This is a genomic window from Halobacillus locisalis, from assembly GCF_013694105.1.
Taxonomy (GTDB): Bacteria; Bacillota; Bacilli; order Bacillales; family Halobacillaceae; genus Halobacillus; species Halobacillus locisalis.
The window spans coordinates 1-57671 of record NZ_JACEFG010000003.1 but is presented as its reverse complement, the minus strand read 5'-3'; the positions used below and the strand labels follow the sequence as shown (position 1 = coordinate 57671).

Annotated in this window: 51 protein-coding genes, 3 tRNA genes and 1 rRNA gene (1 of these 55 running past the window's edge); 12 read left to right on the top strand and 43 right to left on the bottom strand. The window is 44.1% G+C overall.

Translation table 11 applies throughout. The features are described 5' to 3' along the window. Positions 1-767 carry the 3' portion of an ABC transporter substrate-binding protein gene (locus H0266_RS13265; RefSeq protein WP_181472920.1) on the top strand. Its footprint begins 202 nt before the window's first position, so 767 of the gene's 969 nt are visible here — the last part of the coding sequence; its start codon lies beyond the left edge, outside the window; the stop codon is at positions 765-767. 19 nt (positions 768-786) lie between these two features. On the opposite strand, the gene H0266_RS13260 is transcribed toward H0266_RS13265, so the two are convergent. Then, the gene (locus H0266_RS13260; RefSeq protein ID WP_181472919.1) at positions 787-1557 is read right to left on the bottom strand and encodes a (2Fe-2S)-binding protein; all 771 of its coding nucleotides are present in this window, start codon (positions 1555-1557) and stop codon (positions 787-789) included. A gap of 200 nt (positions 1558-1757) precedes the next feature. Between H0266_RS13260 and H0266_RS13255 the strand changes: the two genes are divergently transcribed. The 3 genes from H0266_RS13255 to H0266_RS13245 are packed head-to-tail and all read left to right on the top strand — an operon-like array spanning position 1758 to position 4589. Continuing rightward, positions 1758-2741, top strand: a complete 984-nt coding sequence (locus H0266_RS13255; RefSeq protein WP_246364100.1) for a FecCD family ABC transporter permease — start codon at positions 1758-1760, stop codon at positions 2739-2741. After that, entirely contained in the window at positions 2741-3760 is a 1020-nt protein-coding gene (locus H0266_RS13250) for a FecCD family ABC transporter permease (protein WP_181472917.1), read from the top strand. The genes H0266_RS13255 and H0266_RS13250 overlap by 1 nt, the downstream gene beginning before the upstream one ends. A 13-nt stretch (positions 3761-3773) precedes the next feature. After that, positions 3774-4589 carry an ABC transporter ATP-binding protein gene (locus H0266_RS13245; protein WP_181472916.1) on the top strand — a complete coding sequence of 272 codons (816 nt, stop codon included), beginning with the start codon at positions 3774-3776 and terminating at the stop codon, positions 4587-4589. An 80-nt stretch (positions 4590-4669) separates the two neighbouring features. Here H0266_RS13245 and rlmD read toward each other — a convergent pair whose 3' ends face one another. The 4 genes from rlmD to H0266_RS13225 all read right to left on the bottom strand — a co-directional run bounded on the left by rlmD (position 4670) and on the right by H0266_RS13225 (position 11684). Next, a complete protein-coding gene (gene rlmD, locus H0266_RS13240; RefSeq protein ID WP_181472915.1) occupies positions 4670-6076 on the bottom strand; it encodes a 23S rRNA (uracil(1939)-C(5))-methyltransferase RlmD in 1407 nt (468 codons plus the stop codon). Between the two features lie 109 nt (positions 6077-6185). Then, on the bottom strand, positions 6186-7370 hold the full coding sequence (locus H0266_RS13235; protein ID WP_181472914.1) for an MFS transporter: 1185 nt from the start codon (positions 7368-7370) through the stop codon (positions 6186-6188). A 516-nt stretch (positions 7371-7886) separates the two neighbouring features. Next, a complete protein-coding gene (locus tag H0266_RS13230; protein ID WP_181472913.1) occupies positions 7887-11051 on the bottom strand; it encodes a bifunctional cytochrome P450/NADPH--P450 reductase in 3165 nt (1054 codons plus the stop codon). Between the two features lie 66 nt (positions 11052-11117). Beyond that, on the bottom strand, positions 11118-11684 hold the full coding sequence (locus H0266_RS13225) for a TetR/AcrR family transcriptional regulator (protein WP_246363996.1): 567 nt from the start codon (positions 11682-11684) through the stop codon (positions 11118-11120). Positions 11685-12013: 329 nt separating this feature from the next. Here H0266_RS13225 and H0266_RS13220 point away from each other — a divergent pair, with 329 nt between their 5' ends. Then, positions 12014-13102, top strand: a complete 1089-nt coding sequence (locus H0266_RS13220; protein ID WP_181472911.1) for a GGDEF domain-containing protein — start codon at positions 12014-12016, stop codon at positions 13100-13102. Between the two features lie 402 nt (positions 13103-13504). Here H0266_RS13220 and H0266_RS13215 read toward each other — a convergent pair whose 3' ends face one another. From H0266_RS13215 to H0266_RS13110, 22 genes are all read right to left on the bottom strand, one after another. Then, positions 13505-15190, bottom strand: a complete 1686-nt coding sequence (locus tag H0266_RS13215) for an alpha-glucosidase (RefSeq protein WP_181472910.1) — start codon at positions 15188-15190, stop codon at positions 13505-13507. Positions 15191-15196: 6 nt separating this feature from the next. Further along, positions 15197-18511, bottom strand: a complete 3315-nt coding sequence (locus H0266_RS13210; RefSeq protein ID WP_181472909.1) for a glycoside hydrolase family 31 protein — start codon at positions 18509-18511, stop codon at positions 15197-15199. A 63-nt stretch (positions 18512-18574) separates the two neighbouring features. Further along, positions 18575-19840, bottom strand: coding sequence for an ABC transporter substrate-binding protein (locus H0266_RS13205; RefSeq protein ID WP_425484320.1), 1266 nt, complete (start codon positions 19838-19840; stop codon positions 18575-18577). 30 nt (positions 19841-19870) lie between these two features. After that, positions 19871-20692: a carbohydrate ABC transporter permease gene (locus tag H0266_RS13200; RefSeq protein ID WP_425484319.1), complete on the bottom strand. Its 822-nt coding sequence runs from the start codon at positions 20690-20692 to the stop codon at positions 19871-19873. Positions 20693-20713: 21 nt separating this feature from the next. Further along, entirely contained in the window at positions 20714-21589 is an 876-nt protein-coding gene (locus H0266_RS13195) for a carbohydrate ABC transporter permease (RefSeq protein WP_181473581.1), read from the bottom strand. 18 nt (positions 21590-21607) lie between these two features. Next, positions 21608-22825, bottom strand: coding sequence for an ROK family protein (locus tag H0266_RS13190; RefSeq protein WP_181472907.1), 1218 nt, complete (start codon positions 22823-22825; stop codon positions 21608-21610). A gap of 274 nt (positions 22826-23099) precedes the next feature. Further along, positions 23100-23723, bottom strand: a complete 624-nt coding sequence (locus H0266_RS13185) for a TetR/AcrR family transcriptional regulator (protein WP_343063285.1) — start codon at positions 23721-23723, stop codon at positions 23100-23102. Further along, positions 23689-24951 (bottom strand): MFS transporter, encoded by a 1263-nt coding sequence (locus H0266_RS13180; RefSeq protein ID WP_181472905.1) that lies wholly within the window; start codon positions 24949-24951, stop codon positions 23689-23691. Before H0266_RS13180 ends, H0266_RS13185 begins: the two co-directional genes overlap by 35 nt. 166 nt (positions 24952-25117) lie before the next feature. Beyond that, positions 25118-25324 carry a hypothetical protein gene (locus H0266_RS13175; RefSeq protein ID WP_181472904.1) on the bottom strand — a complete coding sequence of 69 codons (207 nt, stop codon included), beginning with the start codon at positions 25322-25324 and terminating at the stop codon, positions 25118-25120. 93 nt (positions 25325-25417) lie between these two features. Then, a complete protein-coding gene (gene metG, locus H0266_RS13170) occupies positions 25418-27055 on the bottom strand; it encodes a methionine--tRNA ligase (protein WP_181472903.1) in 1638 nt (545 codons plus the stop codon). Between the two features lie 335 nt (positions 27056-27390). Then, positions 27391-28740 (bottom strand): S8 family peptidase, encoded by a 1350-nt coding sequence (locus H0266_RS13165; RefSeq protein WP_181472902.1) that lies wholly within the window; start codon positions 28738-28740, stop codon positions 27391-27393. 575 nt (positions 28741-29315) lie between these two features. Beyond that, a complete protein-coding gene (locus H0266_RS13160) occupies positions 29316-30167 on the bottom strand; it encodes a DegV family protein (protein WP_181472901.1) in 852 nt (283 codons plus the stop codon). 92 nt (positions 30168-30259) lie between these two features. Next, a complete protein-coding gene (locus H0266_RS13155; protein ID WP_181472900.1) occupies positions 30260-30970 on the bottom strand; it encodes an HAD family hydrolase in 711 nt (236 codons plus the stop codon). A gap of 130 nt (positions 30971-31100) precedes the next feature. Further along, the gene (locus H0266_RS13150) at positions 31101-32315 is read right to left on the bottom strand and encodes a Bcr/CflA family efflux MFS transporter (protein WP_181473580.1); all 1215 of its coding nucleotides are present in this window, start codon (positions 32313-32315) and stop codon (positions 31101-31103) included. Positions 32316-32612: 297 nt separating this feature from the next. Continuing rightward, a complete protein-coding gene (locus H0266_RS13145; RefSeq protein ID WP_181472899.1) occupies positions 32613-33761 on the bottom strand; it encodes an MFS transporter in 1149 nt (382 codons plus the stop codon). A gap of 396 nt (positions 33762-34157) precedes the next feature. Beyond that, positions 34158-34811 carry a DNA-3-methyladenine glycosylase family protein gene (locus H0266_RS13140; RefSeq protein ID WP_181472898.1) on the bottom strand — a complete coding sequence of 218 codons (654 nt, stop codon included), beginning with the start codon at positions 34809-34811 and terminating at the stop codon, positions 34158-34160. Positions 34812-35006: 195 nt separating this feature from the next. Beyond that, the gene (locus tag H0266_RS13135) at positions 35007-36260 is read right to left on the bottom strand and encodes a glycosyltransferase (protein WP_181472897.1); all 1254 of its coding nucleotides are present in this window, start codon (positions 36258-36260) and stop codon (positions 35007-35009) included. A 70-nt stretch (positions 36261-36330) separates the two neighbouring features. After that, on the bottom strand, positions 36331-36759 hold the full coding sequence (locus tag H0266_RS13130; protein ID WP_181472896.1) for a MarR family winged helix-turn-helix transcriptional regulator: 429 nt from the start codon (positions 36757-36759) through the stop codon (positions 36331-36333). A gap of 551 nt (positions 36760-37310) precedes the next feature. After that, positions 37311-37757, bottom strand: coding sequence for a threonine/serine exporter family protein (locus H0266_RS13125; protein WP_181473579.1), 447 nt, complete (start codon positions 37755-37757; stop codon positions 37311-37313). Positions 37758-37775: 18 nt separating this feature from the next. Next, on the bottom strand, positions 37776-38519 hold the full coding sequence (locus H0266_RS13120; protein ID WP_181472895.1) for a threonine/serine exporter family protein: 744 nt from the start codon (positions 38517-38519) through the stop codon (positions 37776-37778). An 87-nt stretch (positions 38520-38606) separates the two neighbouring features. Continuing rightward, positions 38607-38747: a hypothetical protein gene (locus tag H0266_RS13115; RefSeq protein WP_181472894.1), complete on the bottom strand. Its 141-nt coding sequence runs from the start codon at positions 38745-38747 to the stop codon at positions 38607-38609. Between the two features lie 881 nt (positions 38748-39628). Then, positions 39629-40009 (bottom strand): DCC1-like thiol-disulfide oxidoreductase family protein, encoded by a 381-nt coding sequence (locus tag H0266_RS13110; protein ID WP_181472893.1) that lies wholly within the window; start codon positions 40007-40009, stop codon positions 39629-39631. A gap of 218 nt (positions 40010-40227) precedes the next feature. Here H0266_RS13110 and H0266_RS13105 point away from each other — a divergent pair, with 218 nt between their 5' ends. The 3 genes from H0266_RS13105 to H0266_RS13095 are packed head-to-tail and all read left to right on the top strand — an operon-like array spanning position 40228 to position 42262. Next, positions 40228-40767 (top strand): SdpA family antimicrobial peptide system protein, encoded by a 540-nt coding sequence (locus H0266_RS13105; protein ID WP_181472892.1) that lies wholly within the window; start codon positions 40228-40230, stop codon positions 40765-40767. After that, positions 40764-41687: a sporulation-delaying protein SdpB family protein gene (locus tag H0266_RS13100; protein ID WP_181472891.1), complete on the top strand. Its 924-nt coding sequence runs from the start codon at positions 40764-40766 to the stop codon at positions 41685-41687. The genes H0266_RS13105 and H0266_RS13100 overlap by 4 nt, the downstream gene beginning before the upstream one ends. A 2-nt stretch (positions 41688-41689) precedes the next feature. Then, positions 41690-42262: a sporulation delaying protein family toxin gene (locus H0266_RS13095; RefSeq protein ID WP_181472890.1), complete on the top strand. Its 573-nt coding sequence runs from the start codon at positions 41690-41692 to the stop codon at positions 42260-42262. A gap of 86 nt (positions 42263-42348) precedes the next feature. Here the strand turns inward: H0266_RS13095 and H0266_RS13090 are convergent, their stop codons facing one another. The 4 genes from H0266_RS13090 to groES form a co-directional block, all read right to left on the bottom strand. Next, positions 42349-42978 (bottom strand): SdpI family protein, encoded by a 630-nt coding sequence (locus H0266_RS13090; protein WP_181472889.1) that lies wholly within the window; start codon positions 42976-42978, stop codon positions 42349-42351. A gap of 14 nt (positions 42979-42992) precedes the next feature. Continuing rightward, complete coding sequence (locus H0266_RS13085; RefSeq protein WP_181472888.1) at positions 42993-43250, bottom strand: autorepressor SdpR family transcription factor; 258 nt, start codon at positions 43248-43250, stop codon at positions 42993-42995. Between the two features lie 433 nt (positions 43251-43683). Beyond that, entirely contained in the window at positions 43684-45318 is a 1635-nt protein-coding gene (gene groL, locus H0266_RS13080; protein ID WP_181472887.1) for a chaperonin GroEL, read from the bottom strand. Between the two features lie 56 nt (positions 45319-45374). Continuing rightward, a complete protein-coding gene (groES, locus tag H0266_RS13075) occupies positions 45375-45659 on the bottom strand; it encodes a co-chaperone GroES (protein WP_181472886.1) in 285 nt (94 codons plus the stop codon). A 272-nt stretch (positions 45660-45931) separates the two neighbouring features. On the opposite strand from groES, the gene H0266_RS13070 reads away from it, so the two are divergent. After that, positions 45932-46642: a CPBP family intramembrane glutamic endopeptidase gene (locus H0266_RS13070; protein ID WP_181472885.1), complete on the top strand. Its 711-nt coding sequence runs from the start codon at positions 45932-45934 to the stop codon at positions 46640-46642. 1 nt (position 46643) lies between these two features. Continuing rightward, positions 46644-46847, top strand: coding sequence for a YdiK family protein (locus tag H0266_RS13065; RefSeq protein ID WP_181472884.1), 204 nt, complete (start codon positions 46644-46646; stop codon positions 46845-46847). 26 nt (positions 46848-46873) lie between these two features. On the opposite strand, the gene H0266_RS13060 is transcribed toward H0266_RS13065, so the two are convergent. After that, complete coding sequence (locus tag H0266_RS13060) at positions 46874-48391, bottom strand: MDR family MFS transporter (RefSeq protein ID WP_425484309.1); 1518 nt, start codon at positions 48389-48391, stop codon at positions 46874-46876. Positions 48392-48513: 122 nt separating this feature from the next. On the opposite strand from H0266_RS13060, the gene H0266_RS13055 reads away from it, so the two are divergent. Further along, entirely contained in the window at positions 48514-49332 is an 819-nt protein-coding gene (locus tag H0266_RS13055) for an SDR family oxidoreductase (RefSeq protein ID WP_181472882.1), read from the top strand. 297 nt (positions 49333-49629) lie between these two features. On the opposite strand, the gene H0266_RS13050 is transcribed toward H0266_RS13055, so the two are convergent. Both H0266_RS13050 and moaC read right to left on the bottom strand, forming a co-directional pair. Further along, a complete protein-coding gene (locus tag H0266_RS13050; RefSeq protein WP_181472881.1) occupies positions 49630-50283 on the bottom strand; it encodes a redox-sensing transcriptional repressor Rex in 654 nt (217 codons plus the stop codon). Between the two features lie 15 nt (positions 50284-50298). Next, a complete protein-coding gene (gene moaC, locus H0266_RS13045) occupies positions 50299-50778 on the bottom strand; it encodes a cyclic pyranopterin monophosphate synthase MoaC (protein WP_181472880.1) in 480 nt (159 codons plus the stop codon). Positions 50779-50929: 151 nt separating this feature from the next. Between moaC and H0266_RS13040 the strand changes: the two genes are divergently transcribed. Then, positions 50930-52867 carry an ABC-F family ATP-binding cassette domain-containing protein gene (locus tag H0266_RS13040; RefSeq protein ID WP_181472879.1) on the top strand — a complete coding sequence of 646 codons (1938 nt, stop codon included), beginning with the start codon at positions 50930-50932 and terminating at the stop codon, positions 52865-52867. A 563-nt stretch (positions 52868-53430) separates the two neighbouring features. Here the strand turns inward: H0266_RS13040 and tsaD are convergent. The 9 genes from tsaD to rrf form a co-directional block, all read right to left on the bottom strand. Continuing rightward, positions 53431-54462: a tRNA (adenosine(37)-N6)-threonylcarbamoyltransferase complex transferase subunit TsaD gene (gene tsaD, locus H0266_RS13035; RefSeq protein WP_181472878.1), complete on the bottom strand. Its 1032-nt coding sequence runs from the start codon at positions 54460-54462 to the stop codon at positions 53431-53433. Further along, positions 54459-54902, bottom strand: coding sequence for a ribosomal protein S18-alanine N-acetyltransferase (rimI, locus tag H0266_RS13030; protein ID WP_181472877.1), 444 nt, complete (start codon positions 54900-54902; stop codon positions 54459-54461). The genes tsaD and rimI overlap by 4 nt, the downstream gene beginning before the upstream one ends. Position 54903: 1 nt before the next feature. Next, positions 54904-55590, bottom strand: a complete 687-nt coding sequence (gene tsaB, locus H0266_RS13025) for a tRNA (adenosine(37)-N6)-threonylcarbamoyltransferase complex dimerization subunit type 1 TsaB (protein ID WP_181472876.1) — start codon at positions 55588-55590, stop codon at positions 54904-54906. Further along, positions 55587-56042 carry a tRNA (adenosine(37)-N6)-threonylcarbamoyltransferase complex ATPase subunit type 1 TsaE gene (gene tsaE / locus H0266_RS13020; protein WP_181472875.1) on the bottom strand — a complete coding sequence of 152 codons (456 nt, stop codon included), beginning with the start codon at positions 56040-56042 and terminating at the stop codon, positions 55587-55589. Before tsaE ends, tsaB begins: the two co-directional genes overlap by 4 nt. Next, positions 56043-57026 (bottom strand): thiamine-phosphate kinase, encoded by a 984-nt coding sequence (gene thiL / locus H0266_RS13015; protein ID WP_181472874.1) that lies wholly within the window; start codon positions 57024-57026, stop codon positions 56043-56045. It abuts the gene before it with no gap. Between the two features lie 153 nt (positions 57027-57179). Further along, positions 57180-57256 (bottom strand) — tRNA-Asp (locus H0266_RS13010). Between the two features lie 5 nt (positions 57257-57261). After that, positions 57262-57338 (bottom strand) — tRNA-Met (locus H0266_RS13005). Positions 57339-57430: 92 nt separating this feature from the next. Next, positions 57431-57507: transfer RNA gene (locus H0266_RS13000), tRNA-Met, on the bottom strand. A gap of 39 nt (positions 57508-57546) precedes the next feature. Further along, positions 57547-57660: ribosomal RNA gene (gene rrf / locus H0266_RS12995) — 5S ribosomal RNA — on the bottom strand. Positions 57661-57671 lie beyond the last annotated feature (11 nt).

The following is a 57671-nucleotide window of genomic DNA, read 5'->3' as shown; positions in this document are numbered from 1 at the left end:
ACCACTTATTAACGATAGGTGTTAAACCAGCTGGGGTAACAGCACAGGCACAATATGGCGGCGACTACATTCCCTACTTATCTGATCAGCTTCAAGGAGCTGAAATTGTTGGTTCAGCAGCTGAAGTGAATTTAGAAAAGATACTGGAGATCAACCCTGATCTTATTTTAGTAGATGATTACACAGCTTCTCAGGTTTACGAAGATCTAGAAAAGATAGCACCGACTATCGTCTTAGGTGCCTCTTCTGATGAAGAAAGAAATGACCCAGACTTTTGGCAGCAAGACTTGATGAAAATCGCAAAAATCTTCGATAAAGAAGACCTTGCAAAACAAAAGATTGCCAATCTAGAAGAAAAAGTAGCCAAAGCAAATGAAAAGATCTCGAACATGGATGATAATGAATTAGCCTTCCTTCGAATCCGTGAAAAACTCATTCAAATCTACCCTGAGACCACTCACCCGATGGTATCCATGTTATATCATGATTTAGGTTTCGAACCTGCTGACTTAACAGCCCCTAAAGAACGTGGCGATCTATCCATGGAAGTTATACCAGAACTTGGTGCCGACCATATTTTCTTACAAGTGGACTCTTCTGGTGGCCCTGAGAACTATTCATCTATCCAGGACAGTAACTTATGGAAAGGCCTGGAAGCTGTTGAGAATGAGAACGTTTTGAAGACTGACTTTTGGATCTATAAGGCATGGGGAGCAATTGGCCGTGCACAAATGATTGACGAAGCGATGGAGTATGTAAACGAGTAATGGAAAAAGGCTAAACTTCTTAGTTAGGTTTAGCCTTCTCTTTTTTTGAGTTCTTGAATAAGTGTGGGCACGTTCCGCAGCAATGAGCTAAATCACGGTCATGTAATAAGTAAGAAAGGCAGCAATGCTTTCGGATGTAGAAGGGATCACCGTCCTCTGGATTGTGCAATTGGAACGTGAAGGCTAAAGGATTCTCACCTTTCTTCTCAAACAACTGGTCGGTTGTAAATAAATCCAAATAGTCTTGAATGGTTTGAGGATCTGCAAGCTTTTCTCGCTCCAATAACAAGCTGGGCTGAAACAGATTATGGGCAACTAAAGAGTGGAGATGTTCAGCTTTACAACGGGCAGCAGTTGCCACGGCATTGAAAAAAGGTTCAAAGTGACCTTTCAAAAAGGTCCGAATGTATTCATGCACCTGATCGACGCTTAAATATGAGACATCCATTAAAGCTTTTTCTTCTATAAAATAACGATTAGGCTTTCCCTCTTCAAGCTTGATTCCGATGAAATGAGGTGAAGTGTCAATCATGATTCCTCTTCTAATGAGTAGTGAATAGATCCCCATAGCTAATACGGAGTAACGTTTCCCCAGCAGTGTGCCGACAATAGTTGTATTTTGAGCTCCTCTATGGCCCTTCTGTATATCAATGAATTCCTTAGCTTTCGTTTCGCTTTCAATCACATCAGAGATTCTAAAATCGATTTTGGCATCAAAATCGGACTCAATATGTATGAAAGCTTGCTTAGCTAACAATTCGTAAAGCTGCTTTCGTTCTTCTGTTATCATAAGGAACCTCCAAATTGATCTTTTAAAATGATTTTGATAATCATTATCAATTATAAAGGTCATTCATGAAAAAAACAAATAGCGTTTACATCAATGTTTAGGAAACAAAGGTGGAGAGAAACATGGCAATTCCAAAGGAACGCATATCGAAAGTTCCGAGACGACACTCAAATCGAAAAGAATATAAAAGCCGCCCCTTGATGGCATCCCTCATTCTTATCGTCGGAACAGCGATGATGATCTTAAGTATAGGAGTCTCTGTAACTCTCGGGGCTGCAGATATTAATTTGAAGACCGTTTGGGATGGTATCTTCGATTATAACCCTGACCTTACCTCTCATCAGATCATCCAAGAATTGCGTATGCCCAGGGCATTAATTGCAGCCATCATCGGGGTCTTTCTAGCAGTATCGGGAGCAATTATGCAAGGAATGACACGTAACCCGCTTGCCTCCCCTTCTATTATGGGAGTGACAGATGGGTCAGCTTTGATGATTGCCATCGCTTTCGCGTTCTTCCCTGGCACATCGCACCTCGGACTTATGATCTTTTCTTTTATCGGGGCTGGGATTGGAGCTGGAATTGTGTTCTTGATCGGCTCTTTCTCAAAAGGTGGATTATCCCCCGTTAAACTGGCCCTTGCCGGTACGGCTGTAGGTGCATTAATGAGCGCTTTTTCCTCAGGGATTGCCATTCACTTTGAGGTCGCTCAAGATATGAGCTTCTGGTATGCAGGAGGCGTTGCTGGCACGCAGTGGATTCATGTCCAATTCATCTTACCCGTCTTGTTGATTGGTGGAATCATCGCCTTGATCATCGCACGTTCTGTTACAGTATTAAGCCTTGGAGAACGTGTTGCGAAAGGGCTTGGACAACGAACGACCATGGTGAAAATCCTTGGTACAATTGTCGTTTTACTCATGACAGGTGCAGCCGTATCTGTAGCAGGGAGTGTCGGATTTGTCGGGTTGGTCATCCCCCACATCACCCGCTTCTTAGTTGGACTAGATTACAAATGGATCCTTCCTTGTTCCGCTATATTAGGTGGATTACTACTCGTACTAGCAGACATCGGTGCGCGTATGGTGAACCCACCTTATGAAACACCCATCGGGGCCATCACAGCCATGGTCGGAGTGCCTTTTTTCCTCTACTTAGCACGACGTGAAGGGAGAGGACTTTAATGGATTGGATTCAAAAAAGAAATAGAAAATCTTTATTGACTATAGGATTGTTAGCTTTACTCATCATCATCAGTTTATTAGTTAGTTTGCACACTGGAGTGATTAAGATCGGCCCTCTTGATGTGGTTCGAACTATGCTCGGGGTTGGAACGGATCGTCAGGAACTGGTCTTGTTCGATTTTAGACTACCGAGACTTGTGATTGCTATATTAGTAGGAGCAGGTCTAGCTGTTTCTGGGGCTATTCTACAAGGAGTATCTCAGAACGGTTTAGCAGATCCAGGTATTCTCGGCATAAACGCAGGGGCTGGATTCGCCGTCGTTCTATACATCTATTTTTCACAAGGATTAAACTCGTCATTGGGTACCTTATCGATTTTCATTTTACCTTTCATGGCGATGATCGGCGCAACAACGGCTGCCTTTCTTATTTATGTATTGGCTTGGAAGAAAGGGGTCACGCCTATTCGTCTGATTCTTGTCGGAATCGGTGTAAATGCTGCATTCGGTGCCGTTCTGATCATTTTCCAGTTAAAAATGAACCCACGTGACTTCATGCAAGCAACCATTTGGCTCTCTGGAAGCATATGGGGAACGAATTGGAAGTATGTACTGGCAACGTTACCTTGGATTGTATTGCTGATTCCCTTTGCAATCTATAAAGCCCGGTTCTTGAATATCTTGAATCTGGGGGACCGTATGGCAACTGGGCTTGGAACAAAAGTGGAGTGGGAACGGCGGGTCTTACTCCTCGTTGCGGTCGGTCTGGCCGGAGCAAGCGTTGCGGTTGCAGGGAGTATCGCTTTCTTGGGACTTGTAGCTCCCCACCTGGCCCGTCGTCTGGTCGGCCCGAAGCATGAAATGTTAATTCCAGCCTCCGCTCTTATCGGCTCACTGCTTCTATTAATTGCTGATATGATCGGTCGAAACCTACTAGCTCCCTCCGAGATTCCTGTTGGCATTGTCGTATCAGCCCTTGGAGCACCTTACTTCATCTATCTATTGATGAGAACAAACTAGAGGAGGAATTTGTATGTCATCCATATCAACGAAGGAACTTAAAATTGGCTACGGAGATGTGACGGTAGTAGATGATCTGAATCTCCATTTACCAAAGGGAAAAGTAACGACCATCATTGGACCAAATGGATGCGGAAAATCGACGGTTCTTCAAACCATGTCGCGTCTCATTCAACCTAAAAAAGGCTCTGTGTATTTAGACGGAAAAGCCATTCATAAAGCCTCCACGAAAGAAATTGCAAAGAAAATGGCTGTCCTCCCCCAAACACCAGACGCTCCAACTGGACTCACGGTATATGAGCTCGTATCCTATGGTCGCTTCCCTCACCAGAGAGGGTTCGGCCGTCTGACAGAAGAAGACCGCGATATTGTAGAGTGGGCTCTAGAAGTGACAGCCGTGCAAGAGTTTGCCGACCGATCCATCGATGCGTTATCAGGGGGGCAACGTCAAAAAGTATGGATTGCGATGGCGCTGGCTCAAGAGACAGAATTACTTCTATTGGATGAGCCGACTACTTATTTAGATTTGGCCCACCAACTGGAAGTCCTACAATTATTGGATCGTTTAAACCGAGAGGAAAACCGTACCATCGCCATGGTTCTTCACGACTTGAATCATGCCGCACGTTTTGCAGATTTTATGGTGGCAATCAAAGACGGTCAGGTTGTAAAAGAGGGAGACGTGGAACGTGTCATGACAGAGGATGTGCTGAAAGAGGTGTTTCAAATCGATGCACAATTGGCAAGAGATCCTCGTACTGGTCGACCTGCACTATTAACTTATGACCTTCTCAGCAACTCTCGTGAGAAAACGGAAGTGCTCGTTTAGCAAAATATCAAAATCAGGGAAAGATTCTTCCCCTTGCAAAAAAGCAAGCAGGCCACTAAACTAGTGGCCTGCTTGCTTTTTTATTTCCGTACCAGCTTCACAACCGATTCCACATGATACGTCTGCGGGAACATATCGACCGGCTGAATGCCTTCCACTTTATATCCGTTCTTCGTCAAATACTTCAAGTCCCTCGCCTGTGTTTCCGGATTACATGATACATACACAACCCGCTCAGGCTTCAGCTTCACAACACTGGATAAGAAGGCTTCATCACTTCCGCTCCTTGGGGGATCCATGATGACGACATCCGCTTTTTCCTTGCGCGCGGCCATATCGACCATGAATTCTCCTGCGTCCCCTTGGTAAAAGCGAGCGTTCTTCACACCATTTCGCTTCGAGTTCCGAACCGCATCTTTCACGGCGTCTTTATTGACCTCGACACCGATCACCTTACCGGCTTGTTTGCTCGCCACGAGTCCGATCGTCCCGATGCCGCAATAAGCATCAATGACGGTTTCTTTCCCTGTCAGCTCGGCCATTTCAATCGCTTTTGCATACAGTCTTTCCGTTTGGACCGGATTGATCTGATAGAACGACTTCGCCGAAATCTCGAACTCCAAGCCGCACAGCGTATCGGTGATGGTGCCTTTTCCGAACAGCACGTTCTCCTGATTACCGAGCACGACGCTTGTGTCCCGTTTATTCACGTTCAAGAGCATCGTAGTAATCTCAGGGTGAGCTTTTCTCATTGCTTTAATAAAATTGTTCTTACCCTTGAACTCCGGTGACGCCGCCACAAGGACGACCATGATCTCCCCGCTGACTTTCCCGACCTTGATCAGCACATGACGCAAGAATCCACGTCTCGTGTCCTCATTGTAGGGCTGCATCTTCGATTTTCTCATGTAGTCTTTAATCGAATTCGCAATCTCATCCGCTTTCGGATCATGGATGAGACACTCTTCCATATCGAAAATCTCATGTGTATTCTGTGCATACAACCCGCCAATGACTTGACGCTTCTGATTCAACCCGTACGTCATCACGTTCTTATTCCGGTAATCATACGGATGATCCATCGTGTAAATCGGTTCCGGCTTCCCAAAAGGTTTCATGAGCTTTTCCATGTATTGTTGCTTGAAACGTGCTTGTGCAGGATTGCTCATATGCTGCAGCTGACACCCTCCGCAATCGTAATAATACGGACATGGTGCTTCAACACGGTCTTGAGAGGCATCAATCACACGTTTCAGCTCGGCATTCACGAATTTCCCTTTTTGAGAAACGTGAACTTCTGCTTTTTCACCAGGGAGAAGATAAGGCACTTCAAGCTTCTGCCCTTTCCACTCGGCTATCCCTTTCCCTTCATTGGTGAAGCCCGTACACGTGACTTCGGCGGTGATTGTCTTCCCGCCACTACGATGCTGCTTCTTTCCTTTGGGTGGATGAAGCTTCTTTGCTTTATGGTTGTTTCGTTTACTCATAGGCACTTCCCTGTCTTTTCTGATTTGCCTTCATTATAAACTACCCGAAGCCGGGGGTAAAACGAACGAGTGAAAAGAAGCTCCCCACTAAAGTGAGAAGCTCCCAACATTAAACCTTTTTAAACTGTTGAATCACCAAGTACCCACTTACCATCGTGAAGAAGACCAACAATAACCCGATGAATCCATTCGTAAACCCCGTACGTTCAATCGCAAACCCGAACAACGGAAAACTGATCATGATCACAAAGCTTTCCATTAACCCGATCAACGAAAAGAATGTGGACCTGACATGGCTTTTCAATAAGTTTTGTACAAACGAGCTGAAGATCGGCTCAAACAGACTGAGAAGCTGTGCCAGGAAAAGGAATGATAGCAGGATCGCCCAATCTGTTGCAAAAATGAACAGTAGGAAGAACACAATGAATAGCACTAGACCATAGTACAAAATATTGAAAAACGGAAATCGTTCTTCGACCTTGTACGCAATCTTGGCCATCACGACACCGAGCAGCCCCTCCACTGTAAACACAGCTCCGACCACAACAGAAGAGTATCCTAATTGAATGAAGTATTCCTGGCCATAGAATACGATGATGACCATCACCGCACCAGCCAAAACAAATAGGACGACAGGGGTGTGAATGATGGGATTATTTCTCCACACGCTCACGCCCAACTTGAACTGGTGCACCCACTGATTATACCAGCGGCCCCCGATGTCTTCCGTTTTTTCACGTTCCGGCTCTTTCAAAAAGAATAAGGGCACAAGGGCAAGGACATGTGTGAAGATCGTCGCCCCATACACCCACTCCCAGCTGACCTCTGCCATAAAGCCCCCGAGGAACTTGGCAAGGCTGAGTGATAGCAAGGCAATCGCCGTCATGTTTCCGATCACCTTCGTGTACTCTTTCTCACGTCCCTCATTCTTCAACGTGTCATAAGCAAACGCCTGCTCCGCGCCGGAATGGAACGTCACCATCAACCCCATCGATAAAAAGGCCAGTGTAAACATCGAAAACGAGCCGCTAATCAGCATAAATAAACTATATAGCAGACTGAATACGTTACCGAAAATCAGACTCACTTTTCTTCCATATAAGTCCGCAATCATTCCAGTCGGTACTTCAAACAAGACAATCGCCAAGTGGAGAAACGCCTCGATCAGACCGATTTCACCGAACGTCATCCCTTTGTCGCCTAGATAGATGACCCACAAGGCCCGGTCGAAAAATAACTGGGCAAAGAATAAATAGACATACAACATATAAATATTTCGTTTTGTTTTAAACATATACTTTCGTCCTCTCTTATACATAAAAAAGACACAGGAGTTCATGCCCCTGCGTCTTCTTCGCTATTATCAGGAAATCATGCTTTTAGTTCACATCTATGAAATTTCAGCTAAAAAAGGACAGACTTGTCCCGAGGACGGCTGAAACTCCAAAAATAGACATCATGAACAAGAGATGTTGTGTCTCGATTTTGATGCCTAACGTGAACGATTGCATGATTTTCCCTCCTTCGTGTATAAGATGTCTTTCTATTATAAAATGCTTTGGAAACCTACACAAGGCGGAGATTTCAAGAGAGATACGACTGCTATTTCGGACATCTATTCGAGCGAATCGGACGAGAGATGCGTTATTCCGGACATTCATTCAGGCTATTCGGACATTTCCTTTTTATTCGGACAAGTGTGGTACGTTATCGGACATTTGCTCGGTTTTTTCGGACACCCGCACACTCTCTACAGAGAAAAAACCATGGCTCCTGCCTGATGCAGAATCCATGGTCATTTTCTGATTGTTTAAGCTCCTGCCCAAACATCCTTCGCAAAGCGTCCCGACTGTTCCAACTGGTACAGCCACTCCGCCGCTTCTTCTTTATTCGTCTCATGTCTCTTCTGATAATGCTGAACTAATGTCTCTGTCACTTCCGGCGCCATCTTGCTTCCGTCACCGCAAATGTACAAATGCGCCCCATTCTCAAGTAGATAAAGCAAATGATCGATATTTTCTTCCATCACATGCTGCACGTACGTCTTCGGCTTATCCGGCTGCCTTGAGAAGGCGGTGTGCAAGGTAACGAGCCCCTGTCGATCAGCTTCCTTCAGTTCTTCTTCATATAAAAAGTCCTGTTCGGGATGACGCGATCCGAAATACAAATGCGCTTCACCAAGCGTTTCTCCAGCGTCCTGCTGCACGCGTCTTGACTGGATGAACCCACGGAATGGAGCGATTCCGGTTCCTGGTCCGACCATGATGATCGGTGTCTCTGGCTTTTCCGGAAGCTGAAAGGCTGTTTCCGGCGTGCGGATGAAGCAAGCAATATGATCACTTGGTTCCACGGAAGCCAAATAGTTCGAGCTGACGCCTTTGTATTCTCCATTACCGTTCCACGCTTCGCCACGTACGACGCTTACCGTAATGGTTGTACGCTCTTTGTCGACTGTCGGTGAACTTGAAATCGAATAGTACCTGACGCGAAGAGCGGGAAGCAGTGCAAGAAACTGTTCAAATTCCATCAAGCAAGAAGTGTATTCTTCAAGCAATTCAAGCATGGTCATACGCTTCTCCAGTACCTCTTTTTTGTACACCTCATCTTCAAGCAGCTGCTCAAGCTCTACTTTGTGAGGAGGACAAGGGTTACTTGCCGCAAGTGCTCTGATTTGTGCACGAGTCGCTGGCTCTTGTAGTTCCACATAAGATGAAAACAATTCGCCCAGCTGGACCGGATGATCGGTCGGGAGGTGTTTCGCTTTTCCTGTTCCTTCGCCGAGCATAACGAACCTCTCCTGCTTCAAACCGAAGCGAACCATGACACGTGACACCAATTCCTGACTATTTTTCGGAAGCACTCCTAAGTGGTCGCCTTCGTTAAATGAGACGCCTTCCGGGAGTTTCATTTCAATATGACGCGTACTGCGGTCGCCTGATTTTTGAAGCTCTCTGTTATCAATCACTTCTGCTGTAAACGCTCCGTACATTTGCGCTGTCGGTGTATAGCTTTCCCCGCTCACGAAGTCGACAGCAATCGTACTGGAGGCGGTATCCGTCTCTTCGACATTCAAATCGAAACGGGACGCTAATCCTTCCCATAGAGCGGTCTGCCATTTTTCAAAGTCTCCGTCAAAATCTTCACTGGCATCGCCTTCGCCACGCTCAGCAATCTTCGTCGCCCCTTTAGCTTGAAGCGTTTCATCGATGGTCGTCGGGATGCGTTGATACGTTGTTGCCCAGTTGCGATCGCCACATCCGAACACCGTGTAATTTACGCCTGCAAGCTCCTTATCTTCAACAGTTGAAATCCATTCCATGAATGTAGCCGCATTGTCCGGCGGATGACCATTATAGGAAGCCGAAACGAATACGATTGCTCCCTCTGACGGGAGATCACCTGTGTACTCATCCATCGCGGCTGCTTTCGCGTCAAACCCAAGCGCCGCTCCTTTTTCTGCGAGCTCACGTGCAACGCCCTCCGCTGTGCCCAAGTTAGATCCGTACAACACATGCATCGGCGTGCCGTGAGAAGAAGCTGAGATCGGCGCAACGTCTTCGACTTTTTCGTACGATGACTCCTCAACCGGCTGTTGCATGACTGTCCCCTCTCTCCGTGGGCGGACTTTCATCCTCAGGTCATCCGGCTTGAGCGTTAGCGTTTCTTTCACATCTAGCTGGTAATCCGTGTGGTCGATGAGTTCAAAATGTTGAAGAACCATACCAAGGACGAGCGTTGCCTCATGAAGGGCAAACTGCTGGCCGATACATGCGCGCTGTCCGTTTCCGAACGGTTTATACGCATGGTGCGGAATCTGCGATGGATCCTCGAATCGCTCAGGCTTGAAGGTTTCGACATCTTCTCCCCATACCGATGTGTCCCGGTGAAGCTCTGGAATCAACAGCGTAAATGAATCGCCTTCTTCAACCGGATACTTGTCACCGAGTGTCGTATCTTCTTTGGCATACACTGAAAAAGCCGGAGCCGTCGGCCATAAGCGCAGTGATTCATTCAGAATCATGCGGACATACTTCAACTGCTTCACTTGTTTATAAGAAGGCGCCGTATCGCCAAGGATGGAATCCACTTCTTCGTAGGCTTTCTGCAATTTATCCGGATTTTTCATCAGGTAATACAAGGCAAACGAAAGCAGTCCACTCGTTGTCTCGTGACCGGCAATCAAGAAAGTGATGATCTGGAAGCGAATATTTTCATCATCAAGTGCCTCTCCTGTCTCCGGATCTTTTCCTTTCAACATATGGGCAAGCAAGTCGTCTTCGCCCTGATCGCCAGCTTTCCTGCGTTCTGCAATCAGATTATCGACAAGCGTGAACATGTACTCTATATCCTCGTTGTACTGTCGCTTCGATTTAATCATCAATTTATCTTGAATCCCAAGACGCTGAGTCTGGTTCATTGACTCATCGAGCGCATTGACCATCTTCTCAACAAACGGATGCATATTCTCTTTATAAAAACTATTGAACCTGAAATCGAATCCACATAACCCGATCGTATCAAGCGTCAGGCGCGTCATATCATCAGGGACTTGGACTTCTTCATCTGGGTTCAAGCGCATCCATTTCTGGACGAGCTGTTCGGCAAGGTCGAGCATTTTGTTATGGTAGCCTTTCATCGCCTGCTGACTGAAGCTCGGGAGAAGGATATTATGCGCCTTCTTCCAATTCGGCTCCTCTGTACTACTCGTAAACAGCCCATCACCACCAAACGAACGAACCTTTTGCAGAGCTGGCCCTACTTTCTTATCAAAACGGGTTTCATCACAAATCTCAGCTGCGAATTCTGCGCTTGAGACGAAAGTGCTGACTCTTCCCGGGAATTGAAACTCAAAGATCGGCCCTAAATCTCTCGCCATATCCATAAACGACTGAATCGGTTTATCCTTATTCAGAACTGGCAGGTTCCCAAGCGGTCCATAAACTTTCGGTCTTGGCAGATGATTGGTTTGATTCATAGTTTGTCACCTCATTCAAAGTATGCGGAATGAACGTTCATTCCGTTTATGATTTAAAGAAAGCCATCACGGGTGATGGCGTACAGCATCCCAGCAAGTGTTTTCGACCCCTTGCATCAATGCCTCCGTTCTCTCTAATTCCCCTGCGCGTATCAGTTGATGAAGCTCTAGAAATCCCCCGAAGATAATGGCGATCAAAGCGAGAGTCGGCAAGTCGCGAATCTCGTTTTCAGCTTTCCCTTCATCAAGGAAGTCTCTTAGAATCGTCCAAAGATCCGTAAAGGCTTCTCGGCTGGCGTCGTCCAGGAAATACGCTGCGTTATGCGTTTTGATAAAATACAAAGCGTGCTCTTGTTCATCTGTAAAACGGATCATCCGCTGAAACAAATGATGAAATTGCTCACGAATGGAATGATGTTCGGGAAAATCCTTTTTCAGCAACTCGGTAAACACTTGAACATAGTACTGAAATAATGTATTCACCAAGACTTCTTTATTTTCAAAATAACGATAGATGGTTCCCGCCCCGACGTTTGCATCCTTGGCGATCATCGGGATCGTCGTTGCATCAAATCCCCGCTCCGCAAAAAGCGTGAGCGCACTATCAAGGATATTATCTCGTTTCTCTGTCATAGCTGCCATGGATGATTTACTCTCTCCTTCAGCCCGGAATGATTATTCATTCCAGTGTAAATTTTAATCTATATCACGTTATCCTACAATCATTCCATCGATAATTGAGAATATTTCCTCAGGACACATCTCCTGTATTTCGTCTTGATCTAAACCATATTCTACATGAAATCTTCTGTTATCTCTAGTGACTGCAAAGCTACAAACTTATCGATAGATCGTTATTGTCTGAATGTGTCCTCATGTTTCATTTTATATTGAATAAATGGAAGGAATAGGGTAAGATTCTATCAAACGATATACCTACACCCCCATTAGGAGGGCTAGACATGGGAATTTTAGTTGAATTCTTCGTAAATATTTGTATTGTTATTACACTTTTGTTCGCTTACCTTCAATTAAGGTGGAATAAGCTTGAAGGTACTTACTCTAGAAAAGTTATGACGATCATCGATGGACTTGCCGGTGGAATACTAGGGAATATCCTGATGTATTTTTCTATTCAGGTTACCGATCAAACGATTGTCGACCTGCGGCATATTCCCGTTATCATCCTCTTCTTATTCATCGGGTTCAAACCTGCCATCCTATCAGGGCTTCTGATTATAGCTGGAAGGTTCATTTATGGAATCAACGCTTCCTCTATTGGAGCATTGCTACTGATGATCTGCCTTCTTGTAGGCTTTTACTTCATTCGGAGACAACACCGTAAAGAAGGTCATCTGTTCAAAGAAGCGATGATCATGCTCGTTCACTCCAACCTTGTATTCTTGATTGTCATCGCCGTGCTCGTACAAAACTGGAATCTATTGAAATCACTGATCCCTATTTACTGGGCCATCTCGTTTGTCGGTGGTTTACTCTCCGTATTTGTCGTCAATTACTTGAGAAATTCGCATGAGTTGTTTAAAAAGTATGAAGAACAATCGACTGTTGATTATCTGACAGGGTTGAATAATGTAAGAGAATTCGATAAAGCCGGCAACACCTTATTCAATCAGGCCCAAAAAGATGACTTGAGGCTCTCTCTGCTCATGATTGATATCGATTACTTTAAACAAGTCAACGATACCTACGGCCACTCCTCTGGTGACCTTGTCCTTCAACAGCTCGGTGAGGTATTAAAAGAGAATGCCAGGTCCTTTGATGTCGTATCAAGAAACGGCGGAGAAGAGTTTTCAGTGATTTTACAAGATTGTTCGAAAGAAAGAGCATTGGAAATAGCTGAACGTATCCGGTCAGCTGTTCAGAATCATTCCTTCACTATTAGCAATGGAGAGACCATTTCAATCACCGTCTCCATCGGTGCAAGCACGTATCCAAACAAAGTAACGAGCATTGATGAGATGATCAAACAAGCTGATCAATCGTTATATAGCGCGAAAAGAAATGGGAGAAATTGTGTGAAATCTGCTTAGGTCACGACACTTATTCTGAGCCATAAACAAAAAAAGCTCCCCTTCGAAAGGGGAGCTTTACTAATGTTCTACATACAATTTTCTGCAGCACGCTAGATGAAATGAAAGAAAAGCTCGGCATGAGTAATGCTGGCTTTGAATATGGTGGGAAAAACGTGGAATAAAGGCGTCAGAAAGGATTGATATGTCGTCAACGATGATCCCCACCGAAGCTTTTTCGACTACTGCACAACGAAATGGCGCACGGCCACGTCATCCAATACGAGCGTTATTGAAGATAGCATAACGAAACTTGGGAAGTTGATTGCACATCCTGAGGTAGGATCATAAGAAATAATTTGGAACTCCCATCCACATAAAAGAGGGGGAGCAGCTTATTGACTGCTTCCCCTCTTCTACTCTTTACTTTTCAATCGAATACACGACACTCTCGTATGGAGATAAACGGTCCCGCTCCGGACTGTCCACATTCGTGATGACAACCTCTCCGCCTTTCACAGATTGAATAAGGTCCTGATCAGGCACTTCTACCGTTTGATCAGAGAAATTGCAGCAGACAACAAGGTCCTCTTTATCTCCCACTCTCTGATACGCAAACAACTGAGGATGCTCTCTCAATAACAACTCGAATGATCCCTCGGTGATGACCTCTTTTTCTTTTCGAAGCTGAATCAATTGTTGATAATAATAGAAGATCGAGTCCTCCTGACCTAACGCTTGTTCAGCATTAATATGAGTATATCCAGGATTGACCTTGATCCACGGGTCGCCCTCCGTGAACCCTGCATTCTCAGAACGATCCCACTGCATCGGCGTTCGAGCGTTGTCTCTCCCTTTTATATAAATTGCCTCCATAATCCGTTCATGAGACCATCCTAACGCCCGCTTCTCTTCATACATGTTCTTCAGTTCAATATCTCTGTACTCATCCAAACTGTCAAAATGAACATTCGTCATGCCCAGCTCTTCCCCTTGATAAATATACGGAGTTCCTTGCATCATATGAAGGCAAGTAGCGAGCATTTTAGCTGATTTCTCTCGAAACTCCCCATCATTTCCGAACCTTGAAACAATACGAGGTTGGTCATGGTTATTCCAGTAAAGACTATTCCAGCCGACACCGTGCAACGACGTCTGCCACTTTTCGAAGTTTTCCTTCAAGTCGACAAGATCTAGCGGCTTGACGTCCCACTTGTCTCCGTTCTCAGAATCAAGATCCATATGCTCGAACGTAAAGATCATATTCAACTCATCATGGGCAGGATCCGTGTAGGCTTTCGCTTCTTCCGGCGACGCACCGGGCATTTCACCAACCGTCATAATGTCATATTTCGAAAGGACTTCTTCGTTCATTTCCTGTAAAAACTCATGAATTCGCGGACCGTTCATGAAGTGCGGGCTGCCATCTCCATGCTCTCCATCCGGGTAGCTGGGATCTTTGGAGATGAAGTTGATGACATCCATACGAAAGCCGTCCATCCCTTTATCGAGCCAGAACTTCATCATCTCGTAGATGTCCTCACGCAACTTCGGGTTTTCCCAATTGAGGTCCGGCTGTTTAGTAGCAAATAAATGGAGATAATACTGCTCTGTACGCTCATCATATTCCCAAGTCGACCCGCTGAAAATCGAATTCCAGTTCGTCGGTGGCTCGCCGTTTTCTTTTCCATCTTTCCAGATGTAATAGTCACGATAAGGATTGTCCTTACTCTTTGATGACTCTACGAACCACTTGTGCTCATCAGAGGTATGGTTCACGACAAGATCCATCACAAGCTTCATATCTCGATTATGTGCTTCTTCAAGTAAACGCTCCAGATCGTTCATATCCCCGAATAAATCATCGATTTTCTTATAATCTCGAATATCATAGCCATTGTCTTCTTGCGGAGAATCATAAACTGGCGACAACCATATGACATCGATGCCAAGTGTTTTTAAGTAATCCAGTTTTTCAATGATACCAGGGAGATCTCCAATTCCATCTCCATTCGTATCATTGAAGCTCTTCGGATAAATTTGATAGACGACGCTCTTTTTCCACCATTCCGTTTGGCTAGACTTCTTTTCGGTTTCATGTTTGACCATAAACTTCTACTCCTTTATCCATCGAACGTTTTTTTCAAGTCCAATCCATTCGACCTCTAAGTTATCTAAGGAGGTGGAAACAATTGCGCTCCATTCTCCTTCTTCCTCTTTTATAGTAATACGGACTTCATTTCCAAGATGATCGGTTACCGTATGCTCCAAAGGGTCATTCACATAGACTTTCAGTAAAGGGACCTCATATTGATCCACGCGATTCCCAACATCGGAACCAAGCTTCTGCGTTTTATCAACATTTAATAATAATGTTGTATTCATCTTAACAAAAACAGGAATTTCATGAACGTGTGATTCAACCTTGAAGATCGTCGGTCCTTGAAGAACTTCATCAGTCCAAAGGTTTACCCACATCCCTTCAGGCAAGTACACAGATCTTGTTACCGCTCCTTCCTCAATGATAGGTGCGATAAGCAGGCTTTCCCCGAACATATATTGATCGTACATCCCGTCCACTCGTTCGTCTTCTGGAAAATCAATCATAAGGGACCTCATCATCGGGAGTCCTGTACGACTTGCTTTTTCTGCTTCCTGATAAATATATGGCAACAGGTTCATCCTCACATTAGCGAAGTAACGATACACATCTATGACCATGTCTTCCCCGGTTCGTTCAGCGATATTCCAAGGTGTACGGTCCTGGCTGAATTCGGCTTTACTTTCAGCATGATACTGCATGATCGGACAGAACGCCGCCATAGAAGACGACCTCATGAACAACTCCGCTGTGGGAATATCGCCGTTGAAACCAGCTAAATCCCAACCCCAAAACGGAATGCCAGCAAGACCTGCATTCAACCCGGCAATCAACGAGCGTTTAAATGCACCGAATGTAGAGCGTTCATCACCCGCCCAGTGAGCCGGATAATTTTGCGCTCCTGTGTAACCCGCACGACTGAAGGTGATTCCATCATTTTGTTGAGCAAAATCATAATACGCCTCAATGTAGTCATTCGGGTACTGGTTACGCATTTCGCTTCCTGTCTGCCCGTTCGCAAACTGAAGCTCCTTTCCAAAAACAAATTCCCCACCATCCGTCTTAAAGCCATCGACACCAAGATCGATAAGATACTGACGTTTCCGGAACCACCATGTCCGGCCCTCCTCATGACTGAAGTCCATGATTAAACTGTTCGTAAACCAGTTCTCTGGAATCCGGTAAGGAGTACCGTCTTTGTTGGTCACGACATACCCTTGGTCGATCATGTAGGTTTCATCTTGATCTTTCAGTGGGTGATGCTGCTTATTCAAGTATTTCTGAATCGGGATCTGCCATAAAATCAGCTTCAAATGTTCATTATGAAGGTCTTCTACCATCTGCTTCGGATCCGGCCATCTGCCCCATTCCGGAAATTGCATCTCATCATAGGAATGCACATACCCAGGGTCTTTCAACTCATACTCAGCGTCATTGAACATATAGTACGTCGCTTCATCACTCCACTGCTCAAGGACGATGACCGTCGCAGGAATGCGATGCCGCTTCGTCGCAGCCACCTCTTTTTCTACAATCGACTGACGGTCCCAATTGTTGCTCGACATCCACGGTCCCAGTGCCCAAGCTGGCAGCATCGTCGGTTTGCCTGTATCATTCGTATAATTTATTAACTGCTGTTGATAGCTACCTGGATATATGTGTATTTGTGTTTCTTTTTGATAGGGTACTTGTTCAATCGTCCACGAGCATTTGTCTTTCACGTCCCTGGCAAGATCGAACGAAGTGTATGTTTGTGTATCTATGAAACAGCCATATCCTTGGTTTGTCATATAAAAAGGAATTGGGATATATGTTCGTGTGCCCTGGTCGCGGTACTGGTTATACACATAGCAATCAATCAATTCTCCACGCTGTTTTGTGGCATTGTACCGCTCCCCAAAACCGTAGAATTGTTCTGAAGAAGGAGAGTACCAGTGAATCGTAAACTCTTCCATCTCCCCTTTCACATTTTCTTTCCATTCCAGTGGTGAAAACAGAGGGTGTGTGGAAAGGATCAACTCTTCCTTTTTATAGAGCGAGATCCTTGGTTTCGATAACGAAATATGAACCGAGTATTCATCATGTTGCATTGTTACCACTTCTTGTTGAGTAGCCGCTGCAGTTCCTTCGATATGCTGCTTTAGATTTAGCTTCAAGCCTTGTTCATCAAAAACAAACTGTATGCCGTAGGGCTGATCATCCACCTTTACCATAAGCTCGTTTTCATCCGACTGAATGAGACGGAATTGCTCTACGCTTTTCCTTAATCGAGTCGACACCTCATATATATCAGAGCGAATCTCTCCCCCACCCTTCAAGTGCGCCTTAAACAGATACGAAAAAGTTCCATGTTCATTGAAGGGTTGGACGATTGCCTCATAAATGTCTTCTTTCAACGTAAGTTCATATTCTTTCTGCCATGACTTCGCCTCATTCTGTACAATCACAGTCACTTGATCAATTTGTTTCCCTGTCACGACGCGACAAGGAAGAGTTACATATTCGTCGGTCATAGGATGATGCGGTTTACGCTCGGTCTGCTGTGGCTCGTAAACATTTTCATTGCCTAAGGGCTGATGAACGATCTGGTTCGTCTCCCGTTTCGCTTCAGATGAATAAAAATGATAGAGATCAAGCAAAGTCTCGGCAAGTTCTGAATGACGCCCTGCCGCCTGCTCGGCGTGAAGATGGGCTGTTTCAAACTCTGATTTCTCTTGGTAATATAAGGCTGCGAGCGCAGATGCCACTGACGACTTCCCCGGGGATCCGATGTAGGCAAGTAGACCGTCTCCCGTATCTAATTGATTAGTCATTTTTCTAGAGGCTTCCACAATGACTAAGTCTTCAGGGGAAAATAAGCCATACGGCATGACAGCGAGCCACTGATCAGCAGCAAGCGTCCGCTCCTTTTGCCCATTCAGAACGGTTCCTCCAGACAAAAGCTGTTCGAATACAAAATCACGAATCCGCGTGATGGTCTGCTGAACATAACTATGTTCTTTCTTGACATTTTTGTATGCCATTAGCGCTGCGTAGGCCATGGCGAGATTCGACAAATAAACATCTTCACGTCCATTATCCCAAATACTTCCCTGAGGTTTTGACCAGTTTTCTTCTATATAGGTAATGAATGGAGCAAAGTCTTCCCCATCACCGTTCGTTACGGTGCTATGGTTTTGCCAAACCCATGTCCAGGTTGCGATAATATGAAAATCATCCTTGGCCAGGTCTGGCTTTGCGTTTCTCAATAACTCTTCAGATGCTGTATAGTCGCCTTTCAGCTGAGCAAGGTGGGCGCGGAGAAGGTTGACATAGTGGTTGGATGACATCTGTGACACTTCCTTTCAAAGGAAAGGATATATGCGTAAGATCCACATATATCCTCGTTTCCATTATTGATTCATGATGTTTTCGTATTCCGATTCAAGCGTGTTCAACACTTCTTCTGGCGTCTGATCTCCATTCAGTGCTTTTTCAAATTCTTGATTGGTCACATCACTGATTCGGCTCCAATTCTCTACAACTGGTGGAAGGACCAGGCTATCAAGCGCTTCGAATACCGCTTGACGATTTTCTGGAGGCGTCTGTTCAAGATAAGGACTAAGAATGTCGTCGTTCGTGATTGCCGGTAGTTCCCAAGATGCCTCGACACGAGTTTCAGCCGCTTGATCACTGGCACTCATAAAGGCCGCAAACTTATAAGCTGCTTCTTGTTTCTCTGAATCCGCAGATACCGCCAAACCATTCGCGAAGAAATGGTGAGCTTTTTGCGTATTACCAGCTTCCACCTCTACGTCCCACTCAAATGGAACATCTTCAAATTGTCCAAACATCCAAATCCCTGTATGCAAAATCGCCAATTGTCCGTTTTTGAAGAGATCTTCAGACGCTTGACCGGACATATCAGATGGGGACGGGGACACACCATATTCCGTTACATTCTCTACCATGTATTGCAGAGCTTCTAAGTTTTCTGGTGTGTTGATTGTCGGATTTCCTTCATCATCAAACACTTGACCACCGTTTTGGGCTGCAACTTTATAGAACTCGTTCATCGTCACTGGTGCATAGGTTCCCCACACATTGTTTCCCTGATCTGTCAGTTTCTCAGCTGCAGCACGCTCATCTTCCCACGTCCAGTCTGAGGTCGGATAGTCTACACCTGCTTCATCAAACAAATCTTTATTATAGAATGTAAGTACATTGGAAAAGCTCTCGACCATGCCGTATTGCTTACCGTCATATTGGTACGCCTTGAAAGCTTCCTCGTTCAACTGATCTGGATTAAAGCTATCATCTTCGTCTATGAAACTCGACAAATCAGCGAGCGTCCCTTTGGATGCATACTGCACGAAGTTTTCATAATTCAATTCAAATACGTCTGGTGCATTGTCGCCAGCTATCTGTGTTTGTAATTTTGTAAAGTAATCATCATAAGCTGCGAGCTCAGAGTTCACCGTAATATCTGGGTTTTCTTCCTCAAACGCTTCAATGATTTGGTTCAACTCTTCTTCATAATCAGGGGTTGCCGAAAAGCTGAAGTACGTGATTTCTGTCTGACCATCTTCTGACCCTTCTGTGCTTCCCTCAGTAGAACATCCAACAAGACTGACCATGGCTAATAAACTGAATACGATAAAAACAGCAACTTTTTTCAACATGGTGACCTCTCCTTTATATATATGGATTTATTCTTTCATTCCGCTCATCGTCATCCCTTGAATGAAATACTTCTGAGCGAAAAGATAGACAGCTAGAATCGGAACAATACTAATGACCACGCCTGACATCATCAAGCCCCAGTCCGTCCCCCACCTACCTTGGAGCAAGGACAAACCAAGAGGCAATGTAGCCAAATCTCTTGAACTGACGACAATAAGCGGCCAGAGGAAGTTGTTCCAAGATTGCATAAATGTGAAAATGCCTAATGTCGCAATCATCGGTTTGATTAATGGCATGCAAACATTCAAAAATACGCGAAAGTGACTGGCGCCATCCATAAAGGCTGCTTCCTCAAGCTCCCTTGGAATGGAAAGCATCGCTTGGCGCATAAGGAACGTTCCGAAAACAGCGAACATCGTAGGGACAATCATCGCCTGATACGTATCCAGCCAACCAAATTCCTTCATGAGGATGAACTGCGGAATCATCGTAACTTGAGTCGGAACCATCATCGTCGCTAAATATAACAAGAAGATCTTATCTCTTCCTTTGAACTGCATGCGAGCAAAGGCATAGCCAGCCATCGCACTGAAAATGATTTGCCCGATGGTCGATAGAACGGCTACGAGTAACGAATTCCATAAGAAGCGCATCATCGGGAATTGACCGGTTACTTCTTGGTAATTCTCTGTTGTCGGCTCACTGGGGATGAACTCTGGTGGAAAAACCATTGTAGCACCACTATTTTTCAATGAAGTCGAAATCATCCATAGAAACGGGACAATCATAATGAATGCTCCGACAATCAACAGCACATAAAATCCAAAGGAACGGAAGAACTTGTTTATGCCGTTTTCTCCATTGGCCACTTATACCGCCCCCTTATCTTGAAACTTCATCTGAATATAGGTGAATATGAAGATGACGATAAACAATGCCCAGCTCATCGCGGCAGCATAGCCCATTTCAAAGTAACGGAAAGCGTAATTGTAGATGTTTTGGACCATGACAGTCGTCGATCCCCCAGGTCCGCCTTCGGTCATAATCATGACTTGGTCAAAGACTTGGAAAGAGTTGATCAACGATATGATGGTCACGAAGAAGGTCGTAGGTGCAAGTAAAGGGATGGTAATGCTTAAGAGCTGTCTGAGTTTTGATGCCCCGTCGATAGAGGCTGCTTCATAATAGGACGGCGATATCGTCTGTAAACCTCCAAGGAAAAGGACCATGACAAAGCCTGTGTCCTTCCAAGCACTTGCCAATATGATCCCAATCATAGCGGTACTCGGATCGTTCAGCCACTGGGGACCAGTGATGCCAATCAGAGATAATAAGTAGTTGATAAGACCATAGTTCGGGTTGTACAGCCACTTCCAAACGAGGGAGACAGCGACCCAACTCGTGATGACCGGCAGGAAATATGTAGCTCGGAAGAAAGCTCGTAACTTCATCGGTTTATTGAGCAGTAAAGCGGCAGCTAATCCGAAGATCATGACTAACGGAAGATAGCCGAAGATGAATAAGAACGTGTTACGGAATGCTCGCCAGAATTCTGGATCTTGCACTAAACGAATGTAATTATCGATACCTGTGAATTGTAAGGAGCTGACCAAATCCCAGTTCGTAAAGCTGATCACCAGCGAGGCCAGAATAGGAGCACCGATAAAGATCAGGAAACCAAGCAGGTTGGGTAGCAAAAAGATACAAAGCCAAAACAGTGTTTTTTTCTTCGTCATCCCTACCATGGTTTTTCCCACCTCCTCTTAAGATTTCGCTTTTGCTTTCTCATAGATCGGCTCTTGGAAAATATGGTTGATGGCTAACAGAGAAGCACCTTCTAACCATGCTTCGTCTTTTAGCGTAGACTCGACAAGGTCTGTCGCAATGTCTACCTTAGAGAAGAAGTTGTTGTGAGACATGTTCTGGACTTTCTCCATGAATAAATCACTGTACTCCATTCCTTCTCCAGCCATTACGATTTTGTCCGGATTAAAGGTGTTAATGAGATTCCGGATTCCATGGCCTAAATATTTACTTAGCCCCTCGAATAATGTCTGGGCCAATTTGTCCCCTTCTCTTGCTCTAGTGGCCACTTCAGTGAAGCTGAAATTTTCGATTGCCGTATCAGGATATTGATTGATCAGTTCTTGACCACGGTTCTCAAAATAAAATTCAGATGCGTACATTTCTAGACACCCCCGCTGTCCACAGTGGCAAGGATAGCCATCAATGACGAGCGTCGTATGACCATACTCCCCTGCTCCACCGATTGATCCATAATAGATTTTCCGATCGATAACGACGGAAAGACCAATACCTGCTCCAACGGAAACGACGAGAAAATTATTATTTTCCTTTCCTTCTCCTTTCGTGAGCTCAGCTAACGTGTAGCCGTTGATGTTGTTGTCGACGAAGATTTGGGTGTCTGGAAATTGTATCTTTAACATCTCTGTAATCGGAACATCCCTCCAGCCAAGCATAGACGACCTGATAATCGTTCCATTATGACGATTCACGAGACCTGAAGAAAGCACTCCAATTCCAAGAAGGTCCGATAGATTCTTCCTTTGAGCTTTGGCAAGCTTCATAATTTCCTCCTCGATCACCTTCACAACATGCTCTGGGGTGACGCCCTTCTCTATAGGGATGCTAGCTCTTGATAGAAGATTCGCTTCCATACTTGTAAGCGCTATCAAAATTTGCCGTTCTTCGATTTTTATACCGACTGAAAAACCAAAGTCCTGATTAAACTCCAGCAACTTCGCCCTTCTCCCACCTGTAGAAGACTGCTCTCCTACTTCGTTGATCCATCCAAGCTCCTTCAAATCTTCGATAATATAGGAAAGCGTTGAGGTGCCCAGTTTATAGTGCTTTGTGATTTCACTTCTGCTGATCGGATACTGCTGGCGAATGATATTCAATACCTTAAAACGGTTGATTTCCTTGATGAGTTCCTTACTTCCATTTCTCAGCACCTTCACTTCGACCACTCCTGAATGACTCGCTCAGAGTTACTTCTTTCATTGAACGAATAAAGTATATCTTTACTATAAGCATAGATTTTGAACAGCGCAAGCTACAATTTTAATTTTCTGACAAATTAAAAATTTTGGTACCGATTTCAATCAAGAGCCTGTTGCGATAGACTTTCACACAAAAAAATTTAAATTTTTATGAGATTGAAACGTAAATAACAGAAAACGGACCCTTTACGAATAAAGAGTCCGTTTCCCACGTAGCAAGACAAGTCCCCTTCTATTCCCGAACAGGAGAACCGTCCCCACGTAAAGCCATATTCAAATAATCGACGAACAAGGCGGATTGTTCTTTTACAAGCACTTTGTCTTCTGGCAGCATGGCATGATCGAGTGCAAGACCGTCGACGAACGTGATGATGGAGCGTGCTATGAGGTCGGGTTCATACGTTGTTCGGAACTCGCCTTCTTTCTGCCCCGCTTCAATGATGTCCGCATAAATCTTGAGTCCGATTTCATAGCGCTTCGTCCCGTATGCCCTTCTCCGCTCATCATTTCTTCCTGTGATGAAAAATTCGAGCTTACTAGGAGAGAGTGGGTCCATTTCGGCATCTGGTGTCGCGTCCTCTCCGAACATGACTTGCATGAGCAAGTGCCAGTGCGAAGCAGACGATTGCTTCAGCGACTCCAATGATTGATGCGCTTCTTCATTCAGTCCTTCTTCCAGAATCGCCTCGAACAAATCCTCTTTATTGGAAAAGTATTGATAGAGACCTCCCCGACTTACTCCTGCCGCTTCCATGACGTGCTTCATCGTCGTATGTTCATAGCCGTGCTCGATAAAAACGTCCGTCGCGGCCTTCAGAATGCTAGCCCGACGTTGCTTCAGATGTTCCTCGCTCACTCGTGGAGACATGGCCATTCCCTCTCTCTACTTTATTTTTAGCCAGTAATCCGATCAGTGAGATGATGACGAGCAACGATGCGGTGATGATGAATGTCGGAATGACTCCGAGGATCGTCGCCATCCATCCACCGAGCAATGGTCCGATAATCGTTGCGGTCGTTGTCACACTATTGACGACACCGAAGACGCGCCCTGTCATATGAACAGGCGTCTCGACCTGGACCGACGCCTGAAACGGAACGAAGGTCAGGCTTGCTGAGAAGCCAGCAAGAAATCCGAGCAATGCCGCCCACACAATCGAATAACTGAGATCGAAATACGTGAATACTCCTAGCATACCAAAGCTCAGTCCGATTCCACAAACCCCGATAAGCATGAGAGGAAAAGCCTTGTAATCCGTTTTTTTCGTTAAATAAACGCCTGCCAAGAACATGCCGGATCCCGATGCTGTCACGAGGTAGCCGAACAAATCTGGAGAAGCCGTGGTCAATTCTCTAAGCAAGACAATGAGCTGTGAATCGGACAGCTGCACCATCAGCAAACTGATTGCCAATAACAACAGACCCGCAACCATAAACCGACTCGACTTAATGAAGCGTGCCCCTAGAATCATCTCTTGCTTGAACGATTCTTGCTTCTCTGTTTTCTCCGTTTCGACAACCTTGAGTGTTTTAGGAAGGAACAAAAGAAGAAGCGCCGATAATAGGAACGTCCCTGAGTCGATGATGAAGACCATCTGCGCTCCCATCAGCGTCACGAGCAGACCACTCAACAAAGGTCCGAGGATTTTAGTCGACGAATCGATGACCGAGGTCAGAGACATCGCCCCCTTCATATCTTTCTGATCGACAAGTTCTTTCAGCTTGCCATTCTTCGCTGGAATGAAGACGGAAGAAAACACCCCGACTGCAAGTAGAATCGCATAGACCATCCACAATTCGCTCACGACAGTCAGCAGCAGAATCAACGCAGCCCGGACAACATCCGAGACAATCATCAGCACTTTCCTGTTCAAGCGGTCCGCCACAATTCCAGCTACCGGTCCGAGTAACGCCATCGGCACCGCCAGACAGAGAATAACGAATGACACTTCGATCGGTGATGCGTTCCATTTCAATCCGACAAGTGTGATGATTGCGACAATACTGAGCCAGTCACCGATACTTGAGATCGCCTGTGCCCCCATCAAGGTCAGGTACCCTTTGTTTTTCAATAATTTCTTCATTGTTTTGCTCCTCCCTAAAACGACACCGTTGTCGTTTTGTTATTTTTATTATAACGACACTAATGTCGTTTTACAACCCTCTTCTTGATAAATGGGCATAAAAAAAGCGGGAACCCCCTATTTCAGAAGTTCTCGCTTTTTGATAAGAGACTAACACAGAAACCCGTCACGCATAGAATCCAATTATACGTAAGACGGCCACTCCGATGCCCGTCGTAAGGATTCCTGTTATGGCCGTAACGAACGTCGTTCTCACGCTTCTTGTTTCAAACCAAACCATGACAACTAGGATGATGGTAAAAAGAATACCGAAAAATAAGGATGCCAACGGATTGGTCGGGGTAATCCAGTCGAACCATTGTATCATATTCATCATCGACTCCTCCATTCAAGTGTGGAATAAGGGTTATGTGATATACGTGCTGATCATGGTAAGGTTTCATTTATTTAGGATATGCTCGCTCTTTCATTTCTTCACTTGTTTATACAGAGCCTCTAACTCCTCGTTAATTGTCTCCTTATCGATTCTATCAAAAAGAGGTTTTATTTCATTCAAATGAACGTCTTCAACAATTACTTCTTCCCACCCTAAATCCTCCAGGTTCAGCATCCGCTTTACCTTTTCACTTGAGAAAGGAAGAAATGGATGTAAGAGTTGTGCCAAATTAGCAATGATATACGTACACGTAGCGAGTGTATCCTTACAAGATTGTCGGTCCTCTTTCACTTGAATCCAAGGTTTTTGTTCATCAAAATACTTGTTGCCATAGCGAATCCAGTCAAAGATCTCTTCAAGAGAATTCTTGAACTGCGTATTCGCGATAAATGTTCCGATTCTCTCATAGAGTCGGTTCACTTCTACTCTGACCTCTTCGTTGATTTCTCCTTCTGGAACTTGAGCATCAAACGACTTCTCTATGAATTTCAACGTGCGATTCACGAAGTTTCCATAGGCCCCGAGCAACTCACTATTATGACTATAAATAAATTCGCGCCAAGAAAAATCGGCATCTCTGTTTTCTGGCGCATTGATTGTCAGGAAATAGCGGATCGAGTCCGGATCATATCGCTTTAACAAATCATTCACCCAAACAGCCCAATTACGACTTGTTGATAACTTCTTATGCTCTAACGTCAGATATTCATTTGAAACAATATGATTTGGAAGAGATTCATTCTCGATCCCCAGTAGAATGGCTGGCCAGATAATAGAGTGAAAAGGGATGTTATCTTTACCATGAACATAGTAAGAGACTGTATCACTTCCCCAGAAACGCTGGTAATCTTCCTGGTTTTCTTCCGCCCACTCGATGCTTGCTGAATAATAACCTGAAACAGCTTCAATCCAAACATAGATCTTCTTATCTGCGTATCCACGAACGGGAACCGGGACACCATTATTCAAATCTCTAGATGCCGCCCGATCATGCAGCCCTTCTTTTAGATATCTTTCCGTTAAGTGTACGGCATTACTTCTCCAGCTATTTTCTGATTTAGCATCTGCCACGTAGTCTTCTATCTCCTTCTGATAGGAACTCAATTCAAAATAGAAATGCTCTGTCGTTTTCGTTACAGGAGTATCACCACATACTTTGCACGTTTTCTTATGCAAATCGAGCGGGTCAAGCATTGTAGAACAATGATCGCACTGATCACCACGCGCTTCACTGTTGCAATTCGGACAAATTCCTTCCACAAAGCGGTCAGGTAAAAACTGTGCACATGTGTTGCAATAGCACTGTTCCACGTTTTCTTTATATATTTTCCCTTGATCTAATAGCTTCAGGAATATCTGTTGGACCACTTCATGATGGTTTTCTGTATCTGTTCGGGTGTACTGATCAAAAGTGAAACCTAACCCTGAAAAGCTATTCACAAATTCTTGATGATAACGATCGGCAACCTCTTGTACCGTAACCCCCTCTTGTTTTGCTTTGATGGCGATCGGTGTCCCATTACAATCACTTCCCGAAACATATAGGACCTTTTCGCCTTTCAACCGGTAGTACCTAGCTAAAATATCTCCAGGTAAAAGACTCACGATATGGCCAAGATGCAGTGATCCGTTAGCATAGGGCCAAGCCCCTCCAATAAAAATACTCATTCTGAAAACCTCCTCGTAAAATATAAAAAAACCTCGCCCTCAGACAGATGAAACTGTCTAAGGACGAGGTTTGAAATCGTGTTACCACCTTAATTCACCAACCACTCACATGGTCAGCCTCCATAAGTACGGAACTATTGAATAGTCCTTATACCCTGACATTTATAACGAGTGCCAAATCTCGTCATAGCTTCACCATAGCGGCTCGGCTACGCAGCTCAGAGACCATATTCAATCAACTATTCTTTGCTTCTTTTCAGCAACCGAAGCTCTCTGTATAAAGAATGAAGTCAATCTACTCTTCTCTTCCATAAGAAGATCCCTTCTTAAAACGCTTATTCAGCTGTAACAGAAGCTGTTTGTTCAGCTTGCTGAACCGCTTTAAACGCATCAACATAACCCGCTCCCACTTCATGGTACTGATAACCTGGCATAGGCTCTGCCGTATTTTCTAGAAGTGCCAATGCCTGATCAGGACTAAGATCAGGGTTTGCTTCTTCCATTAGAGCTATGATCCCTGATACGTGAGGTGTTGCCATACTCGTGCCACTAGATGTCGTATAGTAAGGAAGATTTTCTGGAGCAATATAATCTACATCTTTCATCGCTCCAAGTGTATTAAGTATTAAACCAGTTGATGATTTGGTTGCCACGATATCTACCCCTGGTGCTGTAACATCCGGGTGAAGTAATGCATCACCCGCTATACCACGGGAAGAGAAATCAGCCAACTGCTTATCTTTTGTCCCTGCAGCAACAGAAATTACCCAAGGAGCTGCAGAATACGGGTTCAACGTATTGTCTTCAGGTCCTGCATTTCCTGCTGCAAATGTTACTGTCATTCCATTATCATGAGCTGCCTTGCTTGCTACGTTGATTGGGTCATTAGGAGAATATTCTCCTGTTGTCCCCCAACTATTACTGATGACATCAATCCCATATTCTTCTTGATGTTCGAGTGCATAGTTAAACCCTTCAAGAGCCCAAAGGATATTCAGTCCTTCTCCAGCTCCTAAACCAACTAATTTCGCATCCGGCGCAACGCCTGCATAAAGTCCTTCGCTTGCATTTCCCAACCCAGCAATTGTGCCGGCTACGTGAGTACCGTGTCCTGAACTCGTATCTGTATTAGGTACGTTCTCAAGATATAAATCCTCTTGACCAAAGATACTGCTTCCAGCCAATAATTTAACATTTTGTATAACTTTTGATCCGTACGGAAGATCTGGATGCGTTCCATCAATCCCACTATCTATGACAGCTACAGTCGTTCCTTCTCCTGTATAACCTAAATCAGCCCAAACGCTTTCGACCCCTATTAGCTTCCTACTATCTTTCATTAAATAATCCAAATCCTTATTCGGGTATATCGATAGTGCGTCTAGATTTTGATTTAAAAGACTTTCGATTTGAAGGGCTGTCCCTTTCACGCCCACAACCGGTAGTTTGCTAAACTCCTTCAAAGAAAGGCCTAAGGATTCAAGAAGATTCAATTGCCCTTCAGTTGGAAGTGCATCGTAAGTAACGATTGCCTCTACTTGTGTAGAGTCCTTAACGTCACCTAGCAAATTCAACAATTTACTATCAACTTCTAGAACGCTCGCTTGTGCTTTGTTCGTGTTAAAAGATAAAAAAGTTGCAAGGACCATAACCAATACTACTGAGAGTTTACAGAATACTTTCATGTGAACCTCCACGAGTACAAATTTACATCCCAAAAATTCTTTTAGAATGTATAGTTAAAGTATAATGGGTTCAGCGCTCTTTTTAAATTGGGAAAGTTCTGAATTTTATGACGTTTAAACACCCTCTTACAGCCCCTACATTCCCAACTTTTTGCGCTTCTCACCCATATGCTTACGGTCCCATGCGTCTAGCACTTTTGGTCAAATCAATTCATCATGTACTCGCATAACTATTGAGACCTTTATCTCACTGTTTTATTCTTATTCAAAGATGAATATAAGCGTATCAAAATAGCTAGTCGTTGGATACAATATTTCTTCATTATTTGTCGCCTGCCAATCACACGAGGATCATCCACCTCGGAATAAGTGACGTATCCGCCTTCCGATTGAAGTTAATCAACTAGAGATATCTTTAGATAATCAATCACTTCATATAATCATAATTTGTAGCAGCCACCACAACCCCAACTACCATGAAAGTATTAGAAGTTTTTATAGGAGGCTTTGCTAATTCCAACCTTACTCTTTTAGTGTACCGTTGTAGGGAAATTAGATTAAAAGAACCCCCCATACTATTTTTCTAATCCTGCTACTCCAAAACCACCAGGACCAGAATGAGTCGAAATCATGCCGCCCGCTTGGATCCATCGGACATGCTCGAAACCATTTTCTTCAGCCAACTCATCCATCCGCTCCTTGATCCTTTCATCGAGTCCGATCGAGTAAATAAAATAGAGCTGATGCCGATCCACATTGAATTCCTTCAAGTAATCATGAAACAGTTTCTCAGTAGCTCCACTCATTTTCCCGCGGTACTTCTTTGTAGACACTAGCTTTCCGTCCTTCAATTCGATGCATGGCTTTATTTTCAACAATGTCCCGATCAGAGAAGCCATATTGCTCACCCGTCCACCCGCTTTCAGAAACTCGAGGCTACCTGGGATAAACGAAAGCCTTGATTTAGGGACGGTGGACTCTATTTGTTCTATTAAATGTTCCGGTTCGATGCCGGGTTCTTTTTCTAAAACTTGAGCGGCATGTAATACGATTGCGCCTAATCCGCCTGTAACGTTCAGGGCATCAATGAGGAAAATGTCTTCAAAATCTTCCGCAGCTATTACAGCATTTTGAAAAGAAGACGATGCTTTTGATGTATAACCGATATGAACAATGATGCTATCCGGGAAAGTCTCTCTTATATTCGCAAAGAACTTAGTGTACTCATGAGCGTTGGTGGCCGTCGTAGAGGGTATCTTCTTCGTACGATCGTAATAGTCATAAATATCCTGTACTGGCAGATGACCGTCTAAATAATCTTTTCCGTCCATAATGATGTGCATGGGAACGACTTGAATATCATACTTGGCAGCTAAATCACTCGGCAAATCGGCACCGCTTTCGGTCGATAAGATGATTCTTCGCATGATTATTTCCCCCTTGGATATAGTAAAGCCTCGTTCGATGTTTTGCATGTTGCTTTTATTATACATGAGAAAAGCTTGTTACAGACCTCGGCCTACTCTTGACCAAGTATTCTCCTAAGCACATCCACAGGACTCGACTCTTCATCTATCCTATAATCCGGCAGATGTTCCTGACCTGAAGGGATGGTATGCTTTCTCCGGTTCACCCACACCGCGTTCCAGCCGGCCTTCTTCGCACCTACAACATCATTTCCGTAAGAGTCTCCGAAGTAATAGGCATGCTCTGGCTTGATTCCCATCTTGTCTTCTACAATCCGGAAGATCTCCGTGCTCGGCTTGGCGATCCCCAGTTTTCCAGAGATGAAGATATGATTCTCATCCACCCAGTTTCTCATTTGTAATTGTTCAACTTTATTCGCCTGGTGCTCCCCAGGTCCATTGGTGATGATGCCGATCTTCAACCCTCTCGCTTTTGCCTCGTTCAGCAGTTCTTCCATCTCAGGGGCAAGCTCTATCCCCTTTTGGTGCTTAGCATATAACCCTTGGAATCGCTCCGCTTCCTCCCGAGAAATCTCAATACCAAAGTAAGCAAACGCTTTGCTGATGCGGTAAATATGCATCTCGTGTTTATCCATCTCGCCATTGCTGACTGCATCGAAGACTTCTTCGCTGTAATACCTGCTTTGTATAAACAATTGATTGACTGGCACGTCAAGGTGACCAAAGAGTTCTTGGTATGCTTTGTTGAAAGGGGTCAACTGATCGTAAAGCGTGTCGTCTACATCTAATAGGATGTGTGTCATGGATTCCCTCCTAGTTCACTGAATATATCTATGGATCTATGCATTCTATTTCATTCTAATTGATTGTAGCTTACATTCCATCCATAATAAAAGCCCCGCTTCATCCAACCGGACGAGCAGAGCTTCCCTATTATCCCGCATATGCTTTTCTTGCGTCTTTCTTCGTCAACGTGAAGAACAATGTCGCACCGATCGAAGCCGTCGTAAATAGAATAGCTCCCATCGGAACAGCCGTCGTCTCATCAATACCGACTAGCGGCGAGACCATCGCGCCGAACAATAGAGGCAGCATGCCAAGCACGGCACTGGCACTCCCTGCTCGGTGGCCTTGATGCTCCATTGCAAGCGTGAACGTACTGGTCAACACCATCCCCATCGCTGTCATGTAGATGAAGATTGGGACAACAATCGAATACAGCGGTCCTTCGACAATCGTCATGACTAATAAAAAGCCAGTTGCACTCACCGCAATGATTACGGCAGCCCGGAGCAAGCTTCTCTCGTGAAAAATGCCTCCAAGACGTCCGACTAGAAAACTACCTGTAATAATCGCGAGGCCGTTCACTCCGAACAAGAAACTGAACGCCTGAGGCGATACGTCATAAATCCCCTGATAAACGAACGGTGTTCCCGAGACGTAAGCGAAACTCCCGCCGTGTACAAATCCGATTGTTAAGGCGTAACCGATGAAAGATCGGTCTTTCAACAGACGGCCAATAGTCCGGATCGACTCTTTCACGGAACTTGGAATCCTCTGTTCTACTGGAAGGGTCTCTGGCAATTTGCCTGCCACGGTGAACACGATCGCGAACCCTACGATACATAAGAAAAGGAAGATCGTCTCCCATGTAGCAAATGGTAACAGCAAAATCGCTCCACCTGTAATCGGCGCAACCATCGGAGCCGTAGCATTGATGACCATCAATAACGCGAAGAACTTCGTCAATGCCCTTCCTGTAAATACATCACGTACGACCGCCTTGGAAAGGACGACACCGGCAGAAGCCGTGAAGCCTTGAATGAAACGAGCGATGACGAGCACATAAATATTCGGCGCAAGCGCACAAGCAAAGGATGCCACCGCGAAGAGGAATAGGAAGATGATTAATGGCTTCTTCCTCCCTTGCGAATCACTGATGGGTCCAACAACAATTTGACCGACCGCAAGCCCGATCAAACAAGTCGTCAAACTAAGCTGCACGAGTGACGCACTCGTTTCTAGATCGGATGCAATCCCCGGAAAGCTCGGAAGATACATATCGATGTTGAGTGGTCCTAGTATTCCAAGCATGCCTAGTAAAAACGCTAGACCTATTCTTTCTTTCCCTTTTGGGTTATGTAAAATGATGAACACCTTCTTCTTATTCTGGCTGTTGAACTATGATTTTAACTTCATTCATTCTGGAAGTCTATTCATAAGCACATATTCGGATCTATTGCTGAATCGTTAAGCAACGTGTCTCATTCTACTGAATCTCTGCAATAGTTACCACCGGAAAATAATAAAAATGCTTCTTACTTAGAAGTGTAGAAGAGGCGACATTCACCTATTAGGTTCATAAGCCGCATGTGCTTCTATTAAAATAATTATAGCCTGTCCCTAATTTAGAGACAGGCTTACTACTCCTTTTCAAATGGCTTCTTAAAACTCTTCCATTACTACAGGCAACGAAAGCACTTTTAATAAGCCGACAATTCCTAGTAATAAAAAGATCATACTATAAGCAGAATACGCCAAAATCCACCCAAACACTGCCGGCCCGAGAATAGCGCCGATATTCAACACGATGATACAGATGCCGAAGCCTTGGGCTGGGAATTTCGGAAAGACTTTCGAACTCCAGATCGGCAGGTATGCGGCGTATAGCATGAAGGAAATACCAAACGTCAACCCCGAGAAACAGACAAGCAACCACCCTTGAGACAAGAACAAGACAGACATACTCAAGGAATAAAGTATAATCGTGAGAGTGAACGTGAACCGCATCCCCCACCTACTGATCAACTCTCCACCTAATAATCCTGCGAGCCCTCCTATTCCTGTTATTAAGAAGAAGATCGCATTGGAATTAGCCATCGAAAAATTCTTCTGCACAAAGTCCGCAGAATAGGTCCAATACGTCGATTCGGTGAATCCGAATAAAAATGCCGAAGCATAAAATGGCTTTTTATCACTGGTCAGTAAAGGCTTCAAGTCAGCAAATCTGATTCTCTTAGCACTCGGCGTCTCACTTTTATAAGGTATTGTTTTATACGCCCACCAATAAATGAGGTATCCAGCAACCGCTCCACCGCCCCAGATCAATCGCCAATTTCCGTCCAGGAATAAGTAGATCAGGCAAATGATAATCAACCCTACCGTAGATCCAGTGCTGATGATAGCAAGTGACCTCTTCTGAATATTCATAGGGCAATGCTCATTAACACATTGGGAAAATGAAGACCATGTCAAACCAGGGCTGAACCCAGCAAGTAAACAAGCGGCAGCAAAGATCACCCAATTATCCGTAAGAGATGCAATCAATAATCCCGTCGAAGCGGTCATAATCCCTGCCATAATGACATGCCGTGCCCCAAACTTGACCACAAAGAGCACAACAATCAACGCCCCCGCCAAAAAGGTCACGAATGTGAGACTAGAGATCACCCCTAACAAAGAGGTGGAAAGACCAAACTCTTCCTTGAATTCACTGAACAGCAAACCATAGCCGTACCGAAACCAACCAAAAATAATCGTCAACGCCAGCAAACCCACGAGGGATACTGTTGGTATTTGCGCTTTTTTTGTCATAAAATCCTCCCACCACCAAAGTTATTATTGTGGAAAAATTTTACCTTTTTTCCTTAAGATCTAAACCTGAAACATTTTGTATAGAACTTATTCGTTCAAAGGTCTCAGACTCGCCACTCGTTTTTCCGCTTTACATGGCTGAAGTAAGGCAAAAAGTCTTAGGTAGTTAAAAAGGGGCTGATACTACTTCGCTATAACTAAGTTAAAACTATAACTATCCTTATAAAGGGAGATTGATATGCTGAAGTAGTTCGTCATGTTGAGTCAGGTGATGCCCATCTCATGGTCGTGGTACCACAAGTTGGCGCTGGCTGGTGATTAAAAGCGTGCCTGACCCCAGTTCGCTAAAGTGTTACTGAAATAGGGGTCAGGCACGCACCACATATAGGATTCAGACTATGTCATATCAATGTTTTCAAACTCTATTACTAAGTCTCTATTCACTGCTTCCCACAAATATAAGGATGCAATCGTATAGTGAGGGGTCCATAAATCTGCTTTTGACTTCAATAGTTCCTTTCCTTCTTCTCCTCCATATAACCACTTAGCTGCCCGCTGTAACCCAACATCATCTAAAGATAATACATTCGTTCTTCCTAAAGAAAAGATTAAAAACATCTCAGCGCTCCATTTTCCAATTCCTTTGACATTGGTTAACATAGCTACAACCTCTTTATTATGAAGTTGATTCATCTCTTCAAAATTCAGATCACCTTTTAACACTTTATCCACTAAATCACGAATATAAGAGATTTTTCTGTAAGACACTCCCGCATTACGTAAGGATTCGTCTGAAGAAATAGATAGGGCATAAGGTGTTACGTTTCCGCACATAAGCTCTTCCACTCGATTATTTATGGTACCTGCCGCTTTAACAGAAAGTTGTTGGTCAATAATAGTTTTAACTAAAGATCTAAATGGATCTGACGATAGGGTTATAGTCAAATCTCCTATAATTGCAATCAGTTTCCCTAACTGTGTATCGTTTTTTATCAATTGATATATGGCTTGATCATTCTCAACATTCAATATAATCGTTTCATTATACATACTCTATTTCCTCCAAGATAAAGAATTGTAGAACTGAAAAGCTATTGAATCGTCAATTGACACTTTTTAAGTTCTTTCACTTGGAGTCTCTTCGGCAAACATACGAATTACTTTTTATTTATGATAAACCGCGGGGACGGTTCTATTGATTATTATTCACAAGAAATTTGAATCTTTTATCCGAATTGACTCCTCCTAACTTTGAAGAAACGAATCAATATATCGTGCAGCGTCTCCAGCCCCATTCTCCAATTGAATATCCTTACCTAATGTGTAAGCATTCGATTTAATTCCTTCACGTTGCATGCCACGTAAACCTTCAGTCATATTGTCTACTGTCAGTTTTTTTCTTGGCACTGGGGATGGACCCACACCCAACTCTTCTGTTCTTTTCCCCCATGCGTACTGATCATTTCCATGAGGGATGACAAAACTTGGTACACCTGCGCGGAAAGCAGCAGCTGTTGTGCCTGCACCACCGTGGTGGACCACCCCTGCTAGTTTAGGAAAAAGCCAGGAGTGAGGGACACTTTCTATAAAATACATATCCTCCGTCCCTTCAATGCCTTCCGTAGAGTTCCAGCCTGTTGCTAATATACCTCTTTGACCTGCTTTCCTCAGAGCATCTATAACTAGTTCCGTAGTTTCTAGAGCTTGGTCATCATAAATACTTCCGAAGCCGACGTAAACCGGTGGCCGCCCCTCCGAAAGAAAGTTTTGAAGATCTTCAGGGGGATTCCAAGAACTTAGGTCTTCATCCAGGAACCAATATCCAAACCATCGGGTATTTTTTTTAGGCTCTTGAAACACATGGTGACTGACAGAAGCTATTGCTAGATAATCTTCTGTTTGTTCGTTGCTGAAAGGATTTTGGAATGATTCAGGCAAAGTATCAAAATGCTTTTTCCAATACTGCCGAATCGATGGTTTTACCGTCATCCAGAATCCCTTTTCAAAGAGTTTGTGAGTAAATAAATTAAATTTTTTCCCAAACTTCATTTGATAAAATATCAAAGCAGGGTACTCTTCTGTGGGTCCCATCGGGAAAGGAGATGCCAAGATAGTAGGAACACCTTTAAGCTCTCCTACAAACTTTCCAATAGCAGCACCTGGATGATAAATTATGGCTTCAGCATCATCACAAGCTTCATACAAGTCTTCTTGCATTCTCATTTGCTTATCTTTGATAAGAGGCTTTATTTTACGGAAGCTAGTAAAAAACTGGATTGGATTATTCGACTTAATAGAACGTTTAGCCATTTCTTTAGATATTTCTGAAATGTCTCCTTTTATGGGATGAAATTTCAGATCATGCCTTTCAACTAATTGCTGATAGTTTTCAAACCCAGCGAGTTTGACTTCGTGTCCTAATTGTTTCAGCTCTTTGCCTAAAGCGATAAATGGTTGGGTATCGCCTCTTGTGCCGGTCGTTAATATAGAAATTTTCATTTTTTTCCTCCCGTAATTTAGTTTGTCTAACTAATCATATGGTGGGAGATGATAACATTACTCACCTCTTTTATCTTTTATAAAATCCCTTAACTAATTTATTGAGTGTAGATGAAAACTGATCTTCCTCTTCTTTTGTTAAGGATTGGCTAATGAAAGAAACGTATTCTTCTAACGCCTGTTGTTCTAGTTGAATAAACTTCTCGCTAGTTTGTGTTAATGAAACATGGTAAATACGCTTATCTACATTAGATTGATTTTTTTCTGCGTAACCAAGATTGACCAGTTTATTTACACCCGCCGTAGCTGAGGCTTTAGTTATATTTAATTCAGATGCAATTTCACTTAATGTAGGATTCCCTAATTTCCCTATCACTTCGATATATTGAATTTGGTTTACGCTTAAATTTTTCACACCTGCTGTTTCCATAGCATCTTCTACTAGCCTTTTAAAGGAGGTATCCAAAGTGGTGATAAATTCCCTCAGTACTTTTTCCATCTATAATCACCTCTGTTCGCAAATTAATTAGTTTGTCTAACTAACATAAATACTCTTATCAAGAATGTCAAGATTTTTAAAAGGGTAGTTCCTATTCTTCTCTAAGCGTCCCTGCCTATACTACATGACATTCCTTACATTTTACCGCAATCCATGTAGACAGGTTAGTAAAGAAACACGGGAATATGAAGACTGTCAATGGCGTTGAATTCGAGATGAAGGTTGGGGAAGTAGGTATTTGGTTTTCTAGGACCGAACGGGACTGGTAAGACAACTACGATTGAAATTCAACTGCAGTCCACTTCGCTGTTTGAGTTGCTGAGGGTTAAAGGGATTATGTAAATGTACGCAAGCTTTTATCCAAGCCATGTCTCGAATCCAGAATTAATCGATAACATGCTTTTAACGGAAAGGTAAAAGGATTATCGGGAGGACAAAAGCAACGCCTTAAATGAAAGTGCCTGACCCCCACCGCTTTACCACTGTAAAAGATTGGGGGGGGCAGGCACCGACATATAAAGACAAACAAAAACGCAAGTGAGAGTCACCCATTACCTCACTTGCGCTTTTGTCTGTTTCACCTTTTTTATAATCTGGTTAAGCACTTCCGAGAACACGAGCCCAAATGCAATAGCACCAGATATCGTAAAAGCTTTCGCTGCAATAGAGGTAGCGGCGCTGTAGTCATTTTGTACAAAGTTCCGCATCGCGTCATAAGCGAGACTTCCTGGTACGAGAGGGATAATCCCTGGTACGCTAAATATAATCATAGGCGTTTTGAATCTCCTTGCCAGCGTCTGGCTGACCAGGGCAATAACAAAGGAGGCGATGAGTGTAGCCGGGACACTGTCGACCTCTTTCCATACTAAGAATGCGTAAATCATCCAACCAACCATGCCGACGAGACCACATTTGACGAGCGTATTTCTTGGCGCCTGATAGATGATTCCAAAGGCAGCTGATGCAAAAAAGCTTGCTATGGCATATTCAATCCACATAGTCATTCCCCACGATCTCTAAAATAGTGCAAACATAACAGCAATACCTGCCCCAATTGCAAAAGCCGTTAGAAAAGCCTCCGCCCCCTTGGCGAGTCCTGAGATAAGATGACCTGCCATCAAATCTCTTACAGCGTTGGTGATGAGCAGACCAGGGACCAACGGCATGATAGAACCGACAACGATCTTATCAACTTCCTTCCCAATACCGAATGAAAAAAGGGAGAAGGCTGTAAAACCGATCAACAACGAAGCAACGAATTCAGCAACGAATTTAATTTCAAATAATCGAATGAAGTTAATCAATGCAATAAAACCCAGTCCTCCTGCTAAGCAGGCTGGCAGGAAATCGTACCAGCTTCCCTGAAACATGATAGTAAAGAAACCACTCGCTAACGTGGCAGAGATGATTTGCATGAGCACGGAATAGTCTGTAGGACTGGTTTCAATCTTTCTGAGCTCTTTATACGCTACATGAGTAGACATTTCCCCACTTGCAATCTTTCTGGAGACATCATTCGCAAGGTTCACTTTCTCGAGATTTGTCTCTCGTGCCGAAACCCTTACTAATTTTGCATGGGCACCAGGGCTAATCGTAAACATAATCCCAGTAGGTGTTACATAACTTTGGGATTCATCCCGTCCGAAAGATTGGGCAATCCGCGTCATCGTATCTTCCACACGATAGGTTTCCGCTCCATTTTGTTGCATGATCTTCCCCATTAATAAACATAACTCAATCAAGTCCTCTGTACGCTCCACTCGGTCACCTCAATTCGTATTACAGTATGTTTAGTGTATCTAATCATATACTAAGAGCTTAATACCCTTTTTAAAATTCCCACAATCTCAAAACTTCTCCACTTTCTCTTGCACGACTGGCCGGATCTTAGCACCATATTTGTTCTTAAAGGCTTCCCAATGTTGATGTCCATCAAAGAAAATTCGTCGTAAAATATTCGTCTCCACACAAGTACAATACCACATCATCAAGGCTGTAGTATTGTCAAAAGTTATACATTCTTTACTTTGAACAAAAACTAACAAAAAAACTATCAGGAAAAGAGTGTAATTAAATTGTCACAAAGTTTAAACGTACGGTATTTTCCTAGTTTTCCATGATTATCTTTGATGTTTCCTATTAGATCAGTTAATGAGTATACCCAAACAAAAAAGGCTCCTCAAAAGTTTGTTCAACTAATGAGGAGCCTTTATCTGTAACAAGATGTTAGCATTTTGTTAGCAAAATCATTCAAAACCCTTATATACCAAGGGTTTGAGCGGTCATTACATCATGCCGCCCGTAAGGTGAGAGGGTGTAATATCTAACACGTTGTGTGCGTATAGTGCGTTAAATCAGTGTTTTCTCCAAAGGTTGTTGTAATATCTTTCACTTCATATGACCTCTTTTATTTTATTGTGTTAGCAATATGTTAGCATTTACGGACAGATTCTTGAACAATAACCTCTCATCTTTTCGTGCATTACATGGTGCCTGATCCCAATCATATTACTTTATGTATTTAGCAAGCGAAAAATGGCTCTCCCTCAGTTTTGGTGAAAACTCACGGCCTAGTCTTATGGAAGTAATAAGCAAAGGTATAAACTGTCATTTCTGCCTGAAATACTTTCTCCGGTTTGGTGTAGTCATTCATGCTTTCTTTTGTATAAAACTTGGCTTGAGTTAGTTCATGTAACAGAGTCTTTGTATCTTGCTGCACATTACGACAACTTAACAGTTCCCAATAAAAAAGATGCATATGTAAGTAATTGAGTTTCTGGTGTCACAGATGCAACTCATATGATGCATCTAAGATATTGTTTGGCCAATTTCAGCAACAATTTTCACCAAAAAGAAGGAAGCCTGTTTCTTATATTTTACATTTACCTTCACTACATTTAGATTTTCCATTTACTTTTCTATTAGATGCAACATACTGATAAACTTTTTGCGCTGCGCCCACTCTTTGCGAAATACCTAACAAAGGGGCGAGTACATTTAATAAAGGGACCCTTTGGGTCATTTGAATAAACGTATCTACCCCTCGAAAGTAAACAGAACTACCTTCCTCTCTCGAATGCATTTCTTTTTCCAATTCCCTCATTGGTACTGAGACAGAATTTCTCACTCTTTCTTCACGAAAGCTTATAAAGGTAATTTTCCTTCTTACATCAATCCTTACCCACTTTTCCTTTACGGAAATACACAATGGACAGTTCGAATCATAATAAACTATCAGATTTCTACTCACGTTAACCACCTTTTCATTTATATTTTTTTGCAGCTTTTGTGGTTATTAAATAAGAAAATGGACTCATTTTACATTTTATTACATTTATAGGTTTATTACCCATTACTTTTACCTTATAATTGGTAACTGTAGTGATTATTATACAGATTTTTCTAAAAATGCACAATATTAGACAGGACTATTATCTACCTAATATATTCACAGGAGGTTACATACATATGCAAAAGTACAATTTAGTATTTATTTCGATGTGCATATTTTGGTTCATGTTCTTTTTTATCTCTATTGTTTCTTCAATGTCGTACACTCCATTTCAATTAAGTGATTCAGTAAGAAGTAAAGTAAGCGCACATGCATTGCAAGGTTGGGGTTTTTTTAGTAAAAGTCCCCGTGATGAGCTTTATGATGTACATATACTAAATGAAGGTAATGACCAAAAAGTTAATTGGCCCAACAACATACCTAGTAATTTCTTTGGACTAAGCAGAGAAGGAAGAGCACAAGGAATTGAATCTGGAACATTATATAGCCAAATTTCAAGTTTAGAAACTAATGAATGCGAAGGGAACATTGAAGAATGTTTAAGAGAAGCTAAAGTTGCCAAAGAAGTTGTAAATAATGATAACGATCCTACTTTATGTGGGACAGTAGGGTTTTCTTTTCAAAAACCAATCCCTTGGGCTTGGAGTGATTACTATTCTAAAGAGGATATAGAATCTAAGGTTATTAAAGTTGAAGTGGAGTGTAAAACAGGATGAACGAGAAACTCATAAGAATTTTTGAAAAAATAAATCCTTGGACTAATGTTTACGGACTAGCGAGAACTTTATTAGCTACCTCTACTTTATTAACACTAATTATGAATGACATTTCAACATTATTTAAACCTACCAGCGATTTTGCCGATTACCCTAGTTGCGGTGTCGATTACTCTCTTTTCTGTATTTTTGACTTAGGAGATACAGGACTAGGTATATTAAAGTGGCTTTGCATTATTCTTTTATTATTAACTGCAAGTGGATGGCGTCCAAGAATAACTGGTATTATCCACGCATGGATCACGTTTAGCTTTTACCATTCAGCTGTAACTGTAGATGGGGGAGAACAAGTTACCACTGTATTCACTTTAATCTTGATACCGCTTACTCTTACTGACAATAGGAAATGGCATTGGCAAGACCCTCCTAAAGATAAAACCAACTTAAGTAAAGCAGTAGGAATAAGCACATACTTCGCTTTTAGAATTCAAGTAGCAATCCTATATTTTCACTCAGTAGTAGCTAAAATATCCCAAGAAGAATGGATAGATGGAACCGCTGTTTGGTATTACATGCAATCCCCGATGCTTGGGATTCATCCGAAAATTTTTGAAATAATAGAACCAATATTAGGTTCTCCATTAGTTGTAATACCAACTTGGGGGACACTCATTGTCCAAACTATTTTATTTGCTTCCTTATTTATGGATAAGAAACATTGGAGAAAAGTACTAATCTTAGCAATTTTAATGCACGAACTATTTGCAATTATTCTAGGTCTAGTAACCTTCTCCATTGCTGTTATTGGAGTATTACTTCTTTATTTATGGCCACTAGATGATACATTCAAATTTAAGGGGGTGAAAAATTTATCTAGTGGCTTGAATAAAATAAATATATTAAAAACTAGGAGGACTTAATTTTGAAAAAGAAAAGTTTGTTTTCAGTATTAGTTTCTATAGCAGTTCTTGTATCAACAATCACAATTAGCTTTAACACGGTATTTGCTGCAGATGGCACCGCATCTTACACTGGTAAAGAAATATTTAAAGGTGTGATTGCTGGGCAAGGACCAGCTGCGAAAGAATTTAGCAATCTATGGAGTGGCGAGGATTTAGAAAGAGCTAACGAGAAGGAAAATGTAAAACTGGTTAATGAAGTAGTTGATAAAATGGAGGAAAATAACCCAGCTTATTTTAAAAAACTTGAAAAGTCTTTACATAGTAAAGATCTTAAAAAAGTAGAGAAACTTTTAACTAAAGGTTCAGAGGATTTCCTTAGTACTATGAATACTGATTACGCAGCTGAAGTTAAAAAGGGTGTTGTCGATACGAACTGCTTAGTACTTGCGCTTACTATGGCTGTTGTTGTAACTCATGGTGCAGCTGTAACTTTCTACCTTGAAGTAGTGGCTGCCGGTCCTGGTCTAGACTCTGCTGAATCGGATACTTCAAGAGAAAGTCTTGTCGTAGACATGGTGGAAGCAGCAAATTAATTCTTAAAAATCTTCATTAGTAATGCTAAAACCCTAGCCTATTTTGGCTAGGGTTTTCCATGAATAAAACAATTTAGAGGTCCATATTAAGCCTTTGAATTACTGAGCTTTTTGTAAATTCCAAAGGAAACTATTACTGAAATCACTAAAGCACCCACCAATAATATTAAAATTACACTTGTCGTAAATTCTGGATAGACAAAGGACAACCCGATAATTAATAGACCTACAATAAATAATAGTTTCCCGGAAAACCTATTGGACTTTCTCCAAACCTTCTCATCTTTTAATGTCCATGGAGTTCTTAAGCCATATACTGCGTTTGGCTTAGTTTTTTGCATAGGATTTGCCACTGCTACTGTTATGATTCCCACTATTATCCCCACATAAAAATTGTTGTCTAAATTCACGTCTAATCCGAAAGATAAAATCATAAGGTGAACGAAGAATAGAATAACTAAACTAAGATTATGAGTCTTATTAATAGTTTTTTTGTTATCCTTACCTCCCTGGTATTTATTAGTAAGCCATATACTCAAAGAGGATACAAGCATTAAGATTGGGAGTATTAAAATTGCTAGGCCTTTTGAAACGAACAAATCTGCCTCTCCTGAACTCCAATGAATTGGAACTTCTTGGTGCATACTAGGATATGCCATAACTCCTATCAAAATTGCAACTAGAATTACTGTTACTGGTACAAAAATTTTTTTCATAATGCATCCACTCCTTAGACTTTTTTAAAGTTTAGAACCCAATTAACAATGTCTTGAAAAACTGTGGTGTTTAAAGAGTAATAAATCCTTTGGCCATTTCTTTCACTTATAATTAAATCTGCATTTTTAAGCAGACTTAAATGGTGTGAAATGCTGGGTTTACTTATGTTGAAATTTTCACTTATCTCTCCTGCTGTTAAGTTATCTTTCTGTAACATGATCAAAATCTCTCTTCTTGTGGGATCTGCTAATGCTTTAAATACGCTGTTCATATTTAATCTCCTTCTCCGGATTAGACATTTAGCCAAATATCTAATTACAATATATACCATATAATAGTATGTGTCAACACATGTTTTTTTGTTTGGTGCCTATATTTTTACACCATTGGGACCAACCAGGCTGCTCAACAACCAGCATCATCGTAGTTGTACTCTGTTGACTCAGAAATGATTGAGTGGTCAATTCTAACTACCTTCTATTCTATGTAATGGTATGCAGAAGTTAAATGTATGCTTATTTTCTAATATTCCATTATTTTCCTTGATGACTTTCCTGTTGGATAAATTAATGATTATAACCGAACAAAAAAAGGCTTCTCAAAAGTTTGTTCAACTAATGAGAAGCCTTTATTCGTATCACAATGTTAGCATTTTGTTAGCAAAATCATTCAAAACCCTTACATACCAAGGGTTTGAGCGGTCATCACATCATGCCGCCCATTCCGCCCATGCCACCCATGTCTGGCATGCCGCCACCGCCGTTGTCTTCTTCAGGAAGATCAGCGACGACTGCTTCCGTAGTTAAGAACATAGCTGCTACAGAAGCTGCGTTTTGTAGTGCGGAACGTGTAACTTTTGTTGGGTCGACGATACCTTGCTCGACCATGTTGACCCATTCGCCTGTTGCGGCGTTGAATCCGACGCCGACTTCTTCGCCTTTAAGGCGCTCGACGATGATGGATCCTTCAAGGCCTGCGTTGTGAACGATTTGACGGACTGGCTCTTCTAGGGCACGAAGAACGATGCTTGCGCCTGTTTCTTCGTCGTCTACTAGTCCAAGTCCTTTAACAGAGTTGATGATGTTGACAAGTGCTGTACCACCACCAGCGACGATGCCTTCTTCTACAGCTGCTCGCGTAGAGTTCAGGGCGTCTTCGATGCGTAGTTTACGCTCTTTCAATTCTGTTTCTGTTGCTGCGCCGACTTTGATGACAGCGACACCGCCAGAAAGTTTTGCAAGGCGCTCTTGTAGTTTTTCTTTGTCGAATTCAGAAGTGGATTCTTCTGCTTGGGCACGGATTTGAGCGACGCGGGATGCGATTTGCTCTGGGTTTCCGTTTCCTTCGACGATTGTCGTGTTTTCTTTCGTGATGACAGCTTTAGACGCGCGGCCCAGCTGTTCAAGTGTTGTATTCTTCAATTCAAGGCCTAGGTCTTCTGTGATGACCTGTCCACCAGTTAGTGTCGCAATGTCTTCAAGCATCGCTTTACGACGGTCACCGAATCCTGGAGCTTTCACCGCTACAGCATTGAATGTACCGCGTAGTTTGTTGACTACAAGTGTCGCAAGTGCTTCGCCTTCTACATCTTCAGAGATCAATAGAAGTGGGCGGGACTGTTGAACGACTTGTTCAAGGACAGGAAGAACTTCTTGGATGTTGTTGATCTTCTTGTCTGTGATCAAGATGTACGGATCTTCAAGGACCGCTTCCATCTTGTCTTGGTCTGTGACCATATATGGAGAGGCATAGCCGCGGTCGAATTGCATACCTTCTACCACTTCTAGCTCTGTGTTGAATCCTTTAGATTCTTCGATTGTGATGACACCGTCGTTTCCAACGCGCTCCATTGCTTCTGCAATCAGCTGTCCTACTTCATTGTCAGCAGCAGAGATCGATGCAACTTGTGCGATTGAATCGCGGCCTTCGATCGGCTTCGAAATTTTGCGAAGCTCTTCTGTTGCGACAGCTGTCGCTTTCTCGATTCCGCGACGGATGCCGACTGGGTTCGCACCAGATGTTACGTTTTTCAGACCTTCACGGATCATCGCTTGTGCTAGAACCGTTGCTGTTGTTGTACCGTCACCGGCAACATCGTTTGTTTTAGAAGCAACTTCTGAAACGAGTTGTGCACCCATGTTTTCGAAGTGGTCTTGTAGTTCGATTTCTTTCGCGATTGTTACACCGTCATTCGTGATTAACGGAGAACCGAATTTTTTATCTAGAACGACGTTACGTCCTTTTGGTCCCAGGGTTACTTTTACAGCATCTGCTAATGTATCTACACCACGCAGCATTGAGCGGCGTGCGTCTTCACTAAATTTGATTTCTTTAGCCATTTTAAAAATGCCCTCCTTATTAAATCGTATCTCTTATAAGTAAACGTTGTCCGATTTTACTGAACAACAGCAAGTACGTCAGATTCGCGTAGAATCAAATAGTCACTGCCTTCATACTTTACTTCAGTACCTGCGAATTTCGAGTAGATCACGCGGTCGCCTTGTGCGACTTCTAACGCAACTTTCTCCCCGTTATCCGTAATGCGGCCGGTACCGACGGCAACGACTTTCCCTTCTTGCGGCTTTTCCTTCGCAGAGTCTGGAAGTACGATTCCGCTCGCGGTAGTCTGTTCTTCTTCAACAAGTTCAATTACAATACGATCACCAAGTGGCTTTAACAATTAGGACACCCTCCTTGATAAGGTTCTTCAAATTTTTGTCGATTATTAGCACTCGACATGTGAGAGTGCTAACACAATTCTTATCATAATGAATTCGTTACCAATTTTCAAGTCAAAACTACACAATTTTTTGAGATATTTTTCGACAGGAATAGAGTGTCAGCCCTTATGCTTCATGACGGGGAGAAAACTGTGATAAAATACAGGAAGTATGTATTTGGAACATGGATATTTCTGCTCCTTGTTCTTGATGACAAAAGGAGTCGTGACAGATGCCAAAACGTTATTGGTACATTATTATCACTTATATTGCCGCCCAGCTTTCAGGAATCATCGGCTATCCACTGCTTTTCGCTGTTGGGTTATCAGAATCCGATGCCATCGCGCTTTGGTCGACGATCAGCTTCACGATTGCGACGATCCTCATTTTGTACTTCTTACGCACTGAAATGAAGTCACCGGAGCACCGCGAAGAACGCGCAAGCATCGGGGGCATCGTCGGCTGGTCGATTGCAGGTGTGTTTCTTGCGCTTGTTGCCCAAGGTTTAGCTGCATATATCGAAACGACCTTTCTCGGAATTCCGATGGGTTCAGAAAATACGATGAACATTATGGAGATTGCTAGAGAATCACCGCTATTCATTCTACTCCCCGTCGTATTCGCTCCGATCACGGAAGAAATCATTTTCCGTAAAATCATTTTCGGCAGCATTTACAAACGGACGAACTTCATCGTGGCCGTGCTGATTTCCGCACTTGCTTTCGGAGCGTTCCACTTTGATTTTCTGCACATGTTAGTCTATTTCTCCATGGGCATTGTATTCGCCTTCCTGTACGTCAAAACTCGTTCCATTATTACACCAATCGTGGCGCATATGGCGATGAATACGTTCGTTGTCGTGACCCAGTTGAGTGTCGATGAAGAACAGATCCGCCGCATGCAGGAACAACTCGAGACGATATTCATTGGAGGCTTTTTGTAATATGAGAACTTCACCTTTATTCATGGCGTTCCTCTACTTCGGCATGGGCCTTGCGTTCACGTATATCGCCGCCCAGGCTGCTACAGAAACGATTTGGAACGCGACGACGATCTTGCTATCCATTGTCGCCACCTTCAACATCGTCGTGGCTGTACGATTGGTCAAATTCCACATCAAGCTGAAAAACTCGAAAAAAGATAAGTAACGTATGCAGACGAAAAGCGCAGGGGATCATTCCTCTGCGCTTTTTTCATCTTCTTCATCATCTTGTACTCCTTTTAAAATAAACGAGAGCGGCAGTGCAATGAGCAGGACGACGGCTGATACTAGAAACGCTTCATTGATTGTCTGAAGCTTCGCCGCTTCTGTACTGATATCCGATCCCATCGCCACCTGTGCGCGTCTTACTTCATAATAAATGGAGAAAAAGACGATACCGAGGGATGAGGAGATCTGGCGAATGATATTGTTCATCGCAGATCCTTGGGCAACGAGTTTATCATCAATCGCGTTCATTCCGGATGTCGTTGCCGGGATATTGCTCATTCCCATGCCCATTCCTCGAATCGTATTTAACACCATAATGAGCCAGTACGGCGTCGATAGCTTGATGAACCCTAAACCGATAGTCGCGGAAGCCATAATCGCAAGACCGGGCGGGACGACGAACTTCGGTCCTTTTTTATCGAGGATTCGTCCACCGATCGACATGAAAATGCCGCTGGCAGCAGCTGCAGGTAAGAACAAGAGTCCCGTCAAGACTTCGTTCAAGCCATACACTTCCTGAATCAATAACGGCAATAAGAAGATACCGGAAAACAGTCCAATCGATGCGGATGAGGTGACGACGATCGAAACCGAATACGTCGGAACTTTGAAAACCGTTAAATTAAGTAAAGGATCTTCTTGCCTCAACTCGTACAGAACGAAAATCACAACAGCAATCAACCCACCGACAACAAGCGTGAGGTTGAGCGGGTCAAACAGCTTCTCTAATGTACGACCACGTCCGAGCGCATAAAGAACCGAGCCGATACCTGCCGTGATAATCAGGAATCCGACTAAGTCGAATTTTTTCGCCGGGTTCGTTTCCGTCTTCTCCAAGAATTTACTCGATAAAAGCAGACCCGTCAGGCCGAACGGAATGTTCAAGGCAAACAGCCACGGCCAGTCTACATACTGAATCAATAGACCACCGATCGTCGGGCCGATGGCTGGTGCGACCATAGCGGCGATGCCGTAAACACCGACCGCAAGTCCCCGTTCATGTTTCGGGAATGAGTTGAAAATCAGGGCCATGGCAATTGGAAGCATCAGTCCCCCAGCGACTCCTTGAATCGCACGCGAGATGATGACCATCGACAAATTTTGCGAAAAGAAGCCACAGATAGAACCGATGATAAAAATCGACAGACCTGTGATATAGACCTTTTTCTTACCGAATCGATCGCCGAAATAACCGGTGAGGGGCATCGTCATTCCCATCGCGACCATAAAGATGGTGATGATCCAACCGACAGCAACGGCGTTGGCGTCGAAGATTTGGATGAAGCGCGGGAGAATCGGGTTCAACATACTATTATTTAAGATGACGGTAAACGTCCCGAATAGGACGGATACGACGACGAGCCATTTTTTCGGGATTTTCTGTAACAATCCGACGCCTCCTCTCATGGATAGACTACCTTTTACTATACCACCGACGCTGTTCCTTAACCGTGATGGAGCCGATTTCGTCGATTCTTTCACGAAAACTGTTGAGAGAACTCTTGGTAACGTTTCCTATGCTCATATGTAAACGCTCCCCTTTTTTCCATAGGTTTACAATCCGATTCAACGTGGGTAGAAACCTGACATAGGAGGCGATTCATTTGAGATTAGAAAATAAAATAGCAGTTGTGACCGGTTCTGCGACAGGCATTGGAGCTGCAACGGTTCACCTTTTCGCAAAAGAAGGGGCGATGGTCGTCTGTGCGGATGTCGACATAGACGAAGTGCAGAATACGGCGAATGAAATAAAAGAGAATGGTGGAAAAGCCGAGGCATATGAACTGGACGTGTCAGATGCCGATCAGGTCGAGGCTTTTGCCCAGTATGTGAAGGATACTTACGGAACGGTAGACGTGTTATTCAATAATGCCGGTGTCGATCAGGAAGGCGGAAAAGTGCACGAATATCCGATTGATCTGTTCGACAAAATCTTGTCCGTCGACTTACGCGGAACATTCTTAGTGAGCAAATTTCTCCTTCCATTAATGATGGACCATGGTGGATCGATCATTAACACGACTTCGATGTCAGGTCGTGCAGCGGACTTGGACCGCTCCGGGTATAACGCAGCGAAAGGCGGGGTCATCAACTTCACCAAAGCGCTCGCCATCGACTACGGCCGCTACGGCATCCGGGCAAACTCGATTGCACCAGGAACGATTGAAACACCGCTCGTCGATAAACTGGCAGGCTCTAAACAAGAAGACTCTGGTCAGGACTTCCGCGAAGCTCAGAAATGGGTGACGCCACTCGGTCGCTTAGGTGCTCCGGAAGAAATGGCTACCGTCGCCCTGTTCCTTGCGTCAGATGAGAGTTCATTCGTGACAGGCGAAGATATTCTGGCTGATGGTGGTCTGCAGGCGTACACGTGGCCTGGGAAGATGTTGATTGATAAGAGTTGGAAAAAGGACGTAGAGTAAGGATCGGAACAGAATGCCCGGGAGGCATTCTGTTTTTTTCTGCTTGGATGAGCTACCGAAAGTGCGCTGATCAGGGGTATTAAAGCACTTTTGCAACATCCATCCGCCGAAAACCGTCTTAATCAACGGCATCAAGACGGTTTCGAGAGGATGACGATCACAAAAGCGTCTTAACCTGCTTCCTTATGACCGTTTCTAGAGATGATGCCGACTGAAACCGTCTTAAGCCGCCCCACCCCTCCCCCCCCTTCCAGACCAAACAAAAAACAGCACACAAATTTGTGTGCTGTTCTAAACTCACTCTTCTTCCACCGCTTCCTCAAGCGGATAATGCTTCAAGAAATACACGAGCGCCTGCAGCTCAATGGCGAGATCAATATGATGAACACGCACATGAGACGGCACGGTGATACGCGCTGGTGTGAAATTCAAGATGGCGGTCACGCCCGCTTCAACGAGGCGCTCGGCCATGCCTTGCGCTGCTGCGGATGGGACGGTGAGAATCGCGACCGATACCCTGCCGATCTTATCCTCGAGATCATCGACATGCTCGACCTTCACCCCGCCGACTTCTGTGCCGACGCGGCTGTGATCGGCATCAAAGGCAATCTGGATTCTTGTATTGTTATTTTTCGTGAAATTGTAATTTAAAAAGGCTGTTCCCAAGTTTCCGACACCGATCAAGGCGACTTCTGTCGTCTCATCCTGATCGAGCGTTTTTCGGAAGAAGGATAGCAAGTACTCGACATTATAGCCATACCCTTTTTTTCCGAGGGCTCCGAAATAGGAAAAGTCGCGCCGGATCGTGGCAGAATCGACTTTGACCGCTTCGCTCAATTCTTTCGATGAGACCCGCAGTTTCCCTTGGCTATGTAGATTGTTCAAAAACCGGTAATAGAGTGGTAATCGCTTCGCTGTCGCTTGCGGTATTTTGGTTTGTTCTACATCCATGCCTGTTCCCTCCTTTTAACGATGATAGTCTCCGCTTTTCCCACCTGTTTTCTCTACTAAGTGGGTCGGGCCGATGACCATCCCTTTATCTAATGCTTTGCACATGTCATAGACGGTAAGCGCCGTTGCCGATGCAGCGGTGAGCGCTTCCATTTCGACACCTGTGCTTCCTTTTGTTTTGACGAACACTTCGATGTGAAGAACCTGTGTCTCCCCGTCCACTTCCCAGTCAAACGATATATCGACACCGGACAAAGAAAGCGGGTGACACATCGGAATCCAGTCCGACGTCTTCTTCGCCGCCATGATTCCGGCGACTTGGGCGACCGATAGCACGTCCCCTTTCGCCATCTCCTGGTTCGTCACTTTATGATAAATCTCTTGGTTAACTTCTACACTTGTTTTGGCAATGGCCGTCCGCACGCTTGGTTCTTTACCTGAAATATCGACCATCCGCGCACGTCCCTGCTCATTGATATGAGTCAAATCCGACATCACAACGACTCCCTCTATTCGCTGATTGAGACATTACCCTTATTCTATCAAAAAAATGCACATAAGTCGTTAAATGTTTCACATAGTGAGACCATAGCCTTGCTTGTCGATTCCTATATAAGATACACTTATTTTATTGAGGTGAAACGACATGATTCTCATGCAATTGAATCAGCTCGAGAAACGATTCGGAGCTGAGTTGATTTTATCGAATATTAAATTAGAAGTACAAACGAATGACCGGATTGCCATCGTCGGACGTAACGGCGCTGGGAAATCAACATTATTGAAAATGATGGCCGGTGAAATGAGCTATGATTCGGGCGAGATTTTCAGTCCGAAAGAAACGACCATCGGATATCTAGCCCAGAACACGGGTCTTCAGTCTGATGAGTCGATTTGGAATGAGATGGAGAAAGTGTTCGCTCATCTGAAGGACTTGGAAAAAGAGTTACGTTCCATGGAAGCCGATATGGCGAACCCAGAGTTGATCGCGGATCAGAAACGCTACCAGCAACTGCTGGCAGATTACGATCGTAAGCAGGAAGCGTTCAAAATGGCCGGTGGCTATCAATATGAAGCCGACATCAAATCGGTTCTGAACGGCTTGAACTTCCACGACTTCGACTGGAGCACTTCGATCACAACCCTTAGTGGCGGCCAGAAAACACGTCTTGCACTAGGTAAATTGTTGCTGACGAAACCAGATGTTCTCATTTTGGACGAGCCGACCAACCACCTGGATATCGACACCCTCGCCTGGTTGGAAAACTACTTGCAAGGCTATGATGGCGCCGTCGTCATCGTCTCCCACGACCGTTATTTCTTAGACAAAATCGTCAATACCGTCTATGAAGTCGCGTTCCAATCTTCCAAACGGTTTACAGGGAACTATAGTGACTACTTGAAGCGCAAAGAAGCAGATTATGATATCGAGATGAAGCACTTCGAGAAGCAGCAGAAAGAAATCGAGAAGATGGAAGACTTCATCGCGAAAAACATTGTCCGTGCGACAACCAGTAAACGGGCGCAAAGCCGACGGAAGCAATTAGAGAAATTGGACCGATTGGAAAAGCCGAAAGATGACAACCAATCCGCGAAATTCAGCTTCCAAGTGGCGAAGAAAAGCGGAAACGACGTTCTTCGTCTTAACGACTACGCGTTCCGCTACCATGATTCAAAGTCCTACCTTTTCGATAACCTCCGCTTAGACTTGAACCGCGGCGATTCCGTCGCGCTAGTCGGACCGAACGGTGTCGGCAAAACGACGTTACTGAAGACGATCATGGGGCAGCTTGAAGCCTCTAAGGGTACGAAAATGGTCGGAACGAATGTCGAGATCGGCTATTATGACCAGGAACAGACGAACTTGAATCCGAAGAAAACCGTTCTCCAGGAGCTGTGGGATGACTATCCGATGAAGAACGAAAAGGATATCCGCACCGTACTCGGAAACTTCTTATTTTCAGGCGAAGATGTCCTGAAGCCCGTCTCAGCTTTGAGTGGTGGCGAAAAAGCACGTCTATCCCTCGCGAAGCTGATGATGCAGCAAGCGAACTTCCTCGTACTCGATGAGCCGACCAACCACTTGGACTTGGATAGTAAAGAAGTATTAGAGGCCGCACTCGTCGATTACCCAGGCACCATCCTGTTCGTCTCGCACGACCGTTACTTCATCAACAAAATCGCAACCCAAGTCGTCGAAATGCTGCCCGAGCAAACGCGCGTCTTCCTTGGGGACTACGATTATTATGCAGAAAAGAAGCAAGAAGAATACGAACTGCAGCAAATCGAAGAGGCTGAACGAATCGCCAATGAACCAGAATCAGCTGAAGCGAAAGCGAAGAACAGCTTCCAACAAGATAAAGAAGCGAAACGTGAAGAACGTAAGCGGAATCGACGGATTTCAGAGATTGAAGAACGAATCGAAGAACTCGAAGCGAAGCTTGAAGAAAATGACGATCTGTTATGTGACCCTGAAGTATATCAGGACCATGAAAGGTCACTCGAGCTCACAGAGAGTAATGAAAAAATGAATCAAGAGTTGGAGGCGCTGATGGAAGAGTGGGAAAGCCTTCATGAAGAATAGACACCTCGTCATGAGGTGTCTTTTTTCTAGTTCTCTACCGTTTCTATGATGACCTAGTAGCAAAACCGTTGAGATGGGAGCCCTCAACACGGTTTTCCCAACTAAAGAAGAGCGCATGTGCTTTGATAGGAGCGATCTCGGCACATTCAGGCCAACCTGATAAATGAAAGTGCGTTGATCAGGCGAATATCAACGGTTTTCAAGAGACACCTTACGAAAATGTGCTGAGATCCACCCCCGCCTAAATAAGTTGTGCATAACAATGTATGAATCGCCATTCAGTACCCACACCTTTTCCACATGACAAACACCGATTTTACGGTTTTCAACAGGTTTATTCACATTATCCACATTTACTAACAGACTTATCCACAATTTTGGTAGCGATTTCTTCACTTTTATAGAAAGACCCTGCACAAGTTATCCACTGCATGTTTATACATTTGTGAATAACTAATATTACCATCATTTCTGTATTCCCTCTAAAAACAGGAAAAACTCAGAGCCAAGTGCTCTGAGTATCCCTCTATAATAATGTGGATAACCCGTTTATCCACAACTCTTTATTTCTTACGCTCCCCGTACATTTCCAAATCGAGACCTGGATTCGCATTCAAATCCCATCCAGCGCGGTGTCCTTGGTTGAAGGCGACCGCTCCAGCTGCTGCAATCATCGCTGCATTATCTGTACACAAGTGGATAGGTGGAATCAGCAATTCTGTATCCACAGCCGCAAATTTTTCTTCTAACGCCTGCCGCAGTCCAGAGTTCGCTGCAACACCACCGGCTACAATCATCTGTTTCACGCCATACTCTTCCGCTGCTCTCACCGCTTTCGTCGACAGCACGTCCACGACACTCGCCTGAAAACTGGCCGCGACATCTTCATCCTTCAGTTCCTGACCTTTTTGCTTGGCATTATGAAGCGTGTTGATAACAGACGACTTCAAGCCACTGAAGCTGAAATCATACGAATCTTTCTCAAGCCATGATCGCGGAAAATCGATTGATTCCTCTCCCTCACCGGCTAAACGATCAATATGAGGACCGCCTGGATAAGGAAGCTTCAACGTCCGTGCCACTTTATCGTATGCTTCACCAGCCGCATCATCACGCGTTTCCCCGATGATTTCAAACGAACCGTGCTCACGCATCAAGACAAGCTCCGTATGGCCACCAGAAACGACAAGCGCAAGCAGCGGGAACTCGAACTCTTTTTCTAATCGATTCGCATAGATATGCCCGGCAATATGATGAACGCCGACGAGTGGCTTCTGTTTCGCAAACGCCAGAGACTTCGCCGCATTTACGCCAACGAGCAGCGCCCCGACTAACCCAGGCCCTTCCGTGACGGCAATAGCGTCGATTTCATCAAGCCCAAGTCCGGACTCCTCTAACGCTTCTTCCAATGTAATCGTCATTTGTTCGATATGATGCCTGGAGGCAATCTCCGGCACCACGCCACCGAACCGCTTATGACTTTCAATTTGAGATGCGACGACATTCGTCACGAGTTCCCGTTCATTCTTCACAATCGCGACCGCCGTTTCATCACAGCTCGTTTCGATCGCTAATATATATTGATCTTTACTCATTTTAATCCCACCCACATCACTAATGCATCTTCACCATTATCCGTGTAATAGCGTTTCCGAATGCCACCAGGCACGAGACCGAACTTCCGGTACATATGCTGAGCCGGCGTGTTCGACACCCTGACCTCAAGCGACAGCTGAACCGCCCCTTGCTCAATCGCTTCATCACAAGCATAACGGAACAACTGCTCCCCATACGTCTTCCCGCGGTAATCCGGATGAATCGCAATGTTCGTCACATGGGCTTCATCAATGATCAGCCAAATCCCACAATAACCGAACACATGCCCATCCTCTTCAATCACCGAGTAGAACGAATACGGATTCTCCTCTACCTCTTTTACAAACGTCTCCTCATCCCAAGGCACAGCAAACGAAGCACGCTCTACCTCCATCACAGGCTCCACGTCCTCTTTCGTCATCGAACGAATCGTAATCATCCTACTGCCCCTTCTGCTGCTCCAACCACTTGGCCTCCGCCTCAGGGATGCGCAAATAGTTCGGAACAAGCTCATGAACAGGACCAGGCTCCTTCACTTCTCCGGAAAAAGCGATAAGAGATGGTCTGGAATAGTGGTATGGATACGCTGGAATGACAGCCCGCTCGCCAAGGACATCCCGAATCAAGTCTTCATGAACAGCAAGGTCTTGGCTGACGAACAAAATGCGCTCATCAAGCTGCTTCAATTCATGCAGCCACTCTTCCATCAGCACATTCTTCTCCTTCTTCATCACGTCCATATCCTGACCGTATAACCCCGTATAAACGAGGCCGCGGCGTGCATCAAAGAAAGGACAAATGTACCCATCGAAAAAGGCCCCTTGTCTCGCAACAGCTTCCAGACTCGATATCCCTACTACCGGAATATCTAGCGCCCAAGCCATCGTTTTTGCCGTCGTCAAACCGATCCGAACTCCTGTATAAGACCCTGGTCCATGGGCGACAGCAATCCGGTCCAATTCCTCTGGAGAAGTGTTCGTTTCTTCCATCAGTGCATCGATCGCCGGCATGAGACGGATGGAATGGTTTTTCTTTAAGTGGGTGACATACTCCCCTGCCACAACACCGTCTTTTACAACGGCGACGCCCATCACGTAATTGGATGTATCAATCGCTAATATATTCATGACGTTATCTCCTTACAAAGCTTATCAAAATGATCAGAACCTGCTTCCAGTACAATCGTCCGATGCGTCTCATCCTCGTACGCGATACGAATCGCCAAACGTTCTTCAGGGAGAAATTCTTCTATGAAGTGCGCCCATTCTACGACACAAACGCCTTCACCTTCAAAATACTCATCAAATCCTAAGTCTTCATCACTATCTTCAAGACGATACACGTCCATATGATAGAAAGGCACGCGCCCTTGGTATTCTTTGATGATTGTGAATGTAGGACTGTTGATGGTGCGTTTGACGCCAAGGCCTAAACCGAGCCCTTTCGTAAACGTCGTTTTTCCAGCTCCTAAATCACCTTCAAGCGTGCAAACATCCCCGGACTGCAGTAACTTACCTAAACGCTCAGCGAATTGCATCGTCTCTTCAGGTGATGTGCTCGTCCATTGGTAGGTTGCCATTCATTCTCCCTCCTTTTTCAAATGCGTATATCCAGATTTTCTTAATATCGTCCTTCCTTCTTCTGTTTCTATATATACACGTGGTGTTTCATCGTTCATCTTTTTGACTTCCCCTATAACGGTTACCGCTACCCCAGTAGCGGAAGCGGCTTCTTCTACAAGTGACCATTCTGCCTTCGAAACCGTTCCGAGCAATTCAAAATCCTCCCCACCAGAGAGGCTCCACTCTTGGACTACTTGAGGAAAAACGGCCTGAATGGCTTCAGATGTTGGCACAAAATTTGCTTGAATGACCAAATCCACCTGCGAGCTTTCCGCAATTTCATTCGTTTCATTCGCAATCCCATCACTCACATCATTCAGCGCAACCCGTTTACAGTTCTTCAAGGCTTGAGCGAATGCGACACGAGGTGACGGGCGTTGATGTCGTCCGATTAAGTAGTCAATCTCATTTGTTCGGTTCATACTCTTTTGCATGCAGGCTAATCCTGCTCTCGAGTCACCTAACGTCCCGGTTACAAAAACGACGTCTCCTTCTTCAGCATCCGATCGATAGCGGGCCTTGTCTTTATCCACATAGCCGAAAACGGTGATCGATACACTCAGCTCACTCCCGCTCACTGTATCTCCACCAATCAAGTCCATCCCGTGCTCATCTGCTAATTCGCTCATCCCCTCATACAACTGATGCAATTCTGCTTCAGACCAGGACTCGGATACGACAAGAGACACCAAGTAAAAAGCCGGAGTACTCCCCATTGCAGCTAGATCACTGATATTAGCCGCGAGCGCTCGATATCCCACATCAGATGGGGTCATCGTCTGTCTTGAAAAATGAACACCCTCGACCATCGTATCAACTGCTGTAACCACATCTTCTCCTATCGGACGGAAAACAGCCGCATCATCATCTATGCCTTTGATAAGGCTCTGTTGCTTATAGTCTTTCGGACGAATCGATCGAATAAAAGAAAACTCATCCATAGAAACGCTCCTTCATCGAATTCAATATTCCTATTATACCAATAGAACACACGTGAAAACAAAAAGGAGGAAATCTGGACTCGATCCTTCTTAAAAAAATCCATAACAAAAGCCTTAGGAAAGCATCCTAAGGCTGTAAATTTAAAATTAAAGTGGCGGTCCGGACGGGACTCGAACCCGCGACCTCCTGCGTGACAGGCAGGCATTCTAACCAACTGAACTACCGGACCAACTTTGGTTGCGGGGACAGGATTTGAACCTGTGACCTCCGGGTTATGAGCCCGACGAGCTGCCAGACTGCTCTACCCCGCGATAATGTGAGATGATGATCTCATTATAAAGTTAATGAAACGTAATTTAGCGCCACTTTCGTGAGTGCTTAAATATGTAAAGATAAAATAATTTGGTTGCGGGGACAGGATTTGAACCTGTGACCTCCGGGTTATGAGCCCGACGAGCTACCAGACTGCTCTACCCCGCGATAATGTGAGTTATAAAACTCATTATAAAATTTATAATGACGTGGCGGCGTCCTACTCTCACGGGGGTAAACCCGACTACCATCGGCGCTGAAGAGCTTAACTGCTGTGTTCGGCATGGGAACAGGTGTGACCTCTTCGCCTTCACCACCACATCATATAAGGT

Excerpts from the sequence above, each read along its gene's own strand:
- H0266_RS13245 (WP_181472916.1), top strand. The coding sequence starts at position 3,774 with ATGTCATCCATATCAACGAAGGAACTTAAAATTGGCTACGGAGATGTG.
- groL (WP_181472887.1), bottom strand. The coding sequence starts at position 45,318 with ATGGCTAAAGAAATCAAATTTAGTGAAGACGCACGCCGCTCAATGCTG.
- H0266_RS13215 (WP_181472910.1), bottom strand. The coding sequence starts at position 15,190 with ATGGTCAAACATGAAACCGAAAAGAAGTCTAGCCAAACGGAATGGTGG.
- H0266_RS13250 (WP_181472917.1), top strand. The coding sequence starts at position 2,741 with ATGGATTGGATTCAAAAAAGAAATAGAAAATCTTTATTGACTATAGGA.
- tsaD (WP_181472878.1), bottom strand. The coding sequence starts at position 54,462 with ATGAGTAAAGATCAATATATATTAGCGATCGAAACGAGCTGTGATGAA.
- H0266_RS13195 (WP_181473581.1), bottom strand. The coding sequence starts at position 21,589 with ATGGTAGGGATGACGAAGAAAAAAACACTGTTTTGGCTTTGTATCTTT.
- H0266_RS13235 (WP_181472914.1), bottom strand. The coding sequence starts at position 7,370 with ATGTTTAAAACAAAACGAAATATTTATATGTTGTATGTCTATTTATTC.
- rimI (WP_181472877.1), bottom strand. The coding sequence starts at position 54,902 with ATGATTACGATTCGTTCGATGACGAAAGAGGACGTGGAGCCTGTGATG.
- H0266_RS13040 (WP_181472879.1), top strand. The coding sequence starts at position 50,930 with ATGATTCTCATGCAATTGAATCAGCTCGAGAAACGATTCGGAGCTGAG.
- H0266_RS13115 (WP_181472894.1), bottom strand. The coding sequence starts at position 38,747 with ATGATGTGGTATTGTACTTGTGTGGAGACGAATATTTTACGACGAATT.
- H0266_RS13225 (WP_246363996.1), bottom strand. The coding sequence starts at position 11,684 with ATGACAGAGAAACGAGATAATATCCTTGATAGTGCGCTCACGCTTTTT.
- H0266_RS13140 (WP_181472898.1), bottom strand. The coding sequence starts at position 34,811 with ATGTATAATGAAACGATTATATTGAATGTTGAGAATGATCAAGCCATA.
- H0266_RS13160 (WP_181472901.1), bottom strand. The coding sequence starts at position 30,167 with ATGCGAAGAATCATCTTATCGACCGAAAGCGGTGCCGATTTGCCGAGT.
- tsaB (WP_181472876.1), bottom strand. The coding sequence starts at position 55,590 with ATGAATATATTAGCGATTGATACATCCAATTACGTGATGGGCGTCGCC.
- H0266_RS13210 (WP_181472909.1), bottom strand. The coding sequence starts at position 18,511 with ATGTCATCCAACCACTATGTCAACCTTCTCCGCGCCCACCTTGCTCAG.
- H0266_RS13100 (WP_181472891.1), top strand. The coding sequence starts at position 40,764 with ATGAACGAGAAACTCATAAGAATTTTTGAAAAAATAAATCCTTGGACT.
- H0266_RS13105 (WP_181472892.1), top strand. The coding sequence starts at position 40,228 with ATGCAAAAGTACAATTTAGTATTTATTTCGATGTGCATATTTTGGTTC.
- H0266_RS13220 (WP_181472911.1), top strand. The coding sequence starts at position 12,014 with ATGGGAATTTTAGTTGAATTCTTCGTAAATATTTGTATTGTTATTACA.
- H0266_RS13260 (WP_181472919.1), bottom strand. The coding sequence starts at position 1,557 with ATGATAACAGAAGAACGAAAGCAGCTTTACGAATTGTTAGCTAAGCAA.
- H0266_RS13125 (WP_181473579.1), bottom strand. The coding sequence starts at position 37,757 with ATGTGGATTGAATATGCCATAGCAAGCTTTTTTGCATCAGCTGCCTTT.
- H0266_RS13145 (WP_181472899.1), bottom strand. The coding sequence starts at position 33,761 with ATGACAAAAAAAGCGCAAATACCAACAGTATCCCTCGTGGGTTTGCTG.
- H0266_RS13180 (WP_181472905.1), bottom strand. The coding sequence starts at position 24,951 with ATGAAGAAATTATTGAAAAACAAAGGGTACCTGACCTTGATGGGGGCA.
- moaC (WP_181472880.1), bottom strand. The coding sequence starts at position 50,778 with ATGTCGGATTTGACTCATATCAATGAGCAGGGACGTGCGCGGATGGTC.
- H0266_RS13230 (WP_181472913.1), bottom strand. The coding sequence starts at position 11,051 with ATGAATCAAACCAATCATCTGCCAAGACCGAAAGTTTATGGACCGCTT.
- H0266_RS13155 (WP_181472900.1), bottom strand. The coding sequence starts at position 30,970 with ATGACACACATCCTATTAGATGTAGACGACACGCTTTACGATCAGTTG.
- H0266_RS13065 (WP_181472884.1), top strand. The coding sequence starts at position 46,644 with ATGAGAACTTCACCTTTATTCATGGCGTTCCTCTACTTCGGCATGGGC.
- H0266_RS13255 (WP_246364100.1), top strand. The coding sequence starts at position 1,758 with ATGGCATCCCTCATTCTTATCGTCGGAACAGCGATGATGATCTTAAGT.
- thiL (WP_181472874.1), bottom strand. The coding sequence starts at position 57,026 with ATGGATGAGTTTTCTTTTATTCGATCGATTCGTCCGAAAGACTATAAG.
- rlmD (WP_181472915.1), bottom strand. The coding sequence starts at position 6,076 with ATGAGTAAACGAAACAACCATAAAGCAAAGAAGCTTCATCCACCCAAA.
- H0266_RS13130 (WP_181472896.1), bottom strand. The coding sequence starts at position 36,759 with ATGGAAAAAGTACTGAGGGAATTTATCACCACTTTGGATACCTCCTTT.
- H0266_RS13050 (WP_181472881.1), bottom strand. The coding sequence starts at position 50,283 with ATGGATGTAGAACAAACCAAAATACCGCAAGCGACAGCGAAGCGATTA.
- tsaE (WP_181472875.1), bottom strand. The coding sequence starts at position 56,042 with ATGGCAACCTACCAATGGACGAGCACATCACCTGAAGAGACGATGCAA.
- H0266_RS13175 (WP_181472904.1), bottom strand. The coding sequence starts at position 25,324 with ATGAATATGATACAATGGTTCGACTGGATTACCCCGACCAATCCGTTG.
- H0266_RS13070 (WP_181472885.1), top strand. The coding sequence starts at position 45,932 with ATGCCAAAACGTTATTGGTACATTATTATCACTTATATTGCCGCCCAG.
- H0266_RS13090 (WP_181472889.1), bottom strand. The coding sequence starts at position 42,978 with ATGAAAAAAATTTTTGTACCAGTAACAGTAATTCTAGTTGCAATTTTG.
- H0266_RS13165 (WP_181472902.1), bottom strand. The coding sequence starts at position 28,740 with ATGAAAGTATTCTGTAAACTCTCAGTAGTATTGGTTATGGTCCTTGCA.
- H0266_RS13085 (WP_181472888.1), bottom strand. The coding sequence starts at position 43,250 with ATGAACAGCGTATTTAAAGCATTAGCAGATCCCACAAGAAGAGAGATT.
- metG (WP_181472903.1), bottom strand. The coding sequence starts at position 27,055 with ATGAGTATTTTTATTGGAGGGGCTTGGCCCTATGCTAACGGATCACTG.
- H0266_RS13135 (WP_181472897.1), bottom strand. The coding sequence starts at position 36,260 with ATGAAAATTTCTATATTAACGACCGGCACAAGAGGCGATACCCAACCA.